44 protein-coding genes and 1 pseudogene (1 of these 45 running past the window's edge) are annotated in these 57,671 nt (G+C 73.2%); 24 read left to right on the plus strand and 21 right to left on the minus strand.

Going from position 1 to position 57,671, the window contains the following annotated elements; genetic code table 11:
• Positions 1-36 precede the first annotated feature (36 nt).
• The gene (locus tag ACZ4M8_RS26420; RefSeq protein WP_467611418.1) at positions 37-1,362 is read right to left on the minus strand and encodes a helix-turn-helix domain-containing protein; all 1,326 of its coding nucleotides are present in this window, start codon (positions 1,360-1,362) and stop codon (positions 37-39) included.
• Between the two features lie 299 nt (positions 1,363-1,661).
• On the opposite strand from ACZ4M8_RS26420, the gene ACZ4M8_RS26425 reads away from it, so the two are divergent.
• Positions 1,662-3,515, plus strand: coding sequence for an AfsR/SARP family transcriptional regulator (locus ACZ4M8_RS26425; RefSeq protein ID WP_467611420.1), 1,854 nt, complete (start codon positions 1,662-1,664; stop codon positions 3,513-3,515).
• A gap of 111 nt (positions 3,516-3,626) precedes the next feature.
• On the opposite strand, the gene ACZ4M8_RS26430 is transcribed toward ACZ4M8_RS26425, so the two are convergent.
• A complete protein-coding gene (locus ACZ4M8_RS26430; protein WP_467611422.1) occupies positions 3,627-5,156 on the minus strand; it encodes a helix-turn-helix domain-containing protein in 1,530 nt (509 codons plus the stop codon).
• Positions 5,157-5,235: 79 nt separating this feature from the next.
• Here ACZ4M8_RS26430 and ACZ4M8_RS26435 point away from each other — a divergent pair, with 79 nt between their 5' ends.
• Together ACZ4M8_RS26435 and ACZ4M8_RS26440 are read left to right on the plus strand one after the other, a co-directional pair.
• A complete protein-coding gene (locus ACZ4M8_RS26435; protein ID WP_467611424.1) occupies positions 5,236-6,222 on the plus strand; it encodes a DUF1648 domain-containing protein in 987 nt (328 codons plus the stop codon).
• Complete coding sequence (locus ACZ4M8_RS26440) at positions 6,223-6,582, plus strand: GntR family transcriptional regulator (RefSeq protein ID WP_399084433.1); 360 nt, start codon at positions 6,223-6,225, stop codon at positions 6,580-6,582. It begins immediately after the preceding gene.
• Positions 6,583-6,682: 100 nt separating this feature from the next.
• Here ACZ4M8_RS26440 and ACZ4M8_RS26445 read toward each other — a convergent pair whose 3' ends face one another.
• On the minus strand, positions 6,683-7,189 hold the full coding sequence (locus tag ACZ4M8_RS26445; protein WP_467611426.1) for a DinB family protein: 507 nt from the start codon (positions 7,187-7,189) through the stop codon (positions 6,683-6,685).
• A gap of 152 nt (positions 7,190-7,341) precedes the next feature.
• The gene (locus ACZ4M8_RS26450; protein ID WP_467611428.1) at positions 7,342-8,646 is read right to left on the minus strand and encodes a phytase; all 1,305 of its coding nucleotides are present in this window, start codon (positions 8,644-8,646) and stop codon (positions 7,342-7,344) included.
• A 447-nt stretch (positions 8,647-9,093) separates the two neighbouring features.
• Between ACZ4M8_RS26450 and acnA the strand changes: the two genes are divergently transcribed.
• Positions 9,094-11,811: an aconitate hydratase AcnA gene (acnA, locus tag ACZ4M8_RS26455; protein ID WP_467611430.1), complete on the plus strand. Its 2,718-nt coding sequence runs from the start codon at positions 9,094-9,096 to the stop codon at positions 11,809-11,811.
• A 122-nt stretch (positions 11,812-11,933) separates the two neighbouring features.
• On the opposite strand, the gene ACZ4M8_RS26460 is transcribed toward acnA, so the two are convergent.
• Entirely contained in the window at positions 11,934-15,338 is a 3,405-nt protein-coding gene (locus ACZ4M8_RS26460) for a GH92 family glycosyl hydrolase (protein ID WP_467611432.1), read from the minus strand.
• Positions 15,339-15,759: 421 nt separating this feature from the next.
• Between ACZ4M8_RS26460 and ngcE the strand changes: the two genes are divergently transcribed.
• The 9 genes from ngcE to ACZ4M8_RS26505 all read left to right on the plus strand — a co-directional run bounded on the left by ngcE (position 15,760) and on the right by ACZ4M8_RS26505 (position 28,246).
• A complete protein-coding gene (ngcE, locus tag ACZ4M8_RS26465) occupies positions 15,760-17,199 on the plus strand; it encodes an N-acetylglucosamine/diacetylchitobiose ABC transporter substrate-binding protein (protein WP_467611434.1) in 1,440 nt (479 codons plus the stop codon).
• A 58-nt stretch (positions 17,200-17,257) separates the two neighbouring features.
• On the plus strand, positions 17,258-18,181 hold the full coding sequence (locus ACZ4M8_RS26470) for a carbohydrate ABC transporter permease (protein ID WP_467611436.1): 924 nt from the start codon (positions 17,258-17,260) through the stop codon (positions 18,179-18,181).
• Positions 18,181-19,077, plus strand: coding sequence for a carbohydrate ABC transporter permease (locus ACZ4M8_RS26475; protein ID WP_467611438.1), 897 nt, complete (start codon positions 18,181-18,183; stop codon positions 19,075-19,077). Before ACZ4M8_RS26470 ends, ACZ4M8_RS26475 begins: the two co-directional genes overlap by 1 nt.
• Positions 19,078-19,404: 327 nt before the next feature.
• Positions 19,405-20,604: an ROK family transcriptional regulator gene (locus ACZ4M8_RS26480; RefSeq protein WP_467611440.1), complete on the plus strand. Its 1,200-nt coding sequence runs from the start codon at positions 19,405-19,407 to the stop codon at positions 20,602-20,604.
• Positions 20,605-20,787: 183 nt separating this feature from the next.
• The gene (locus ACZ4M8_RS26485) at positions 20,788-21,882 is read left to right on the plus strand and encodes a sugar ABC transporter substrate-binding protein (protein WP_467611442.1); all 1,095 of its coding nucleotides are present in this window, start codon (positions 20,788-20,790) and stop codon (positions 21,880-21,882) included.
• 358 nt (positions 21,883-22,240) lie between these two features.
• Positions 22,241-23,041 carry an ATP-binding cassette domain-containing protein gene (locus ACZ4M8_RS26490; protein ID WP_450958357.1) on the plus strand — a complete coding sequence of 267 codons (801 nt, stop codon included), beginning with the start codon at positions 22,241-22,243 and terminating at the stop codon, positions 23,039-23,041.
• Positions 23,038-24,321, plus strand: a complete 1,284-nt coding sequence (locus tag ACZ4M8_RS26495; protein ID WP_467611444.1) for a sugar ABC transporter permease — start codon at positions 23,038-23,040, stop codon at positions 24,319-24,321. Before ACZ4M8_RS26490 ends, ACZ4M8_RS26495 begins: the two co-directional genes overlap by 4 nt.
• A gap of 203 nt (positions 24,322-24,524) precedes the next feature.
• Entirely contained in the window at positions 24,525-26,525 is a 2,001-nt protein-coding gene (gene dxs / locus ACZ4M8_RS26500; protein WP_467611446.1) for a 1-deoxy-D-xylulose-5-phosphate synthase, read from the plus strand.
• 182 nt (positions 26,526-26,707) lie between these two features.
• Positions 26,708-28,246, plus strand: a complete 1,539-nt coding sequence (locus tag ACZ4M8_RS26505) for an amino acid permease (protein ID WP_467611448.1) — start codon at positions 26,708-26,710, stop codon at positions 28,244-28,246.
• 39 nt (positions 28,247-28,285) lie between these two features.
• On the opposite strand, the gene ACZ4M8_RS26510 is transcribed toward ACZ4M8_RS26505, so the two are convergent.
• The 3 genes from ACZ4M8_RS26510 to ACZ4M8_RS26520 all read right to left on the minus strand — a co-directional run bounded on the left by ACZ4M8_RS26510 (position 28,286) and on the right by ACZ4M8_RS26520 (position 32,153).
• Positions 28,286-28,696: an NTP pyrophosphohydrolase gene (locus ACZ4M8_RS26510; protein ID WP_467611450.1), complete on the minus strand. Its 411-nt coding sequence runs from the start codon at positions 28,694-28,696 to the stop codon at positions 28,286-28,288.
• Positions 28,697-28,788: 92 nt separating this feature from the next.
• The gene (locus tag ACZ4M8_RS26515) at positions 28,789-30,939 is read right to left on the minus strand and encodes a 3-hydroxyacyl-CoA dehydrogenase NAD-binding domain-containing protein (protein ID WP_467611452.1); all 2,151 of its coding nucleotides are present in this window, start codon (positions 30,937-30,939) and stop codon (positions 28,789-28,791) included.
• Positions 30,936-32,153, minus strand: coding sequence for a thiolase family protein (locus tag ACZ4M8_RS26520; protein WP_467611454.1), 1,218 nt, complete (start codon positions 32,151-32,153; stop codon positions 30,936-30,938). Before ACZ4M8_RS26520 ends, ACZ4M8_RS26515 begins: the two co-directional genes overlap by 4 nt.
• Positions 32,154-32,337: 184 nt before the next feature.
• On the opposite strand from ACZ4M8_RS26520, the gene ACZ4M8_RS26525 reads away from it, so the two are divergent.
• Positions 32,338-33,048, plus strand: coding sequence for a PepSY domain-containing protein (locus tag ACZ4M8_RS26525; RefSeq protein WP_467611456.1), 711 nt, complete (start codon positions 32,338-32,340; stop codon positions 33,046-33,048).
• 81 nt (positions 33,049-33,129) lie between these two features.
• Here the strand turns inward: ACZ4M8_RS26525 and ACZ4M8_RS26530 are convergent, their stop codons facing one another.
• The 3 genes from ACZ4M8_RS26530 to ACZ4M8_RS26540 form a co-directional block, all read right to left on the minus strand.
• Positions 33,130-34,404: an HRDC domain-containing protein gene (locus ACZ4M8_RS26530; protein ID WP_467611458.1), complete on the minus strand. Its 1,275-nt coding sequence runs from the start codon at positions 34,402-34,404 to the stop codon at positions 33,130-33,132.
• Positions 34,405-34,481: 77 nt separating this feature from the next.
• On the minus strand, positions 34,482-35,144 hold the full coding sequence (locus tag ACZ4M8_RS26535; protein WP_030279967.1) for a response regulator transcription factor: 663 nt from the start codon (positions 35,142-35,144) through the stop codon (positions 34,482-34,484).
• Between the two features lie 324 nt (positions 35,145-35,468).
• The gene (locus ACZ4M8_RS26540; RefSeq protein ID WP_467611460.1) at positions 35,469-36,125 is read right to left on the minus strand and encodes a DUF3000 domain-containing protein; all 657 of its coding nucleotides are present in this window, start codon (positions 36,123-36,125) and stop codon (positions 35,469-35,471) included.
• A gap of 102 nt (positions 36,126-36,227) precedes the next feature.
• Between ACZ4M8_RS26540 and hemE the strand changes: the two genes are divergently transcribed.
• A complete protein-coding gene (gene hemE, locus ACZ4M8_RS26545; RefSeq protein ID WP_467611462.1) occupies positions 36,228-37,295 on the plus strand; it encodes a uroporphyrinogen decarboxylase in 1,068 nt (355 codons plus the stop codon).
• 25 nt (positions 37,296-37,320) lie between these two features.
• Here hemE and ACZ4M8_RS26550 read toward each other — a convergent pair whose 3' ends face one another.
• Together ACZ4M8_RS26550 and ACZ4M8_RS26555 are read right to left on the minus strand one after the other, a co-directional pair.
• On the minus strand, positions 37,321-38,700 hold the full coding sequence (locus ACZ4M8_RS26550; RefSeq protein WP_467611464.1) for an FAD-dependent oxidoreductase: 1,380 nt from the start codon (positions 38,698-38,700) through the stop codon (positions 37,321-37,323).
• 132 nt (positions 38,701-38,832) lie between these two features.
• Positions 38,833-40,029: a thiolase family protein gene (locus ACZ4M8_RS26555; protein ID WP_467611466.1), complete on the minus strand. Its 1,197-nt coding sequence runs from the start codon at positions 40,027-40,029 to the stop codon at positions 38,833-38,835.
• Positions 40,030-40,216: 187 nt separating this feature from the next.
• On the opposite strand from ACZ4M8_RS26555, the gene hemG reads away from it, so the two are divergent.
• A complete protein-coding gene (gene hemG / locus ACZ4M8_RS26560) occupies positions 40,217-41,674 on the plus strand; it encodes a protoporphyrinogen oxidase (protein WP_467611468.1) in 1,458 nt (485 codons plus the stop codon).
• Positions 41,675-41,685: 11 nt separating this feature from the next.
• Entirely contained in the window at positions 41,686-42,414 is a 729-nt protein-coding gene (hemQ, locus tag ACZ4M8_RS26565; RefSeq protein WP_399084356.1) for a hydrogen peroxide-dependent heme synthase, read from the plus strand.
• Between the two features lie 73 nt (positions 42,415-42,487).
• Here the strand turns inward: hemQ and ACZ4M8_RS26570 are convergent, their stop codons facing one another.
• The 5 genes and pseudogenes from ACZ4M8_RS26570 to ACZ4M8_RS26590 form a co-directional block, all read right to left on the minus strand.
• Positions 42,488-44,212 (minus strand): alpha/beta hydrolase, encoded by a 1,725-nt coding sequence (locus tag ACZ4M8_RS26570; protein ID WP_467611470.1) that lies wholly within the window; start codon positions 44,210-44,212, stop codon positions 42,488-42,490.
• Between the two features lie 246 nt (positions 44,213-44,458).
• Positions 44,459-45,469, minus strand: a complete 1,011-nt coding sequence (locus tag ACZ4M8_RS26575) for a TIGR04222 domain-containing membrane protein (protein ID WP_467611472.1) — start codon at positions 45,467-45,469, stop codon at positions 44,459-44,461.
• Positions 45,470-45,474: 5 nt separating this feature from the next.
• Positions 45,475-46,987, minus strand: a pseudogene (locus ACZ4M8_RS26580) (MbnB/TglH/ChrH family RiPP precursor modification enzyme).
• A gap of 148 nt (positions 46,988-47,135) precedes the next feature.
• Entirely contained in the window at positions 47,136-47,798 is a 663-nt protein-coding gene (locus ACZ4M8_RS26585) for a LysE family translocator (RefSeq protein WP_467611474.1), read from the minus strand.
• A 420-nt stretch (positions 47,799-48,218) separates the two neighbouring features.
• The gene (locus tag ACZ4M8_RS26590; protein WP_467611476.1) at positions 48,219-48,974 is read right to left on the minus strand and encodes a peptidyl-tRNA hydrolase; all 756 of its coding nucleotides are present in this window, start codon (positions 48,972-48,974) and stop codon (positions 48,219-48,221) included.
• Positions 48,975-49,134: 160 nt separating this feature from the next.
• On the opposite strand from ACZ4M8_RS26590, the gene ACZ4M8_RS26595 reads away from it, so the two are divergent.
• On the plus strand, positions 49,135-50,148 hold the full coding sequence (locus ACZ4M8_RS26595) for an ABC transporter ATP-binding protein (protein ID WP_467611478.1): 1,014 nt from the start codon (positions 49,135-49,137) through the stop codon (positions 50,146-50,148).
• Positions 50,145-50,813: an ABC transporter gene (locus ACZ4M8_RS26600; RefSeq protein ID WP_467611480.1), complete on the plus strand. Its 669-nt coding sequence runs from the start codon at positions 50,145-50,147 to the stop codon at positions 50,811-50,813. Before ACZ4M8_RS26595 ends, ACZ4M8_RS26600 begins: the two co-directional genes overlap by 4 nt.
• Before the next feature lie 95 nt (positions 50,814-50,908).
• On the opposite strand, the gene zapE is transcribed toward ACZ4M8_RS26600, so the two are convergent.
• Positions 50,909-52,021, minus strand: a complete 1,113-nt coding sequence (gene zapE, locus ACZ4M8_RS26605) for a cell division protein ZapE (protein ID WP_467611482.1) — start codon at positions 52,019-52,021, stop codon at positions 50,909-50,911.
• A 68-nt stretch (positions 52,022-52,089) separates the two neighbouring features.
• Between zapE and ACZ4M8_RS26610 the strand changes: the two genes are divergently transcribed.
• Both ACZ4M8_RS26610 and ACZ4M8_RS26615 read left to right on the plus strand, forming a co-directional pair.
• Positions 52,090-52,914 (plus strand): dihydrofolate reductase family protein, encoded by an 825-nt coding sequence (locus ACZ4M8_RS26610; protein WP_467611484.1) that lies wholly within the window; start codon positions 52,090-52,092, stop codon positions 52,912-52,914.
• A gap of 163 nt (positions 52,915-53,077) precedes the next feature.
• Positions 53,078-53,551 carry an indole-3-glycerol phosphate synthase gene (locus tag ACZ4M8_RS26615; protein ID WP_467611842.1) on the plus strand — a complete coding sequence of 158 codons (474 nt, stop codon included), beginning with the start codon at positions 53,078-53,080 and terminating at the stop codon, positions 53,549-53,551.
• Here ACZ4M8_RS26615 and ACZ4M8_RS26620 read toward each other — a convergent pair.
• Both ACZ4M8_RS26620 and ACZ4M8_RS26625 read right to left on the minus strand, forming a co-directional pair.
• A complete protein-coding gene (locus tag ACZ4M8_RS26620; protein WP_467611486.1) occupies positions 53,502-54,209 on the minus strand; it encodes an ABC transporter ATP-binding protein in 708 nt (235 codons plus the stop codon). The genes ACZ4M8_RS26615 and ACZ4M8_RS26620 overlap by 50 nt on opposite strands.
• A complete protein-coding gene (locus tag ACZ4M8_RS26625; protein WP_467611488.1) occupies positions 54,206-55,270 on the minus strand; it encodes an ABC transporter permease in 1,065 nt (354 codons plus the stop codon). The genes ACZ4M8_RS26620 and ACZ4M8_RS26625 overlap by 4 nt, the downstream gene beginning before the upstream one ends.
• Before the next feature lie 240 nt (positions 55,271-55,510).
• On the opposite strand from ACZ4M8_RS26625, the gene ACZ4M8_RS26630 reads away from it, so the two are divergent.
• The 3 genes from ACZ4M8_RS26630 to murC all read left to right on the plus strand — a co-directional run.
• The gene (locus tag ACZ4M8_RS26630) at positions 55,511-56,689 is read left to right on the plus strand and encodes a sensor histidine kinase (protein ID WP_467611845.1); all 1,179 of its coding nucleotides are present in this window, start codon (positions 55,511-55,513) and stop codon (positions 56,687-56,689) included.
• Positions 56,686-57,324, plus strand: coding sequence for a response regulator (locus ACZ4M8_RS26635; protein WP_467611490.1), 639 nt, complete (start codon positions 56,686-56,688; stop codon positions 57,322-57,324). Before ACZ4M8_RS26630 ends, ACZ4M8_RS26635 begins: the two co-directional genes overlap by 4 nt.
• Before the next feature lie 112 nt (positions 57,325-57,436).
• Positions 57,437-57,671 carry the 5' portion of a UDP-N-acetylmuramate--L-alanine ligase gene (gene murC, locus ACZ4M8_RS26640; protein ID WP_467611492.1) on the plus strand. 1,163 nt of this gene lie beyond the right edge of the window, so only the first 235 of its 1,398 coding nucleotides appear in the window; the start codon lies at positions 57,437-57,439; its stop codon lies beyond the right edge, outside the window.

Here is a 57,671-nt window from a genome sequence, read left to right on the forward strand (position 1 = left end):
CGGAGCCACGGCCTTCGGGCCGGATGAGACGTGCGGTCAGGAAAGCGTCAGTCCTCGGGAGCCGGATGCCGGGCGGGCGGGGCGGGCGGATACGCCGTCCCGCGCGGCGTACAGCCGGACCGCGTCGTGGAGCCGGTAGCGGAGCTGTCCGCCGTGGCCGTCGGCCTCGGCCAGGTGGCGCAGCTGGAGTTCCTCGATCACGTCGATGACGGCGCGCCGGTCCCGGCCCAGCCGGGTGAGGGCGTCCGCCGGACCGAACCAGCCGCGCAGGGAACTCAGCCCGGCCAGTACCGCGCGTTCGTCCTCGGACAGACCGTGCAGCGCCGCCGTGACACTGGCCCGCACCGACTGGTCGCCGAGTTGCAGAAGGTCCAGCCGTGTCTCCTCGTCGACGAGGAGGTCGGCCAGTTCCCGCAGCCGCCGGTGCGGCCGGGCCGCCAGCCACAGCCCGGCTATCCGCAGCGCCAGGGGAAGCCCGCCGCAGGACCGGGCGATGCTCTGCGTGGCCGACGGCTCGGCGCGGGCCCTGTCGCGTCCCACCAGACCTTCCAGGAGACGGCACGCGTCGCCGGGGGGCAGCATGCCGAGCGGTTCGGTGCGGGCGGGCGCCAGGGCGCACAGTTCACGCCGGGCCGCGGCGAGCACGGCACTGCGCCCGCCGTGTGCCAGCAGGGGCCTCACCTGCGCTTCGAGGGCAACGTTGTCGAGAACGATCAGCACGCTCCGGGAGTGCAGCAGCATCCGCAGCTGCGCGGTGCTCTCCTCCAGGCGCCACGGGGGCCACTCCACCCCGAGCGACCGCAGCACCCGGTGGACGACGTCGGCCGGGCGCAGCGGCTCCCCGCCGCCCGCGTCGAGGTCGACGAAGACCTGCCCGTCCGGGAACGCCTCCCGTGCGCGGTGCGCCACCTGGGTCACCACCGCCGTCCTGCCCACGCCCGGTGGGCCCACCACCACGGCCGGATGCCCGGGTGCCGCGCCGCCCCCGGAGGCGGTGAGATGACCGGTCAACGAGGTGAGCACCGCCTCGCGGCCCGCCAGCGGGGGCGGCGGGGGGAGTTCGCAGAGCGCGCCGCCGCCGTCCGCGGCACGGGCGCCTGCGTCATGTGACGCCGTCCCCGTCCGGTGCCGGTGGGCGGCCGGGGGCAGCCCGAGTGCCCGGGTGAGCAGCAGGACCGACTGTCTGCGCGGCCGCGCCGTGCGGCCGGTCTCCAGATTGCGGATGGCCCGGACGCTGATGCCCGACATCTCCGAGAGTTCTTCCTGGGTGAGGCCCGCGCGCTCCCGCGCACGGGTCAGAACGGGACCGAGCCGCTGTGTGCTCCCGGCATCCGCTTCCGGTGAAGTATGCGGGACAGCCATGTCCGAATTCCTTCGTGATAACAGGGGGGTGAGTCGAACGCGGCAAAGAGTAGTTCGGCGTCTTCCCGATCCCTTCCCGGTTCGCTACCGAGCGGATTGTTGATTTTTGGCGATGTATACGGGGGTGCCATATCCGATTTGGGACGGAGTGGCGCACCGGGCAATCGAACATGAGTGGGTAAAGGGAGTGGCAGGTTTGACCGGCATGCCTTGGTGCCGTGTTTTCCGTGACCTAGGCTGCGGCCACAAAACCGCTTGCCATCAGTGGTTTTGCGGCTTCACACGCAGGAGGAGGGGAAATGGGAACGGTCGCCTCGCAACGGGTCCGGTTCAACATCCTCGGCCCGCTGGAATGTTGGTCGGACGGTGTGCGCGTCCGGTTGGGGGGACCGGTTCAGGAACGTGTCCTTTCCGCTCTCCTCCTGGAATCCGGCCGGGTGTTGCCGGTGTCCCGGCTGGTCGACTTCGCATGGCCGGACAACCCGCCGGCCACCGCCCCGCATCAGGTCCGTAAAGCGATCGCCGACCTCCGGCAGCGCATTCCCGGCGGGGCGGGAATTCTCCGCACCGAGGGTGCCGGCTACCGCGCGGCCGTACCCGAGGGCGGCCTCGATCTGGCCGAGTTCGACGCGGGCGTGCGGGAGAGCGCGGAAGCCGAGCGCGCCGGCAGGCGGGAAGCCGCCGCCGCCGCGTTGCGCGCCGCCCTGGACCTCTGGCGGGGGCCTGCCGCCTCCTGCGCGGCCGGCCCGCTCCCGCACCCCGCGGCGGCCGCCCTGGAAGAGCGCCGCCTCGGAGCGTGCGAACGGCTCGCCGAGCTCCGCCTGGGGCTGGGGCAGGGCCGCGACATCCTCCCCGAGCTGCGCGAATCGGTCGCCCGCAACCCGTTGCGGGAGACGCCGCGGGCCCAGCTGATGATCGCCCTGTGCCGCGCGGGACGGCGGGCGGAGGCGCTGAAGGAGTACGAGGACGCCCGGACGCTGCTGGCGGAGGAGATCGGGGTGTGCCCCGGCGGCCGGCTGCGGGAGACCTACGAGGCGGTGCTGTCCGGCGCCCCGGTGTCCGGCGCGTCCGGACCTCCGGAGCCGGCACCGCGGTCCGCCCCGGCCGGGCCGGAGCCGGTCCCGTGCCGGCCGCCCTGTTCGCTGCCGAACGACCTGCCGGACTTCACCGGCCGTGACGCCGTGCTGCTCACGCTGACCGCGCGGGTCACCGACGCCGCCGCACCGGGGGCGCACCGTCTCGTGGCCGTCGACGGCATGGGCGGCTGCGGCAAGTCCGCGCTGGCGGTGCACGCCGCGCACCGGCTGTCGGCCGCTTTCCCCGACGGCCGGCTCCACGTCGACCTCGGCGGCCGGACACCGGGCGGAGAGCCGCTGCCACCGGTCGCCGCGCTGGGCGTCCTGCTGCGGGACCTGGGAGTGCCGGCCGACCGTATCCCCGGCGACCTCGCGGGCCGCAGCGCGCTGTGGCGCGCCGCCACGGCGGGCCGACGGCTGCTGGTCGTGCTCGACCACGCGGCCGACGCCGCGGCCGTCCGCGCCCTGGCCCCTGCCTCACCGGGGTGCGCGACGCTGGTGACCAGCCGCGTCCGCCTGGTGGATCTGGACGGCGCGGTGTGGCTGTGCCTCGGTGTGCTGGAACCGTCGGAGAGCATCGCCCTCCTGCGGAAGGTCCTCGGCCGGGCACGGGTGGACGCGGACCCCGTCGAGGCCGCCGAACTCGCCCGCCTGTGCGGCCATCTGCCGCTGGCGCTGCGTATCGCCGCCGCCCGGCTGCACAACCGCCCCCTGTGGCCCCTGGGACACCTCACCGGCCGGCTCCGCGACGCCACGCGCAGGCTGAGCGAACTGACCATGGGCGAGCGCAGTGTGGCGGCGGCCCTGAACCTGTCCTACCTGGCGCTGGGCGAGGACGACCGGGCGGCCTTCCGGGTGCTCGCCCGGTACCCCGGCGCGGCTCTCGACGTGCCCACGGCGGCCGCGCTGACGGGCAGGTGCGCCGCGGACGCCGAAGCCCTCCTGGAACTGCTGCTCGACGTCCACCTCGCCGAACAGCGGGAGATCGGCCGCTACCGCCTCCCCGACCTGGTCCGCAGCTTCGGACACACCCTGCCGGGCCCGGACGCCGCGCCCCTGAACCGGCTGACCGGCTGATACGCCACCGGGGGAGGACCTCCGGAGCGACGGGGGCCCGGCCGCCGCCGTGGGACGGACTCCCTGTGCGGCGGCCGGTCCGCCGTCGTGTCAGATGTCAGATGCCAGGGGTCAGATGTCCCGGAACGTCTCGATCTGCGCCCCGATGGAGTTGAGGCGTTCGGCCAGGTCCTCGTAGCCGCGGTTGATGACGTAGACGTTGCGCAGGACGGAGGTGCCTTCGGCGGCCATCATCGCGAGGAGGACGACGACGGCGGGGCGCAGGGCCGGGGGGCACATCATCTCGGCGGAGCGCCAGCGGGTGGAGCCGTCGACCAGGACGCGGTGCGGGTCGAGCAACTTCACCTGGGCGCCGAGGCGGTTGAGGTCGGTGAGGTAGATGGCGCGGTTGTCGTAGACCCAGTCGTGGATGAGGGTCTGGCCCTGTGCGGCGGCGGCGATGGCCGCGAAGAAGGGCACGTTGTCGATGTTGAGGCCGGGGAACGGCATCGGGTGGATCTTGTCCAGCGGCGCCTGGAGCTTGGAGGGGCGGACCGTCAGGTCGATCAGCCGGGTACGGCCGTTGTCGGCGGGGTATTCCGCGCTGCGCTCGTGGTCGAGGCCCATCTCCTCCAGTACGGCCAGTTCGATCTCCAGGAACTCCACCGGGACGCGCCGGATGGTGAGTTCGGACTCGGTGACCACGGCGGCGGCCAGCAGGCTCATCGCCTCGACCGGGTCCTCGGAGGGCGCGTAGTCGACGGTGCGGTCGATGTGCGCGACGCCGTGCACGGTGAGGGTGGTGGTGCCGACGCCCTCGACCCGTACGCCCAGCTGCTCCAGGAAGAAGCAGAGGTCCTGGACCATGTAGTTGGAGGAGGCGTTGCGGATGACGGTGGTGCCGTCGTGGCGGGCGGCGGCCAGCAGCGCGTTCTCGGTGACGGTGTCGCCGCGTTCGGTCAGGACGATGGCGCGGCGCGGGGTGACGGAGCGGTCGACCTCGGCGAGGTAGACGCCGTCGGTCGCGGTGATCTCCAGTCCGAAGTGGCGCAGCGCCGTCATGTGCGGGGTGACCGTACGGGTGCCGAGATCGCAACCGCCCGCGTACGGCAGCCGGAAGTGGTCCATGCGGTGCAGCAGCGGGCCGAGGAACATGATGACGCTGCGGGTGCGGCGGGCCGCCTCGGTGTCCATCGAGGCGAGGTCCAGCTCGGCGGGCGGCACGATCTCCAGGTCGCTGCCGTCGTTGATCCAGCGGGTGCGGACGCCGATGCTGTTCAGGACTTCGAGGATGCGGTAGACCTCCTCGATCCGGGCGACCCGGCGCAGCGTGGTGCGGCCCGCGTTGAGGAGTGAGGCACAAAGCAGCGCGACGCAGGCGTTCTTGCTGGTCTTGACGGCGATGGAGCCGGAGAGCCGGCGGCCGCCGACCACCCGCAGGTGCATCGGGCCGGGGTAGCCGAGCGAGACGATTTCGCTGTCCAGGGCCTCGCCGATGCGGGCGATCATCTCAAGGCTGATGTTCTGGTTGCCGCGTTCGATGCGGTTGACCGCGCTCTGGCTGGTGCCGAGAGCGTCGGCGAGCTGCGTCTGTGTCCACCCACGGTGCTGCCGGGCGTCGCGGATCAGCCTGCCGATGCGTTCGAGGTAGTCGTCTGCCATGGCGTGACCATATCTCAGATATGAGATGTGTTCAGTTTCGCCAGTTGTTCTACTACTATGCGAATAACTGGAGGCTGCCATGAAACCTGCCACTCCCTTCACCCGTCCCCCTGCCGACTCCCTGCGGATCGCGATCGCCGCGTTTCCCTTTCTGGTCGCGGTCGCCGTCGTCGTCGGCGTCCACCACCAGATTGCCGACCGGTTGCCCGATCCGCTCGCCACCCATTTCGGTGCCTCCGGCGCCGCCGACGGCTTCACCCCGGCCCGCGGATTCCTCCTCGGCACCGTCCTCACCCTGCTCGTCCTGGGCGCCGGCTGCGCCGTCCTCACCCGCGTACGGCGCCTGGCCCAGGCGGTGCCCTGGGTGCTCGCCCTGGGCTGGTCCCTCGCCGCACTCCTCGCCGTACCGGCCTGTATGACGCTGCTGGCCAACGCCCGAGCGGGGCGGGCCGACGCGGTCCGGGTGCCGCTGTGGGAGGTGCTGGTGGTCGTGGCCGCCGGGCTGCTCGCGGCCGCCGTCGGGCGGTGGCTCGGCGGGCCGGTCCCGCGCCCGCGGCCGACGGGCCCGCAGGGCGCGCCACGCCTGGCGCTCGGCGCGGGGGAGAGCGCCGGATGGACCCGGACGACGGGCTCCCCGCTGCTCGCCGCGCTCGGCCTTCTCACCTGCTGCGCGGGCCTGTATCTCGCCTTCGTGGCCGGGCCGTTCGCCGGGATCGCGCTGGGCGCAGCGGGCGCGTTGACCGGGGTGCTCGCCTCGGTACGGGTCACCGTCGACCGGCGCGGTCTGGCGCTCGCGCCCGCGCTGCTGCCGTACGCTTTCCGCCGCATCCCGCTCGACCGGGTCACCGAGGCGACCAGCAGGGACATCGACCCGTTCGCCGAGTTCGGCGGCTGGGGCTACCGCTTTTGCGCACACGGCAGCGGTCTGGTGCTCCGATCGGGTGAGGGGATCGCCCTGCGGCTGCGTGGCGGCCGCGAATTCGTGGTGACGGTCGATGACGCGGCGACCGCCGCCGCGTTGCTGAACACCCTGCTCGACCGCGCCCGTCCCGCCCGAGGAGACTGAGTGCTGTTCCGGGTCGACCCCAGTTCGGCCGTGCCGCTCGGCGACCAGATCGCCGCCGCGGTCCGCGGCGCCATCGCCGACGGCTCGGTCCGCGCCGGCGAGCGCCTGCCCGCCGGCCGGGAGCTGGCCGCCTCGCTCGGCGTCAACGTCCACACCGTCCTCCGCGGCTACCAGCGGCTCAAGGAGGAGGGCCTGATCGAACTGCGGCGCGGCCGGGGCGCGGTGGTCACCGGCGCCGCCTCCCCGGCCCGCGCCCGCCTCGGCGAGGCCGCCGACCGCCTCATCGCCGAGGCACGGCGGCTCGGCCTGACCGACGAGGAGATCGTCGGCGTGGTCCGCCGGGGGCTGGCGGTGCGGTGAGCGGGGCGGGCGCGGGCGTACCGCGCGGCCCGGCCACCCGGACGGGGGAACGGCTCCGGGCCCCGCGCGGGCGGGGCGCTCGCCGTCCGTCCCGCCCCGCTCAGACCCCGGTCGTCCCGTCCACCGCCTCGCGCAGGAAGTCGGCGTGCCCGTTGTGCCGTGCGTACTCGTGGGTGAGGTGCAGCATCACCGTGCGCAGGGAGACCTCTTCGCCCCAGCGGGCCGCGTGGTAGGCGGTGTCGAGGGAGGGGGCCGCCGCCTCGATCCGGCGGGCGTGGGCCACCTCCGCCTCCCAGGCGCCGAACGCCTCCTCGCGGGTGCAGCCCCGCGCGTCGTACGCGGCCTGGAAGTCGCCCTCCGGCGACCAGACCAGAGGGACGTCCTCGCCGCCGACCACCCGCCGGAACCACGCGCGTTCCACCTCGGCCAGATGGCGCACCAGCCCGAGCAGGGAGAGCGCCGAGGGCGGGCCGGCCTGCCGGCGCAGCTGTTCGTCCGTCAGACCGTCGCACTTCAGGGCGAGGGTGGCGCGGTGGAAGTCCAGGTACGCGCGGAGCGTCTCCCGTTCGCCGCCGGTGCGCGGCGGGTCGATCCGTTCGACGGTCATGGTGGGTGCCCCCGTTCCGGCCCGGTCCCCGGCGCACCGCGGGCGCGGCGCGTGGCCGGGCAACGGGCCGAACCTACCGCCTGCGCCGCGCCCCCGTCCCGCCGGTCGCGGGACAGGGGCGCGGGGCGCCGGAGGGCGGACCTGATCGCCGGTCAGTCGTCCAGGGCGGTCAGGACGTCGCCGAGGTCGACGAATTTGAAGCCGGTCGCCGCCCGGTCGCCGTCCTCGGGGGCGGCGTGGCCGTCCTGGACCACGAGCAGCCCGTGGGGGTACCTGCTGCCGAGCGGCTCGGCCAGGGCGTCGGCGCCGTCGCACTCCTCGGAGCCGTCCACCTCCTTGCCGGGGGCCACCCGGAAGCCGCCTTCGTACTCGTAACCGTCGGCCTTCTCCCGGTCGTAGGCGACGAAGGTGTTGTCGCCCTGGCTGGAGGCGAGCAGGTAGCCGTCGCCGCCGTCCTGCCGGACCAGGGTCAGTCCCTCGACGTCGGCCGACACCCGGTCACCGCCGAAGCCGGGGTCCTCGCCCGCGACGCACTCGTCGGACGGCTTGTCGTACGTGGCGGGGATGCCGTACTCGCGGACCTTGTCCTGGAGGACGGGCTTGCCGTCGAGGGAGGCGGGCAGCCGCCAGATGCCGACGTCCTCCTGACCGGCGAAGAGCGTGCCGGTCTCCGGGTCGACGACCATGCCCTCGACCTGCGGTCCGTCACCGGGGTCGCCGCAGGGGGACCACTTGGTGCCGTCGGGCATCGTGAAGGTGTCCGGCAGGTCCACGGTGCGGACCTGTTCGTAGGACACCTTGCCGTCCGCGGTCGCCTTCAGCTCCAGCAGTGCGATGCGGGTGGTCGCGGCCTGGCTGACGAGGGCGTACGCCTTGCCCGTGCGCGGGTCGGTGTAGGTGGTCAGCCCGTAGGCGGTGCTCTTGTCGTTCACCTCGTCCTGGGAGGCGGAGAAGATCCAGGGCGCGGTGGGGGCGGTGACGTCGGTGAGCGGGGCGTCGGGCTTGCCGCCGTCGATGCGGTAGATGCGGAGCTTGTCGCTGCCGCGGTCGCTGGTGACCGCGAGGTCGGCGGGGCCGGGGCCGAGCTTCATCCCGTGCACGAGGTCGACGTTGTTGAAGCGGCCGGGGGCGTCGCCGGGGCCGGGTGCCGGGGGCGCGGGGAGGGACTGCACCTGCTCGGCGTCCAGGTTGTAGACGCGCAGGCCGCCCTTCTTGGCCGTGGCGACGACGAGGCTGGCGTCCGGGTCGGCCGGGTTGCGCCAGATCGCCGGGTCGTCGGCGTTGGAGTTGCCGCCCTCGTCGTCGTCGAACATCGCGGGGGTCTCGGCGCGGGCCGTGACCTCCGGGAGAGTCTTATCGGCGGCTCCGGCGGTGGGGGCGACCATGACCCCCGCGGTCAGGGCCACGGCCGCGGCCGCGGCGACGAGGGCGGGGCGTCCACTTCTGGGCACAGGCACGAACGGTCTCCTTCTGAGAGGGGGATGGCGACTGACATGCTCACGATGACGGATGGAGAGCCGAGTGCCTTCAGGCGTCCGGGAGGTGACGGGGAAATGGCCGACGGGCGGGCGGGGGGAGCCGCGAACCGCCGGCGCCCTGGTGGGCGGCTGCGGACGGCCTCCCGGCATCTGTGGCGGCGCCGGCTCCGGCCTGCGGATTCCCCGCGCGCGAAGTTCACTGGGAGGGCCCGTATGTGCCGTGCGCGAGGTCATCGGGCCCGCCGGGGCATGACCAGGCCGCGGCGATGTACTAGAGTTATCTCGACATCGAGATATCTGCCCCAAGGCGCACCGCCGCCGCGCCAGTAAGGCATGCCTAACTAAGGCTCACCTTACCGGATCGGCGCGGACCTGCGACGGCAGGATGCGGTGGTACGCGCGAATTCATGCATGAAGGAGACTGTCGTGTCGGCGAACAGCTTCGACGCCCGCAGCACGCTGCAGGTGGGCGACGAGTCGTACGAGATCTTCCGGCTGGACAAGGTGGAGGGCTCCGCCCGTCTGCCCTACAGCCTGAAGGTGCTGCTGGAGAACCTGCTCCGCACCGAGGACGGCGCGAACATCACCGCCGACCACATCCGTGCGCTGGGCGGATGGGACTCCCAGGCCCAGCCCAGCCAGGAGATCCAGTTCACGCCGGCCCGCGTGATCATGCAGGACTTCACCGGCGTCCCCTGCGTCGTCGACCTCGCCACCATGCGTGAGGCCGTCAAGGAGCTGGGCGGCGACCCGGCGAAGATCAACCCGCTGGCCCCGGCCGAGCTGGTCATCGACCACTCCGTCATCGCCGACAAGTTCGGCACCAACGACGCCTTCGCCCAGAACGTCGAGCTGGAGTACGGCCGCAACCGCGAGCGCTACCAGTTCCTGCGCTGGGGCCAGACCGCGTTCGACGAGTTCAAGGTCGTCCCCCCGGGCACCGGCATCGTCCACCAGGTCAACATCGAGAAGCTGGCCCGCACCGTCATGGTCCGGGGTGGCCAGGCCTACCCCGACACCCTGGTCGGCACCGACTCGCACACCACGATGGTCAACGGCCTGGGCGTCCTGGGCTGGGGCGTCGGCGGTATCGAGGCCGAGGCCGCGATGCTGGGCCAGCCGGTCTCGATGCTCATCCCGCGCGTCGTCGGCTTCAAGCTGACCGGCGAGCTGCCGGCCGGCACCACCGCCACCGACCTCGTCCTGACGATCACCGAGATGCTGCGCAAGCACGGCGTCGTCGGCAAGTTCGTCGAGTTCTACGGTGAGGGCGTCGCCGCCACCTCGCTCGCCAACCGCGCCACCATCGGCAACATGTCGCCGGAGTTCGGCTCCACCGCCGCGATCTTCCCCATCGACGACGAGACCCTGAACTACCTGCGCCTGACCGGCCGTGACGCCCAGCAGGTCGCGCTCGTCGAGGCGTACGCCAAGGAGCAGGGCCTCTGGCTGGACCCGGCCGCCGAGCCGGACTTCTCCGAGAAGCTGGAGCTGGACCTCTCCACGGTCGTCCCCTCCATCGCCGGTCCGAAGCGCCCGCAGGACCGCATCGTCCTCGCCAACGCCGCGCAGCAGTTCGCCGTCGACGTGCGCAACTACGTCTCCGTGGACGAGGAGGCCGGCAAGGAGTCCTTCCCGGCGTCCGACGCCCCGGCCGTCTCCCCGAACGGCGTCCCGTCGAACCCGGTCACCGTCACCGCCCCCGACGGCTCGACCTACGAGATCGACCACGGCGCCGTCACCGTCGCCGCGATCACCTCCTGCACCAACACCTCGAACCCGTACGTGATGGTCGCCGCCGCGCTCGTCGCGAAGAAGGCCGTCGAGAAGGGCCTGACCCGCAAGCCGTGGGTCAAGACCACCCTCGCCCCGGGCTCGAAGGTCGTCACCGACTACTTCGACAAGGCCGGTCTGACGCCGTACCTCGACAAGGTCGGCTTCAACCTCGTCGGCTACGGCTGCACCACCTGCATCGGCAACTCCGGCCCGCTGCCGGAGGAGGTCTCCAAGGCCGTCAACGACCACGATCTCGCGGTCACCTCGGTCCTCTCCGGCAACCGGAACTTCGAGGGCCGGATCAACCCCGACGTCAAGATGAACTACCTGGCGTCCCCGCCGCTGGTCGTCGCGTACGCCCTGGCCGGCTCGATGAAGATCAACATCACCGAGGAGGCGCTCGGCACCGACCAGGACGGCAAGCCGGTCTTCCTCAAGGACATCTGGCCGACCGAGGCCGAGGTCAACGACGTCGTGGCCAACGCCATCGGCGAGGACATGTTCAACAAGTCCTACGAGGACGTCTTCGCGGGCGACGCCCAGTGGCAGGCCCTGCCGATCCCCACCGGCAACACCTTCGAGTGGGACGGCGAGTCCACCTACGTCCGCAAGCCCCCGTACTTCGAGGGCATGGCCATGGAGCCGTCGCCGGTCTCCGACATCGCCGGCGCCCGCGTCCTCGCCAAGCTGGGCGACTCGGTCACCACCGACCACATCTCCCCGGCCGGTGCGATCAAGGCCGACACCCCGGCCGGCAAGTACCTCACCGAGCACGGTGTGGAGCGCCGCGACTTCAACAGCTACGGCTCGCGCCGCGGTAACCACGAGATCATGATCCGTGGCACCTTCGCCAACATCCGCCTGCGCAACCAGATCGCGCCGGGCACCGAGGGCGGCTTCACCCGCGACTTCACGCAGGAGGGCGCGCCGGTCTCGTTCATCTACGACGCGTCGCAGAACTACCAGGCCGCCGGTACCCCGCTGGTCATCCTGGCCGGCAAGGAGTACGGCTCCGGCTCCTCCCGCGACTGGGCCGCCAAGGGCACCGCGCTCCTCGGCGTCAAGGCCGTCATCGCCGAGTCGTACGAGCGCATCCACCGCTCGAACCTCATCGGCATGGGCGTCCTGCCGCTCCAGTTCCCCGAGGGCGCGTCCGCCGAGTCGCTGGGCCTGACCGGCGAGGAGACCTTCTCCGTCACCGGCGTCACCGAGCTGAACGACGGCACCACCCCGCGCACCGTCAAGGTCACCACCGACTCCGGTGTGGAGTTCGACGCGGTCGTCCGCATCGACACCCCCGGCGAGGCGGACTACTACCGCAACGGCGGCATCCTGCAGTACGTCCTGCGCTCGCTGATCAACAGCTGACCCGGGACACCCCGGCCGCCTGACGGCCGGAGCACCACGAGGGCCGCACCCCGCTCGGAGAGGGGGTGCGGCCCTTCGGGCTTTTCCTGAGCCACCCCGGTCCGGAGCCACCCGGTTTGGAGCTACCCCAGCAACTCCACCTCCGCCACCGTCCCGCCGCCCGCCGGCACCAGCCGGTAGTGCCGGTACGCGGCGGGGGAGGGGACGGTGAACGCCCGGGTCTGGTGGTCGAAGCGGAAGGTCTCGGCGGTGCGGTGGTCGAGGCGGCGCCAGTGGGCGCCGTCCGCGGAGCCTTCCAGGGTCCAGCCCTTCGGGGCGGCGGCGCGGTCGGCCGAGGTGAGGGTGTAGGTGGTGACCCGGGTGGGCTGCGGCAGGTCGGTGCGGGCGGCGGTGAGCGGCGCCGAGGTGGCGGAGGTGTTGTCGAAGAGCGGGCCGGCGGACGGATCGGTGACGTCGGCGGGCGGGGCGGGCACCTTGTCGTCGTGGGTGAGGGAGGTGGGGGCGGCGTTCTTCCCGGTGCCCCAGGCGGAGGGGCGGTCGCCCATCGCGAAGTCCAAGGTGGCGCCGCGGGCGAGCAGGGCGTGCGGCAGCGCGGTGGACGTCCAGGGCTTTCCGTTGACCTTCAGGCCCTGGACATAGACGTTCCCGGCGCTGTTGCGCGGGGCGTTGATGACCAGGTCACGGCCGTTCTCCAGGTGCACGGTGGCCTTGGTGAAGAGCGGGGAGCCGACCGCGTACTCGCCCTCGCCCATCACCAGCGGGTAGAAGCCGAGGGCGCTGAAGACGTACCACGCGGACATCTCGCCGTTGTCCTCGTCGCCCGGGTAGCCCTGGCCGATGTCGCTGCCGACGTAGAGCCGGGACAGCACCTCACGGACCTTCGCCTGTGTCTTCCAGGGCTGTCCGGCGGCGTCGTAGAGGTAGGCGATGTGGTGCGAGGGCTGGTTGCTGTGGCCGTACATGCCCATCCGGGTGTCGCGCGCCTCGGTCATCTCGTGGATGACGTCGCCGTACGAACCGGCGAACTCCTTGGTCCCCGTCTCCGGTGTCGCGAAGTAGGTGTCGAGCTTCTTCGCGAGGCCGGGGCGGCCGCCGTAGAGGTTGGCGAGGCCCCGGGTGTCCTGCGGGGCGGGGAAGGCGTACGTCCAGGCGTTGGTCTCGGTGTAGTCGTGGCCCCAGACGCGCGGGTCGAACTTCTCCGGCGGCAGCCGCCAGGCGCCCTTGGCGTCGCGCCCCTGGAAGAAGCCGGTCCGCTCGTCGAAGAGGTGGACGTAGTTCCGTGCCCGGCCGAGGAAGTACGCGGACTCCTCCTTGTAGCGGGGCTTGTGGGTCCTGGCGTACAGCGCCTGTCCCATACGGGCGATGCCGAAGTCGTTGAGGTAGCCCTCCAGCGCCCAGGACAGGCCCTCGCGGGTGTCGGTCGCGGTGTAGCCGAGGAACGGTGAGGTGGTCATGCCCTTGCGGCCCACCCCGGACCGCGGCGGCGCCACGGTGGCGTTCTTCACCGCCGCCTCGTACGCGGCCTCGGCGTCGAAGCGCACACCCTTGGCGTACGCGTCGGCGAACGCCACGTCCGAGCTGGTCCCCGTCATCAGGTCCGCGTAGCCGGGGGAGGACCAGCGGGAGGTCCAGCCGCCGTCCTTGTACTGCTGGACGAAGCCGTCGACCAGCTTTCCGGCCCGGCCGGGGGTGAGCAGCGCGTAGGCGGGCCAGGCGGTGCGGTAGGTGTCCCAGAAACCGTTGTTGACCTGGACCGCGCCGTCGACGATCCTCGCGCCGGTGCGGGTCGGGGTGTCCTTGCCGGCCGGCGGGGAGAACGGGCTGGCGTACCGGGTGCGGGAGCCGACCTGCTCGGAGCCGGAGTTGGGGTAGAGGTAGAGCCGGTAGAGGTTGGAGTAGAGGGTGGTCAGCTGATCGGCGGTCGCGCCCTCGACCTCGACGCGGCCGAGCAGCGCGTCCCACCGCGCCTGGGCGCGCCGTTCGGTGGTGGCGAACGGCGTCCCGGTGGGGATCTCCCGGTCGAGGTTGGCCTTGGCCTGGGCGGTGCCGATCAGCGAGGTGGCGATCCGCAGCGTCACCGTGCGGTCCTTGCCGGGGGCGAAGCGCAGATAGCCGGTGACGTCCTTGCCGCCGCCCCCGCCGAGCCGTCCGGCCTTGGTGACCGGTGCGTCGAAGGTGCCGTGGACGAAGAGGCGGGTGGCGCCGGTGGACAGGCCGCTCTTGACGTCGGAGTAGCCGCTGACGGTGCCGTGTTCGGGGTCGAGGGTGAGGCCGCCCTTGTTGTTGACGTTGTCGAAGATCAGGTTCGCGTCGTCGCCGGGGAAGGTGAAGCGCATCTGGGCGGCGTGGTCGGTCGGGGTGATCTCCGCCTTGAGGCCGTTGTCGAAGGTCACGCCGTAGTGGTGCGGCAGGGCGGTCTCCCTCTCGTGGTGGAACGGCAGGGCGCGGGCGGTGCGGGAGGCGTCCGGGACGCCCGCCGCGGTGGACGGCATGACCTGGAAGGTCTGCCGGTCGCCCATCCAGGGGCTGGGCTCGTGGCTGGCGGCGAACGCCTGGAGGGTGGGGAGGTTGTCGGCGTTGTTCTTGCGGGCGTACTCGTAGAGCCAGTCGGTCGAGCCCGCGTCGGTCACCGGCGTCCAGAAGGTGAAGCCGTTGGGGACGGCGGTCGCCGGGAAGGTGTTGCCGCGCGAGAAACTGCCGCTGGAGAGGGTGCCGCGGGTGGTCCGGACGTGATCGGAAGGGTGGGCGCGCGGCTTTACGGGAGCCCGCGGGCCGAGGGTGAGGTCGTCGATCCAGCCGCGGAACGCCGGTGCCTTGCGCGGTGCGCGTGGCGCGTCGTACGCGACGAGGATCCGGTCGACGGTCTTCCCGGCGGCCACCGCGCCGACGCGGGCGGTGCGCGCGTTCCACTGGTTGACGTAGAGCATCCGGGCATCGGCCTGGCCGCGCGGCGTCAGCGGCGCGCCGTACTGGTCGGTGGCGCCCAGCTCGCTCAGGTACGTCCCGTCGGTGAAGGCGAGGTCGACCGCGACATGGGTGGCCGGGTACTCCGGATCCGCCGTGCTCATCTGCGGGAAGATCTTGTACGACAGCGTGGTGTCGGCGGTGACGGGCGTGTCGGTGTCGAAGACCTTGTTGTACGCGTAGCCGTGGCCGGACGCGGTGTGGGTGCCGGCGTACTCCAGGGCGTGGCGGCCGGAGAAACCGGCGCCGTCCTTGGACGTGGGGGTGGCGTCGGGGCCGGTGCCGGTGCGGGTGGCCATGCCCGGGGCGGCGGGGCCGGCGGGCGGGGTGACGCCGTCCGCCTTGGGGTGGCCGTCGGGTCCTTGCTCGGCGGTGCTGTTCCAGTCGGGCGCGGGCTGTCCCGGCTCGAAGGAGGAGGCGAACTGCGCTGCGGACGCGGGCCGTTGGCGCGGAGCGGCCTGTGCCGCCGGGCCGAAGGCGGCGGTGGTGAGGAGTGCGGCCGCCACCAGCGCGGTGGGGCGGGTGAGCATCCGTAGCGGGGTGTGCCGGTGTCCGATCCGCACGCGAGCCCTCTCAACTGGGTTGACATCGTTGTCAGTTGTGGTGTGCAGAGATAAGTAAGGAGTGCTCCCCGGTGGGTGTCAAGGGTGCGGAGAAGGCGTGTGGGCCGGGGTGTACGCCGTGGTGGCGGGCGGGTCGTGCCGGGGTGCGCCCCCGTGTTCCGAGCAGGTATCAACTCGGGAAAGAGAGTGAGGAAAACGGCATTCGATCTTGCCCCCTCACCCGAAAGTGGACTATACCTGTCGGCGTCCGAACGGCCCGTCAACGGCCGTGGATCCGGGGGGAAATGCGGAGGCCGAATGCGTCCGTGGATCCCTGGCACGCCCGGCGTACATCCCGTACCACTCAGCTCCATCTGACGACCTGCGGTGCCGGGGAATGTTCGTGCACCGCCTGAGTCCTGAAGAAGGCGAGGACTTGAGCATGGGATCCATCTCGGAATTCAACCGGCGCGATCTGGTCAAGCGGGCAGCGGCCATGGGAATCGTCGCACTCCCCGCCATGAGCTTGCTTTCCGCCTGCGCCAGCTCCGGCGGTGGCGGCGGCGACAAGGCGACGAAAGGCACCAAGTCGGCGAAGAACCCGCTCGCCGTCAACGAGAGCGCCGGACTGGACGTCGTCATCTTCGACGGCGGCTTCGGCGACGCCTATGCCAAGAGCGCACTGAAGGACTACACCAAGGCATTTCCGAAGACCGAAGGAAAAGCCAAGGTCACCTCCACACAGAAAATACAGTCGACGCTCCAGCCGCGATTCAACGGCGGCAACCCCCCGGACCTCGTCGACAACTCCGGCGCCGAGCAGATGGATTTCGGCACCCTCGTCAGCAAGGACCAGCTCACCGATCTCAACGCCCTCCTCGACGCCCCCTCCATCGACGATCCCGGCAAGAAGGTACGCGACACGCTGCGCCCCGGAGTCGTCGAGATGGGGCAGTTCGGCGGTAAGGAGACCTGGATTCTCTACTACGCGTACACCGTCTACGGCGTGTGGTATTCGAGAGGGAATCTGGCGAAACTCGACGCGGAATATCCGGAGACCTGGGACGAGATGCTCGCGCTCTGCGCGAAGGCCAAGAAGAAGGGGATAGCCGGATGGACCTATCCGGGTAAGTATCCGTACTACCTCCCCTTCTCCCTCTATCCGTTCATCGGGAAGATCGGCGGTCCGGAGGTCCTGCGGCGGATCGACAACCTGGAGCCGAACGCCTGGCTGGACCCGGCGGTCAAAGCGGCGTTCGAGGCGTACCACGAGCTGTACCGCAAGGGCTACGTCCTCAAGGGCTCGCCCGGTCTCGACCACCTCCAGTCGCAGAACGCCTGGGCGGAGGGGAAGGCGCTGTTCATCCCCAACGGCTCCTGGGTCGAGAACGAATCCGCCAAACAGATCGCCCGCGACCCGCACTTCCAGCTCGCGGTCGGCGCCCCCTCCAGCCTCTCCGCCGCGGACAAGATGCCGTTCGGCACCCTCTGGGCGTCCGGCGGCGAGCCGTTCATCGTCCCGAAGCAGGCGCACAACGCCGAGGGCGGGATGGAAATGCTGCGGGTCATGCTCGGCAAGAAGGCGGCGCGGAACTTCATCGCGCAGGTCTCCTCGCTGACCTCGCTCGACGGCGGTACCGACGGCGTCGATCTCCCGCCGGGGCTCGCCTCCGCGCAGAGCGTGCTGGAAAAGGCCGGGAAGAACATTCTCAACCCCCGGCTCCAGGACTGGTACGTCGCCCTCCAGAAGGAAAAGATCGGCGTCGGCGCCATCGGCGAGATGATGGCCGGCCGGATGACGCCCGACGAGGCGATCAAGAAAATCCAGAAGTACGCGGACGACACCCGCGCCGACTCCAGCGTCACCAAGTACAAGCGCTGACCCATGAGGGGAACGAGCCACCGGCACCATCCACGGCGCAAGAACGGGACCGGCAGTCATGCAGCACGGTAAATACCGTTTCATCGCGGGATTCCTGATCGTTCCGCTGGTGATCTACGCGGTTTTCGTGATCTCGCCCTTCGTGCAGGCCATCTACTACTCCCTCACCGACTGGACCGGCCTCAGCCCGGATCTGCGGATGGTCGGCCTCGACAACTACGCACGCCTTCTGAAGGACTCCGTCTTCTGGGCGGCGGTGGGAAACAGCGTGACGCTGTTGCTGCTGCTCCCGGTGGTGACGCTCAGCCTCGGACTGTTCTTCGCGTTCATGCTCAACGTCGGTGGCCGCCGCCGGAAGAAGGCGGTCATCGGCGGGGTGCGCGGATCCGGCGTCTACAAGATCATCTACTTCTTCCCGCAGGTCCTGTCCGTCCCGATCGTCGCGCTGCTCTTCCAGTTCGCGTACAACCCGGAAAGCGGCTCCCTGAACGCCTTTCTCGGCGCCGTCGGACTCGACGGGATACAGCCGGACTGGCTGGGCGATCCGCAACTCGCCCTGTGGTGCGTCATGGGCGCGATGGTGTGGGCCAATGTCGGCTTCTACGTCGTACTGTTCTCGGCCGGGATGAGTTCGATTCCCAAGGACTTCTACGAGGCCGCGCTGCTGGACGGCGCGAACCGCGTGAACACGTTCTTCCGGATCACTCTGCCGCTGCTGTGGGACACCGTGCAGACCGGCTGGATCTACATGGGAATTCTCGCCCTGGACGTCTCCGCCTTCGCCTTCGTCCAGATCATGAGCGTCGGTCCGGGCGGCCCCGACTACTCCACCGAGGTCCTGCCGCTCTACGTCTACCAGCGGACCTTCCGCGACGGTCAGGCCGGATACGCGACCGCCATCGGCGTCTCCCTGCTGATCGTGACCCTCGTCTTCTCCGCCGTCGTGATGCGGCTGGGACGGCGCGAGCGACTGGAGTTCTGATGAGCGCGCAGACCGATCCCGCCGCCCGCCACGCCGCACCGAAGGGCGAACCGGGGCGCCGCGGCGGCGAGGGCGGCGTACTGAACGTCTTCTCCCACGGCGTCCTGGTGATCTGGGGCCTGCTGGTCACCATGCCGCTGCTGTGGGCGGTGGTCTCCTCCTTCAAGGACGACGCGGAGATCTTCGGCTCGCCCTGGAGCCTGCCGTCCGTGCTGCACCCGGACAACTGGGTGCGCGCCTGGGAGAAGGCGAACATGGGGGAGTACTTCCTCAACTCGCTGATCGTCGTGGGCGGTTCGCTGATCGGCACGATGGTGCTCGGCTCGATGGCCGCCTACGTGCTGGCCCGCTTCGACTTCCCCGGCAACCGCTTCGTCTACTTCCTCTTCGTCGGCGGTATGGGCTTCCCGGTGATCCTGGCGCTGGTACCGCTCTTCTTCGTCATGAAGAACATGGCGCTGCTGGATACGTACCACGGGCTCATCGGCGTCTACATCGCGTACTCGCTGCCGTTCACGGTCTTCTTCCTCAGCGGGTTCTTCAAGACGCTGCCGACCTCGGTGGCGGAGGCGGCGCTCATCGACGGCGCCTCCCACACCCGTACGTTCTTCCAGGTCATGCTGCCGATGGCGAAGCCGGGCCTGATCAGCGTCGGCATCTTCAACTTTCTCGGGCAGTGGAACCAGTACCTGCTGCCGACGGTGCTCAACGTCGGCGACCCGCACAAGAAGATGCTCACCCAGGGGCTGGTCGCGCTCGCGGTCAGCCAGGGGTACAAGGGCGACTGGTCCGGGCTCTTCGCCGGGCTGACCATCGCGATGCTGCCGGTCCTCGCCGCGTACATCCTCTTCCAGCGGCAGGTGGTCGCCGGTCTCACCGCCGGCGCGCTGAAGTAACCGCCGGAGCGGCCGAAGGCCCCGCGCCCCGGGAAGCGGCGCGGGGCCTTCGGGCGCCCGGGACGTTCCGCGTCCGGCCCGCGGGGCGTCGTCCGGATGTTCCGGTGGGCCGGTCCGCTCCGGCGCGGGCGCCCGTACGCGGCGGGGCGCCGACCGCTCCGGCGCTCCCGCCCCGCCTCTCCCGGCCCCGGTCGAGGACTTGACGGGAGGTGACCCGTCCGGCTCAGCTTAGATTCACATGTTGGAGACAAGCCGGGCCCCGCTGGTGTGGTCCGGCCCGGCGGGCGGTCGTCGTGCCGCGCGCCTCAGGCGGGAGTGGATGAGCCGATGGAGACTCCGGGGTCGCAGTCCTCGCTGCACCGAGCCAATCTGGAGCGGGTCGTGCGGGCGGTGCGCATGGCGGGCTCGCTCACCCAGGCGGAGATCGCCCGGGGTACGGGGCTCTCGGCGGCAACCGTCTCGAACATCGTTCGTGAGTTGAAGGACGGCGGCACCGTCGAGGTGACGCCCACCTCCGCCGGGGGGCGCCGCGCCCGGAGCGTGTCCCTCTCCGGTGACGCCGGGATCGTCGTAGGCGTCGATTTCGGCCACTCCCATCTGCGGGTCGCCGTCGGCAACCTCGCGCACCAGGTGCTCGCCGAGGACGCCGAGCCGATCGACGTGGACGCCTCCGCCGCCGAGGGGCTGGACCGCGCCGAGCGGCTGGTCGCCCGGCTCGTCGAAGCGACCGGCATCGCCCCCGGCAAGATCATCGGCGTCGGGCTCGGCGTGCCGGGCCCCATCGATGTCGAATCGGGCACCCTCGGCTCCACCGCGATCCTGCCGGGCTGGAGCGGCACCAATCCGGGCGCGGAGCTGTCCGGGCGCCTCGGCGTCCCCGTCCATGTCGACAACGACGCCAACCTCGGCGCCCTGGGGGAGCTGGTGTGGGGCGCCGGCCGTGGCGCCGCCGACCTCGCGTACATCAAGGTGGCCAGCGGCGTCGGCGCCGGGCTGGTCATCGGCGGACGGATCTACCGCGGGCCGGGCGGTACGGCGGGCGAGATCGGCCACATCACGCTGGACGAGTCCGGGCCGGTCTGCCGCTGCGGCAACCGCGGCTGTCTGGAGACGTTCACCGCCGCCCGCTACGTCCTGCCGCTGCTCCGGCCGAGCCACGGTCCGGACCTGACGATGGCGCGCGTGGTGGAGCTGGCCCGCGACGGCGACCCCGGGTGCCGCCGGGTCATCGCGGACGTGGGCCGCCACGTCGGCAGCGGCGTCGCCAACCTCTGCAATCTGCTCAACCCCAGCCGGGTGGTGCTCGGCGGCGATCTCGCGGAGGCGGGGGAGCTGGTGCTCGGGCCGATCCGCGAGTCGGTGTCGCGGTACGCGATCCCCAGCGCGGCACGGCAGTTGGGCGTGGTGCCCGGCACGCTGGGCGGCCGGGCCGAGGTGCTCGGGGCGCTCGCGCTGGTGCTCAGCGAGATGGGCGACGCCACCCTGCTCGACGGTGCGCCGGCCGGGCACGGCGCCGTGTCCGGGTGAACGGTCGCCGGTGTCCGGCCGGTGCGGACACGGCAGTTGACCGGTTACTGACTTCAGGCACCTAACGCATGGCACCGTTGTCATCTCGTTAAGAATTTACTCCTTGACGGCCCGCTGGCGGCCGAGTTGACTTCCAGCCACCTCGGCCGCAAGGACGCGGCCTCGTCAGGGAGGCAAGCTCACATGAATGTCTGGACGCGTCGCGCCGTCATAGCCACGGCCGCCGTTTCGATGGCCCTCTCGGTCGCCGCCTGCGGCAAGGCGGGCGACGGCGACAAGGCCGCGGGCGGGGACGGCAAGACCATCGGCCTGCTGCTGCCGGAGAACAAGACCACCCGCTACGAGACCTTCGACCGTCCGCTCATGGAGGCGAAGATCAAGGAGCTGTGCGCCGACTGCGAGGTCAAGTACAACAACGCGGCGCAGGAGACCGAGACCCAGAAGAAGCAGTTCGACGCGCTGATCACGCAGGGCGTCAAGGTGATCATCCTGGACCCGGTCGACTACAAGGCCACCAAGTCCTGGGTCAACCAGGCGGCCAAGAAGGGCGTCAAGGTCGTCGCGTACGACCGGCTGGCCGAGGGTGAGATCTCCGCGTACGTCTCCTACGACAACGAGAAGATCGGCCGCCTCCAGGGCGAGGCGCTGGTCAAGGCGCTCGGCCCGGACGCGAAGAACAGCAACGTCGTGATGATCAACGGCTCGCCGACCGACCCCAACGCGCCGTTCTTCAAGAAGGGCGCGCACACCGTCCTCGACAAGCGGGTCAAGAAGATCGTCTACGAGCAGGACATCCCCGACTGGTCCTCGGACGAGGCCAACAAGAAGATGAGCGCGGCCATCGACTCGCTCGGCAAGGACGGCTTCCAGGGCGTCTACGCCGCCAACGACGGCGAGGCGGGCGGCGTGATCACCGCCCTCAAGCAGCAGGGCGTCACGGTCCCGGTCGGCGGCCAGGACTCCGAGCTGGCGGGCCTCCAGCGCGTCCTCAAGGGCGACCAGGCGTTCACCATCTACAAGCAGATCAAGCCGCAGGCGGACGCCACCGCCGAGATCGCGGTCAAGCTCCTCAAGGGCGAGAAGATCGACGCCCTGGCGCCCACCAAGGTCGACAGCCTCAGCGGCGACGTCAAGGGCATCCCGGCGAAGCTCTACGACGCGCAGGTCGTGACCAAGGACAACGTCAAGGACACGATCATCAAGGACAAGGTCTACAAGGCGAGCCAGCTCTGCACCGCCGATGTGAAGGCGGCGTGCGAGAAGGCCGGTATCAAGTAGTCCGCCCGGCTCCGCCCAGGGCGCGCGGGAGGCGGCAGCGGCCGCCGCAGCCGTTCTCCGGGCCGGGCTCCCGGCCGGCCGGTCCGCCGCGCCGGACCCGGGCCGGACGCCGGTCCCGGGCCGGACGCCGGACCCGGGCCTGTCCCGGGCGCGCCGTACGCCGACCCGGATCCGTACGCCGGTCCCGGGCCCCGCACGGCCCGCATCGCACCGGCCCGCGCGCCGGTCCCTGCCGCCGTCGTACGCGCCTCCGCCCGCGCGGCGCTCCGCGTCGGGCCGGTCCCGGCACCCCCCACCCCCCTGGCAGAACCCGGTGCCCCCGCACCACCGTCCCGCCCCTGTGAAGGCGGCGAAGGAGATGATGTCCGTGTCCGCTCCGCCCGTGCTGGCGTTGCGCAAGGTCTCCAAGCGGTTCGGCGCCGTCCAGGCGCTCACCGATGTCACGCTGGAGATCCACCCCGGTGAGGTGGTCGCCCTCGTCGGCGACAACGGCGCCGGTAAGTCCACCCTCGTCAAGACGATCTCGGGTGTGCACCCGGTCGACGACGGCGCCATCGAGTGGGAGGGCGCGCCGGTCCGCATCACCAAACCGCACGACGCCCAGGAACTGGGCGTCGCCACCGTCTACCAGGACCTCGCGCTCTGCGACAACCTCGACGTCGTCGCCAATCTCTACCTCGGCAACGAGCTGCGCGGCGCGGGCGTCCTCGACGAGATCGCGATGGAGAAGCGGGCCAAGGAACTGCTGGACACCCTGTCCATCCGTATCCCCAGCGTCCGTATCCCGGTCGCGGCGCTCTCCGGCGGGCAGCGGCAGGTCGTCGCCATCGCCCGCGCGCTGATCGGCGAGCCGAAGGTCGTCATTCTCGACGAGCCGACCGCCGCGCTCGGCGTGGAGCAGACCGCGCAGGTCCTCGACCTCGTGGAGCGGCTGCGGGAGCGGAACCTCGGCACCATCCTCATCAGCCACAACATGGCCGATGTGCAGGCCGTCGCCGACCGGGTCGCGGTGCTCCGCCTCGGCCGCAACAACGGCGTCTTCGACGTCGCCACCACCTCCCACGAAGAGATCATCGCGGCCATCACCGGCGCCTCGGACAACGCCGTCACCCGCCGCCGGGCCCGCACCGAGCAGGGCAGGAAGGAGGAGGCGCGATGAGTGACCTCACCAGGAAGACCGCGGAGCCCGCCGCGCCGGAGAACGCCGCACCGGCCGCCGTCGACCCGCGCCTCGTCGTCCGTGAGCAGGGCTTCGCCGGATATCTCGGCGAGTTCCGGCGCCGGGTGCGCGGCGGTGAGCTGGGCTCGCTGCCGGTCGTCGTCGGGCTGCTCGTCATCGCCGTCGTCTTCCAGCTGCAGAACAGCGCCTTCCTCTCCGCCGACAGCCTCGCCAACATCGGCGTCTACACCTCCGGCCTCGGCATCATGGCCGTCGGCATCGTCTTCGTGCTGCTGCTCGGCGAGATCGACCTCTCGGTCGGCTCGGTCGCGGGCGTCGGCGCCGCGGTCTGGGCGGTGCTCAGCGTCACCCACGGCGTCAGCGACTGGCTCGCCGTCCTCCTCGCCGTCGTGGCGGGCGCGGCCATCGGCACGCTGCACGGCTTCTTCTTCGCCAAGGTCGGCGTCCCGGCGTTCGTCGTCACCCTCGCCGGTTTCCTCGGCTGGAGCGGACTGCAGATCTGGCTGATGGGCAAGGAGGGCTCCATCAACACGCCCTCCGGCAGCGTGGTGGAGAACCTGACCGGCTACTACTTCGAGGACAAGGCCGCCGCCTACGGGCTCGCCCTCGTCGCCGTCCTCGCGTACGCCGGATCGCTGCTGCGGGAGGCCCGCCGCCGCCGGGCCGCGGCGCTGCCGTCCCGCCCGGTGAGCGAGATCGTGCTGCGCACCGCGGTCGTCGCGCTCCTCGCCTTCGCCGTCGCCTACGTCCTGAACGAACCGGCCGGCGCCCGCGGACTGCCGCTGGCCCTGGTGCTCTTCCTCGCCGTCCTCGTCCTCGCCGACTTCGTGGTGCGCCGTACGTCCTACGGGCGGCAGATCTTCGCGGTCGGCGGCAACGCGGAGGCGGCCCGCCGCGCCGGTATCGACGTCAATCGGGTCCGGATCACGGTCTTCGCCGTCTCCGGCATGCTGGCGGCCTTCGGCGGTCTCTTCATCGCCAGCCTCTCCGGCGGCGCCACGAAGAACCTCGGCGCCGGGAACACCCTGATGAACGTGATCGCCGCGGCGGTCATCGGCGGCACCAGCCTCTTCGGCGGCCGCGGCAAGATCTGGTCCGCGCTGCTGGGCATGCTCGTGATCCAGTCGATTCAGCAGGGGCTGAACCTCCTCGGCATGGCGAGTGAGATCCAGTACATGATCACCGGTGCGGTGCTGCTCGCGGCGGTCGTCATCGACTCCCTCTCCCGCCGCACCCAGAAGACCGCCGGACGCACCTGAGCCCCGGCCCGTACCGCCCGCGGCGGCCCCCACCAGGCATCTTCCGGTGGGGGCCGCCGCGTGTGCCGGGGGCGGCCGGATCCGGGCGGTCACCCGAGTGACATACATCGCCGGGCCCGGAGGTCGCGGCGGGCACCGGAACATTAGACTCGGCTGATCAGCAACCTCGACCAGTTTCGAAGCACGACAAGCAGGGAGGCACAGTGCAGAAGGTGCCGCGCGAAGCGCGCCAGGCCGGGGCGGTGGCCGGAGACGGACGGGAGTTGCTGACCCGTATCGAAGGACCACGCGACCTGGACCGGCTCACCCCGCAACAGCTCGGACAGCTCGCCGGGGAGATCCGTACCTTCCTCGTCGACGCGGTCGCCCGGACCGGCGGTCACCTCGGCCCCAACCTCGGTGTGGTCGAGCTGACCATCGCGCTGCACCGGGTCTTCGACTCCCCGAAGGACCGTGTCCTCTTCGACACCGGTCACCAGTCCTACGTCCACAAGCTGCTCACCGGCCGCCAGGACTTCGGCCGGCTGCGCGCCAAGGGCGGCCTGTCCGGCTACCCCTCGCGCGCCGAGTCCGAGCACGACGTCATCGAGAACAGCCACGCCTCGACGGTCCTGGGCTGGGCCGACGGCCTCGCCAAGGCCAACCAGGTCCGCGGCAAGGACGACCACGTCGTCGCGGTGATCGGTGACGGCGCGCTGACCGGCGGCATGGCCTGGGAGGCGCTCAACAACATCGCCGTCGCCAAGGACCGCCCGCTGGTCATCGTCGTCAACGACAACGAGCGCTCCTACGCGCCGACCATCGGCGGCCTCGCCGACCACCTCGCCACACTGCGCACCACCGACGGCTACGAGAAGTTCCTCGCCCGCGGCAAGGACCTCCTGGAGCGCACCCCCGTCGTCGGCAAGCCGCTCTACGAGACGCTGCACGGCGCCAAGAAGGGCCTGAAGGACTTCATCGCCCCGCAGGGCATGTTCGAGGACCTGGGCCTGAAGTACGTCGGCCCGATCGACGGCCACGACATCGAGGCGCTGGAGTCGGCGCTGACGCGCGCCAAGCGCTTCGGCGGCCCCGTCATCGTCCACTGCCTCACCGAGAAGGGCCGCGGCTACAAGCCCGCCGAGCAGGACGAGGCGGACCGCTTCCACGGCATCGGCGTCATCCACCCGGACACCGGCCTGCCGGTCGCCGCGTCCGGCGCCGACTGGACCTCCGTCTTCGGCGAGGAGATGGTCAAGCTCGGCCACGAGCGCGCGGACATCGTCGCGATCACCGCCGCGATGCTCCAGCCCGTCGGCCTGAAGAAGTTCGCCGCCGCCTTCCCCGACCGGATCTACGACGTCGGCATCGCCGAGCAGCACGGCGCGGTCTCCGCGGCGGGCCTGGCCACCGGCGGTCTGCATCCGGTCTTCGCGCTGTACGCCACCTTCCTCAACCGAGCCTTCGACCAGGTGCTGATGGACGTCGCGCTGCACAGGTGCGGGGTGACCTTCGTCCTCGACCGCTCCGGTGTGACCGGCACCGACGGCGCCTCCCACAACGGCATGTGGGACATGTCGCTGCTCCAGATCGTCCCCGGGCTGCGGATCGCCGCGCCGCGCGACGCCGACCAGGTCCGCGCGCAGCTGCGGGAGGCCGTCGAGGTGGACGACGCGCCGACGGTGGTGCGCTACTCCAAGGGCGCGGTCGGCCCGGCCGTCGAGGCGGTCGGCACGGTCGGCGGGATGGACGTGCTGCGCGCCCCGGTGGCGGTCGCCGGGCGCCCCGATGTGCTGCTGGTCTCGGTCGGCGCGCTCGCCCCGATGTGTCTGGAGGTCGCCGCCCTCCTCGACAAGCAGGGCATCTCCTCCACCGTCGTCGACCCGCGCTGGGTCAAGCCGGTCGACCCGGCGCTGCCCGGCCTCGCCGCCGAGCACCGTGTCGTCGTCACCGTCGAGGACAACATCCGCACCGGCGGCGTCGGCGCGGCCGTCGCGCAGGCGCTGCGGGACGCGGGTGTGGACCTCCCGCTGCGCGACTTCGGTATCCCCGAGCGTTTCCTCGACCACGCCTCCCGCAAGGAGGTCATGGCGGAGATCGGGCTGACCGCACCGGACATCGCCCGGCAGGTCACCGGTCTGGTGGCCAAGCTCGACGGCCGCTTCGAAGGCGCGTCCGCCACCGCCGCGGGCGCGCCCCGCCCGGCGGAGGTCGCGGGCGACTGACGCCCTCGTACGGAACGGGCCGGTCGGACACCTTCAGGGTGCGCCGACCGGCCCATCCGTTCGCCCGCCGCCGCGCTCCATAGGGGTGAATCGCCGGTGCCCGGGGCCCGCCGCCCTGACGAATTGTCTGTATTGCAGAGAATCTGCCAGTTCAGGCGAGGGTCGTCAGGCGGAGGTTCCCCATGAGCACACAGCAGGGCCCAGGCGCGCGGTCACGCCGCGACCGCGGGGTGTTCCGCACCAAGAGCGTCGAGCAGTCCATCCAGGACACCGAGGAGCCGGAGCACGCCCTCAAGAAGTCCCTGTCGGCGCTGGACCTGACCGTCTTCGGTGTCGGCGTCGTCATCGGCACCGGCATCTTCGTCCTCACCGGCAAGATCGCCAAGGAACAGGCGGGCCCGGCCGTCGCCCTCTCCTTCGTCCTCGCCGGCGTCGTCTGCGCCCTCGCGGCGCTGTGTTACGCGGAGTTCGCCGCCACCGTCCCCGTGGCCGGGTCCGCGTACACCTTCTCCTACGCCTCGCTCGGCGAGTTCCCCGCCTGGATCATCGGCTGGGACCTGGTCCTGGAGCTGGCGCTGGGCTGCGCCGTGGTCGCCGTCGGCTGGTCCGGGTACATCCGCTCGCTGCTGGACTCCGCGGGCTGGCACCTGCCCGCCGCGCTCTCCGGCACCCAGGGCGGCATGTTCGGCTTCGACCTCCTGGCCTGTTTGCTGGTCCTGGTGCTGACCGGCGTCCTGGTGCTCGGTATGAAGCTGTCGTCCCGGGTGACGAACGTGATCGTCGCCGTCAAGGTGACGGTGGTGCTGCTCGTCGTCATCGCCGGGGCGTTCTTCATCAGCGGCGAGAACTACCGGCCGTTCCTGCCGCCGAGCCGGCCGCACGAGGGGGAGAGCGGCTGGGCCGCCCCGCTCTCCCAGCTCCTCTTCGGGTTCACCCCGTCCAACTTCGGTGTGATGGGCATCTTCGCCGCCGCCGCCGTCGTCTTCTTCGCCTTCATCGGCTTCGACATCGTCGCCACCGCCGCCGAGGAGACCCGCAACCCGCAGCGCGACGTCCCCCGCGGCATCCTCGGCTCCCTCGCCATCTGCACCTTCCTCTACGTCGCGGTGTCGATCGTGGTCACCGGCATGGAGAAGTACACCGACCTGTCGACCGACGCCCCGCTCGCCGACGCGTTCAAGGCGGTCGGCCACCCCGTCTACGCCGGGATCATCAGCTTCGGCGCGGCGGTCGGCCTCACCTCCGTCTGCATGATCCTGCTGCTGGGCCAGAGCCGGGTGTTCTTCGCGATGAGCCGTGACGGGCTGCTGCCGCGGTTCTTCTCCCGGGTGCATCCCACGTTCGGCACGCCCTACCGCTCCACGCTGCTGCTGGGCACGGTCGTCGCCGTCGTCGCCGGGTTCACCTCGATCAACGAACTCGCCGAACTCGTCAACATCGGCACGCTCTTCGCCTTCGTCGTCGTGGCCCTGGGCGTCGTCCTGCTCCGCCGCTCCCGCCCCGACCTGCCCCGGGGCTTCCGCACCCCGCTGGTCCCGCTGATCCCCGCCTTGTCGGTGCTCGCCTCGCTCTGGCTGATGCTCAACCTGCCCGCCGAGACCTGGCTCCGCTTCGCCGCCTGGATGGTGATCGGCGTCATCGTCTACGCCGCCTACGGCCGTACGCACAGCCGTCTGGAGGGCCGCCGGGCGGCCGAGAAGGGCGCGGCGGGCGGCGGCTGAGGCTCAACCCGCCCGGCATACCGGCGGCGGGGCCGGGCCTCAGCCTCCGGCCCCTCCCGGACGGCCGCCGCCACGGGCCTCGCGGACCGCGCGCGGTCCCGCCACCCGTGCGCCCAGCGCCTCGACGCGGGCCCGCAGCCCGCGGTCGGCGGTCACCACCAGACAGTCCCGCCCGGCGCCCTCGGCCGCCACCAGCTCCACCATCCGGTCGTCGCCGCTGCCGGGCGCGGAGACCACCCGCACCCCGGCCACGGACGCCACCGCGCGGGCCGCGCCCTCGACCACCAGGACCAGCTCCACCGGCGGTTCGGCGTACCCGGGCAGGCCCGCGGCGGCGCACCCGGCCAGGCCGTCGCGCAGCCGCTCCGCGGCACCGTGCCGGTCGCGCCACCAGCCGTCCGGTACCGAGCCGACGACGTTCGCCCCGTCGACGATGACCAAGGAATCCATGGCCCCACCCTGCCACGCGCCGGCACGGCGGCAGCACGGCGGCGCGGGCCGGCTCCGCCGAGCCGACCCGCGCCGCTGCGGTCCCGGGTGCCTTACGCGGGCACGCTCGCCAGGCCCGGGGCCAGGAACTTCTTGCCCGTCACCCGCTCGGAGACGCCCGCGCGGTCCAGGTACGGCGTGATGCCGCCCAGGTGGAAGGGCCAGCCCGCGCCGGTGATCAGGCACAGGTCGATGTCCTGCGCCTCGGCGACGACGCCCTCGTCCAGCATCAGACCGATCTCCTGCGCCACGGCGTCCAGCACGCGGTCGCGGACCTGCTCCTCGGTCAGCGCGGTGTCGCCCTGCTTCAGCAGCGCGGCGACCTCCGGGTCCAGCTCCGGCTTGCCGGAGTCGTAGACGTAGAAGCCGCGCTTGCCCGCCTCGACGACGGCCTTGAGGTTCGGCGAGACGGTGAACCGCTCGGGGAACGCGCCGTGCAGCGTCTCGGAGACGTGCAGGCCGATCGCCGGGCCGACCAGCTCCAGCAGGACCAGCGGCGACATCGGCAGGCCCAGCGGCTCGACGGCCTTCTCGGCGGTCTCGACGGAGGTGCCCTCGTCGATGACGTTCTGGATCTCGCCCATGAAGCGGGTCAGGATGCGGTTGACGACGAACGCCGGGGCGTCCTTCACCAGCACCGCGGTCTTCTTCAGCGACTTGGCGACGGCGAAGGCGGTGGCCAGCGACGCGTCGTCGGTCCGCTCGGCGCGGACGATCTCCAGCAGCGGCAGGATCGCGACCGGGTTGAAGAAGTGGAAGCCCACGACCCGCTCGGGGTTCTTCAGCTTCGACGCCATCTCGGTGACCGACAGCGAGGAGGTGTTGGTCGCCAGGATCGCGTGCGCCGGAACGACGGCCTCGACCTCGGCGAACACCTGCTGCTTGACGCCCATCTCCTCGAAGACGGCCTCGATGACGAAGTCCGCGTCGCCGAAGGCGGCGGCCTTGTCGAGGTGACCGGTCACCAGGCCCCTGAGGCGGTTGGCCTTGTCCTGGTTGACCCGGCCCTTGAGCAGCAGCTTGTCGATCTCGCCGTGGACGTACGCCACGCCCTTGTCGATCCGCGCCTGGTCGATGTCGGTGAGGACGACCGGGACCTCCAGGCGGCGCGCGAAGAGCAGCGCCAGCTGCGAGGCCATCAGACCGGCGCCGACGACACCGACCTTGGTGACCGGACGGGCCAGCTTCTTGTCCGGCGCGCCGGCCGGCCGCTTGGCGCGCTTCTGCACGAGGTTGAACGCGTAGAGCCCGGAGCGCAGTTCGCCGCCCATGATGAGGTCGGCGAGGGCCACGTTTTCGAGATCGAACAGTGTTTCGGTGTCGAAGCCCTGGCGGGCGGAGCCCGCGTTCTTCGCGGCGGCGATGATGTCGAGGGCGCGGTAGGCGGCCGGCGCGGCGCCGTGCACCTTGCCGTCGGCGATCGCCCTGCCGCGGGCGACGGCCTCGTCCCAGGCGGCGCCGCGGTCCAGCTCGGGGCGGGCCACCTCGGTCTCGCCGGTCAGCACCGAAGCGGTCCAGATCAGCGACTGCTCCAGGAAGTCCGCGCCCTCGAACAGCGCGTCGGCGATACCCAGGTCGAAGACCTGCTGACCCTTGAGCTGCTTGTTCTGGTTGAGCGAGTTCTCGATGATCACGCTCACCGCGCGGTCCGCGCCGATCAGGTTGGGCAGCAGCACACAGCCGCCCCAGCCCGGTACGAGACCGAGGAAGACCTCGGGCAGCGAGAACGCCGGAACCGCCTTCGAGACGGTGCGGTACGAGCAGTGCAGCCCGACCTCGACGCCACCGCCCATCGCCGCGCCGTTGTAGTACGCGAACGTCGGCACGGCCAGGCCCGACAGCCGCTTGAAGACGTCGTGGCCGCCCTTGCCGATAGCCAGCGCGTCCTCATGACGCTTCAGCAGCTCGACGCCCTTGAGGTCGGCGCCGACGGCGAAGATGAACGGCTTGCCGGTGATGCCGACGCCGACGATCGCGCCGTCCGCCGCCTCCTTCTCCACCTGGTCGATCGCGGTGTTGAGGTGGGCCAGCGACTGCGGGCCGAAGGTCGTCGGCTTGGTGTGGTCCAGGCCGTTGTCCAGCGTGATGAGCGCGAAGCGGCCCGCGCCCTTGGGCAGGTCGAGGTGGCGCACGTGCGCCTGCGTCACGACCTCGTCGGGGAACAGCTCGGCCGCACCCTTCAACAGCTCAGCGGTAGTAGTCACTTGTTCCCCTCGAAGTGCGGATTCTCCCAGATCACGGTACCGCCCATGCCGAAGCCGACGCACATGGTGGTGATGCCGTAGCGGACGTGCGGCTGCTCCTCGAACTGCCGGGCCAGCTGCGTCATCAGCCGGACACCGGAGGAGGCCAGCGGGTGGCCGAACGCGATGGCGCCGCCGTACTGGTTGACCCGCGGGTCGTCGTCGGCGATGCCGTAGTGGTCGAGCAGCGAGAGCACCTGGACGGCGAACGCCTCGTTGATCTCGAACAGGCCGATGTCGTCGATGGTCAGACCGGCCTTGGCCAGCGCCTTCTCCGTCGCCGGGACCGGGCCGATGCCCATGACCTCCGGCTCGACGCCCGCGAAGGCGAAGTCCACGAGGCGCATCTTGACGGGCAGGCCCAGCTCGCGCGCCACGTCCTCGGCGGCGATCAGCGAGGCGGTCGCGCCGTCGTTGAGACCGGCGGCGTTGCCCGCGGTCACCCGGCCGTGCGGACGGAACGGCGTCTTCAGCCCGGCGAGGTTCTCCAGCGTGGTGCCCGGCCGCATCGGCTCGTCGGCGGTGGCCAGGCCCCAACCGGTCTCTCCCGCCTCGGCGTTGGTGCGGCGCACCGAGACCGGCACCAGGTCGGCCTGGATCTGGCCGTTGGCGTACGCCTTCGCGGCCTTCTCCTGGCTGCGGACGGCGTAGGCGTCGGCGCGCTCCTTGGTCAGGTGCGGCAGGCGGTCGTGGAGGTTCTCCGCCGTCATGCCCATGAACAGCGCCGACTGGTCGACCAGCTTCTCGCTGACGAACCGCGGGTTGGGGTCGACGCCTTCGCCCATGGGGTGGCGCCCCATGTGCTCGACGCCACCGGCCACGGCGATGTCGTACGCACCGAAGGAGACGCCACCGGCGACGCTGGTGACGGCGGTCATCGCACCGGCGCACATACGGTCGATGGAGAAGCCGGGCACCGACTGGGGCAGGCCCGCCAGGATGCCGGCGGTGCGGCCCAGGGTCAGGCCCTGGTCACCGATCTGCGTGGTCGCCGCGAGCGCGACCTCGTCGATCTTCGCGGGGTCCAGGTCCGGGTTGCGGCGCAGCAGCTCCCGGATGCACTTGACGACCAGGTCGTCGGCGCGGGTCTCGTGGTAGATGCCCTTCGGGCCCGCCTTGCCGAACGGGGTGCGGACGCCATCGACGAAGACGACATCCCTAGCGGTACGAGGCACGTTGGCTCTCCTCCAGGTGCGGTATGGCACTGCTGCGGGGCGCCCCGGGGGACGCATCACACCGACATGCTACTTACGGGTAACCACGCTGCACACCCCCCGCGCCCGGAGCGGTGAAGGTCACACCGAGAAGTGTTGCCTTTCCGGAGATGTGATCAATGCGGGGCCCACATAAAGTGCCCTTATGGACACAAAGCGTAAGGATCTGGTGGTCCGTGGCCGACGGCGTTCCCCGGGGCCCCGCGCGCTCGGAACGGTGTGCGCCGTCGCCGCCGCCGGTGCGCTCCTCGCGGGCTGCGGCGGCGGCACGGACAAGAGCGCGAGCGGTGCGCCGGACGGCCCCGGGGTCGGCTCCCCGGCGGAGGTCACCTCCCCGGCGACCCCGACCTCCTCGCCGAGCGGGAACCTCACCGAGGACCAGCGCGAACGCAAGGAACTGTTCGCGAAGAACAAGACCGACTACGAGCACGTCCTGACCGCAGCGGCGGGCGCCGTGCCGCACACCAAGCCCGTCTCCACCGAGCTGAAGGGCGGTGACGGCGGCAAACCCGTGTGGGAGACGCTCATGGCGGCTGACGACGGCACCGCCCACACCGTCCGCGTCGACGGGGTCACCGGGAAGGCGGGCAAGCCCGTCGCCGAGCAGCAGAAGTCCGAGGACCGCAAGGCGCTCGCCAAGCGGCTGCGGGACGCCACGGTCACCGCGCCGATGGCCGCCAAGACCGCGCTGGCGAAGAAGAAGGGCGACGTCGCGGCCCTGGAACTGGACAACACCGACCAGGGCAAGGGCGTCTGGAAGGTGGAAGTCGTCTCGACCACCGACTGGAAGAAGACCACCGTCGACGTCGACGCCAAGGACAACAAGATCCTGAAGGAACACACCGACCAGGACTGAGCCCCGGCCACGGCCGCACGGCCGCCCCGGACGCACGGCCGCCCCGGCGGGCCCGAGAGGCCGCCGGGGCGCGCCGTGCCGTCAGTCCTGGTGCGCGGCGAGCGCCGCGGTGAGCAGCGGGGCGACCAGCTCGATCTGCCAGGGGCGCGCGCCGTGCCCGGCCAGGGCGGCGGACACCGCCTCCCCGGTCGGCTCGGCGGGCGGCTCCCAGCACACCCGGCGCACCGTGTCGGGCGTGATCAGGTTCTCCTGCGGGAGGTTCAGCTCCTCCGCCAGCGCGGTCACCGCGGTACGCGCCGCCGAGAGCCGCGCCGCGGCCACCGGGTCCTTGTCGGCCCAGGCGCGGGGCGGGGGCGGGCCGTTGAGCGGCGCGCCGGGCTGCGGCAGCTCACTGTCCGGCAGCGCCCGCGCCCGGTCCACGGCCGCCTGCCACTGCTCCAGCTGACGGCGGCCCATACGGTGCCCGAAGCCGGGCAGCGCGGCCAGCGCGTGGGCGTTGGGCGGGAGGTTCAGCGCCGCCTCCACGATCGCCGCGTCACCGAGGACCTTGCCCGGGGAGACGTCCCGCTTCTGCGCGACACGGTCGCGGGCCGTCCACAGCTCGCGGACGACGGCCATCTGCCGGCGCCGGCGCACCTTGTGCATCCCGGAGGTGCGGCGCCAGGGGTCCTTGCGCGGCGGGGCCGGGGGCGCGGCGGCGATGGCGGCGAACTCCTGCCGGGCCCACTCCAGCTTCCCCTGCCCGTCCAGCTCCGCCTCCAGCGCGTCGCGCAGATCCACCAGCAGTTCGACGTCGAGCGCGGCGTAGCGCAGCCAGGGATCGGGCAGCGGGCGGGTCGACCAGTCGACGGCGGAGTGGCCCTTCTCCAGCGCGTAGCCGAGGACGTTCTCGACCATCGCGCCCAGCCCCACCCGCGCGAAGCCGGCGAGGCGGCCCGCCAGCTCCGTGTCGAACAGCCGGGTCGGCACCATCCCTATGTCGCGCAGGCACGGCAGGTCCTGGGTGGCGGCGTGCAGCACCCACTCGGTGCCGGCGACGGCGGCGCCGAGCGAGCTGAGGTCCGGACAGCCGACCGGGTCGATCAGTACGCTGCCGGCGCCCTGCCGACGCAGCTGGACGAGGTAGGCGCGCTGGCCGTAGCGGTAGCCGGAGGCGCGCTCGGCGTCGACGGCAAGGGGGCCGGTGCCCGCCGCGAGGGCGGCGACGACCTCGGCGAGGGCGTCGTCGGTCGCGGTCACCGGGGGGATGCCCTCGCGGGGCTCCAACAAGGGTTCCGGCGCCGGTCGGTCATCCGGAGGCGAGTCTCCGGCTGCTCGCAGTGTCGTGTCTGCTGCGGTCTTTTGGGCGTCGGTCACCGGTCAAGGGTATCTGTGTATGCGCATCGCCCGTCGAGGGGAACGTTCCCTCGGCGGGCGATGTGTCGGGGCGCGGGTCAGTGGATGATGCCGGTGCGCAGCGCCACGGCCACCATTCCGGCCCGGTCGCCGGTGCCGAGCTTGCGGGCGATACGGGCGAGGTGGCTCTTGACGGTCAGGGCGGACAGCCCCATCGACACGCCGATCGCCTTGTTGGACTGGCCCTCCGCCACCAGCCGCAGCACCTCGACCTCGCGGCCCGACAGTTCGCGGTAGCCGCCCGGGTGGCCCGGGGCGCCCGGCGGGCGGCGCTGCATACGGGCGGCGTGGGCGCCGATGGGTGCGGCTCCCGGACGGCCCGGCAGGCCGAGGTTGGTACGGGTGCCGGTGACGACGTAGCCCTTGACCCCGCCGGCGAGGGCGTTGCGTACCGCGCCGATGTCGTCGGCGGCGGAGAGCGCCAGGCCGTTGGGCCAGCCCGCGGCGCGGGTCTCGGACAGCAGGGTCAGGCCGGAGCCGTCGGGCAGGTGGACGTCGGCAACGCAGATGTCGCGTGGGTTGCCGACGCGGGGGCGGGCCTCCGCGATCGACGACGCCTCGATCACGTCCCGTACTCCGAGGGCCCACAGATGGCGGGTGACGGTGGAGCGGACGCGAGGGTCGGCCACGACGACCATGGCCGTCGGCTTGTTCGGGCGGTAGGCGACCAGGCTCGAAGGTTGCTCGAGGAGAACAGACACCGGGCCTCCTGGGGGAGTGGCGGGACGGTTGCGACCGGGCTGCAAGGGGCGAGCCGGGACGTTCCGTATCTGAAGGGTCACTGACCTCTTCGGCAGCAATCCGAGGGGACTTTAGACATTGATCACGATTTAGTTGGTGCTAATTCGGGCAAATCGGATGCGTGAGCGATCATACGTGAACACCGGGGTGATCAACGGCGCACGTGTTCCCGCAGCCGGGAGCGCCGGGATGGTGTACGCACGCGGACGTGCCGAGGGCGCCGCACCCGTACGGTGCGGCGCCCTCGGCTCCGGGGACGGTGGTGCCGGTCCGGCACCGGAGGCTCAGCGCGGCTGGGCCCCCCGGCGCTGCGGCAGCGGCACCACACCGCCGCGCGGACCGGACTCCTGCGGCGCCGGGGGCAGCCCGGCGACCTGGCACAGCAGATCGCACCAGGCCGCGAGGTGCGCGCCCGCGTCGGGCACCCCGCCGGGGCCCTCGGCCGGGGTCCACGACGCGCGGATCTCGATCTGGGTGGCGGGCTCCCGCGCCGCCAGACCGCCGAAGTGGTGCGACTCGGCCCGCGTCACCGTCCCGCTCGCCTCGCCGTAGCGCACCCCGCGGGCGTCCAGCGCGCCGGTCAGCCACGACCAGGAGACCTCGGGCAGCAGCGGATCGGTGCCCATCTCCGGCTCCAGCTCCGCCCGCGCCAGCGTCACGATGCGGAACGTGCCCTGCCACGCCTCGTGCCCGGCGGGGTGGTGCAGCAGCACCAGCCGCCCGTCCGCCAGATCCGCGTCCTCGCCGTCCGGGCCCGCGCCCCGCTCGACCACCGTGGCCTCCAGCGCGCCGGCGTACGGCGCGAGCCGTTTCGGCGCGGGGACCACGTCGAGGACGATCTCGGGACGCAGCCGGGCCGCGCGGAGCGACTCGACCGCGCGACGGAAGGGGATCGGGGTCTCGTCCGCGCTGTCCGAGAGGTGTTCGTACGCCGCAGCCATGCCCGGAAGAGTAGGCGGAACTCGCGCCGCGGAGGGGGAGGACACCCGGTGCGCGCGTCGCCCGTTCGGAGGTGTCCGGCGGCGCATGCGAAGATTCCCACCGTGAGCGCCAACGACCGCCCGACGGGCCAGCAGCAGACCGGAACGTACGACTCGGCCTTCCTCAGGGCCTGCCGGCGCGAGCCGGTGCCGCACACCCCGGTGTGGTTCATGCGGCAGGCGGGGCGGTCGCTGCCCGAGTACCACAAGGTCCGCAAGGGCATCGCGATGCTCGACTCCTGCATGCGGCCCGAACTGGTCACGGAGATCACCCTCCAGCCGGTGCGCCGCCACGGCGTCGACGCCGCCATCTACTTCAGCGACATCGTCGTGCCGCTCAAGGCCATCGGCATCGACCTCGACATCAAGCCGGGCGTCGGCCCCGTCGTCGAGAACCCGATCCGCACCCGGGCCGACCTGGACCGGCTCCGTCCGCTGGAGCCCGGCGACGTCGCGTACGTCACCGAGGCGGTGCGGATGCTCGTCGAGGAGCTGGGGTCCACGCCGCTCATCGGCTTCGCCGGTGCGCCGTTCACGCTCGCCAGCTACCTCGTCGAGGGCGGGCCGTCCCGCAACCACGAGCACACCAAGGCGCTGATGTACGGCGACCCGCAGCTCTGGGCCGATCTGCTGGACCGCCTCGCCGTGATCACCTCCACCTTCCTCGACGTGCAGATCGAGGCCGGGGCGAGCGCCGTGCAGCTCTTCGACTCCTGGGTCGGCGCGCTGTCGCCCGCCGACTACCGGCGCTCGGTGATGCCCGCCTCCGCGAAGGTCTTCGAGGCGGTCGCGCACCACGGCGTGCCGCGGATCCACTTCGGCGTCGGCACTGGTGAGCTGCTGCGCCTGGTCGGCGAGGCGGGCGCGGACGTCGTCGGCGTCGACTGGCGGGTGCCGCTGGACGAGGCGGCCCGGCGGGTCGGCCCCGGCAAGGCGCTCCAGGGCAACCTCGACCCGGCCGTGCTCTTCGCCCCGCGCGAGGCGGTGGAAACCAAGGCGCGCGAGGTGCTGGACGCGGCCGCCGGGCTGGACGGCCACATCTTCAACCTCGGCCACGGCGTGCTGCCCGCCACCGACCCGGACGCGCTGACCCGCCTCGTCGAGTACGTCCACACGCAGACCGCGCGCTGAGCCGCCGCGGCCGGCCGCCGGGGCGTCACACCCCGGCGGCCCGGACCGCCGCCGTCGCCTTGCGGGCGGCGACCAGCACCGGATCCCAGACCGGGGAGAACGGCGGCGCGTAGCCCAGATCGAGCATGGTCATCTGCTCCACCGTCATCCCGGCGGTCAGCGCGACCGCCGCGATGTCCACCCGCTTCCCGGCGCCCTCCCGGCCGACGATCTGCACGCCCAGCAGCCGCCCCGTACGCCGCTCGGCGAGCATCTTGACGTGCATCGGCCGGGCCCCGGGGTAGTACCCGGCGTGGTTGGTCGACTCGATGGTCGCCGTCACGAACTCCAGCCCCACCGCGCGGGCCTGGCGCTCCAGGAGGCCGGTGCGGGCGATCTCCAGATCGCAGACCTTGCTGACGGCGGTGCCCACCACCCCGGGGAAGGTGGCGTACCCGCCCGCGACGTTGGCGCCGATGACCTGGCCGTGTTTGTTGGCGTGGGTGCCGAGCGGGAGATGGCGGGTGTGGCCCGCCACCAGGTCGAGGACCTCGACGCAGTCGCCGCCCGCCCAGATGTTCTCCTGGCCGCGCACCCGCATCGACAGGTCCGTCAGCAGCCCGCCGGAATCCCCGAGCGGCAGCCCCGCCGCCTCGGCCAGCGCCGTCTCCGGACGGACGCCCGTCCCCAGCACGACCACGTCCGCCGGATACTCCGCGTCCTTCGTGGCCACCGCGCGGGCACGGCCCTCGGCGTCGGTCAGGACGGCGGTGACGGCCGCACCGCGCACCGTCTCGATGCCGAGGCCGCACATCGCCTCGTACACCCGCGCGCCCATGTCCGGATCGAGTGTGGACATCGGCTGCTCGCCCCTGTCGAGCACCGTCACCGCGTAGTCCCGGCGGACCAGCGCCTCGGCCATCTCCACGCCGATGTACCCGGCGCCGATCACCACGGCGCGGCGGCCCGGGGACGCGCCGAGGGCGTCGATCAGCGCGCGGCCGTCGTCGAGGGTCTGCACGCCGTGCACCCCGCGTGCCTCGATACCGGGCAGCGGCGGGCGCAGCGGCCGGGCGCCGGTGGCCAGCACCAGCTTGTCGAACTCCGTCCAGCTCTCGCGCCCGCCGTCGTCCAGCGCCCGGGAGCGCACCCGGCCCCGCGCCAGGTCCAGTTCGGTCACCTCGGTGCGCATCCGCAGGTCGATGGCGCGCGCCCGGTGCTCCTCGGGCGTCCGGGCGATCAGCCCCGCCGGCCCGTCGACCGCGCCGCCGATCCAGTACGGGATGCCGCACGCCGAGTACGACGTGAAGTGGCCGCGCTCGAACGCGGTGATCGCCAGCTCACCGGGGTCCTTCAGCCGCCGGGCCTGCGAGGCGGCGGCCATGCCCGCCGCGTCGCCGCCGATGACCACGAGCCGTTCCGCCATCCCGAGCCCCTCACGCCGTCCGCCCTGCCCGCCGCGGCACACCCGCACGAGCCCACACCCCAGCAGGCTACGGCGCGGTACTGACAACGGCGGGCAGCGCGGGGCGGTGGGACCGCCGCGACCGCCCGCCCCTCACCGTTCCAGGACGAGCGCCAGCCCCTGCCCCACGCCGATGCAGAGCGCCGCCAGGCCCGTGCCGGAGCCGTGGGCGGCGAGTTGGTGAGCGACGGCGCCGGCCAGCCGGGCGCCCGAGGCACCCAGGGGATGGCCGATCGCGAGGGCGCCGCCGCGCGGGTTGACGACGGTGGGGTCCAGCTCCGGCCAGCGGCCGATGCAGCCCAGGGCCTGCGCGGCGAACGCCTCGTTCAGTTCGAGGACGGTCAGGTCGCCGAAGCCGCGCCCGGCGCGCTCCAGGGCCCGGCGTACCGCGGCGACCGGGCCCAGCCCGTAGAACTGCGGCTCGACGCCCGTCACCGCGCTCGCGCCGATCCGGGCCAGGGGTTCGCGTCCGGTGGCCCGCAGCCCCTCCTCGTCGGCGAGGAGCAGCGCCGCCGCGCCGTCACCGATCGGCGAGGAGTTCCCGGCGGTGACCGTCCCGCCGGTGCGGCGGAACACCGGCTTCAGCCGGGACAGCGCCTCCAGGGAGGACGCCTCCCGGATCGTCTCGTCGCGCTTCAGCTCCACCCCGGGCAGCGGCGCCACCTCCGCGGCGTAGTGCCCCTCGCGCCAGGCGCGGCTCGCCTTCTGATGGCTGGCCAGTGCGAACACGTCCTGCTGCTCCCGGGTGATGCCATGCAGCTCGGCGATCTTCTCGGCGCCCTCGCCCAGCGAGAGCGTCCACTCCGGCCGCATCCGCGGGTTGACCATCCGCCAGCCCAGCGTCGTGGAGTACAGCTCCTGATGGCCCGTCGGGAAGCCGCGGTCCGGTTTGGCCAGGACGTACGGCGCCCGGCTCATCGACTCCACCCCGCCCGCGACGGCCAGGTGCGCGTCACCGTGCGCGATGGCCCGCGCCGCCTGGATGACGGCCTCCAGACCGGACCCGCACAGCCGGTTGACCGTCACCCCGGGCACCGTGTCGGGCAGCCCGGCCAGCAGCACCGCCATCCGGGCGACGTTGCGGTTGTCCTCCCCGGCGCCGTTCGCGTCGCCCAGGACGACGTCGTCGATGAGCGCCGGATCCAGTTCGGGGCTGCGCGCCACCAGCGCCCCCAGGACGTGCGCGGCGAGATCGTCGGGGCGGACGCCCGCGAGCGCGCCGCCGTATTTGCCGACCGGGGTCCGTACGGCGTCGACGACGTAGACGTCCCGTGCGCGGTGCTCGGTCATCAGGACTTCCTCGCTGTGTGGGGTGGCCGGGGGAGCCGGGGCCGGGCCGTCCGGGCGCGCGAGCTGGGCGGTGCGGCTGCGGCGCGGGCGGGCGCCGGCCGCCGCCCGCCCGAGTCTTTGCCGGGCCCCGGGCCCTGTCAACGTGGTCCTCGGCCAACGTCCCGGAGCGCTCTGAGAGAGTGGGGGCATGAGCGCAGCGCACACCAGTACGGGCCGGACCGCCGGCCGCCATGTGGTCGTCATCGGTGGCGGGATCGCCGGCCTCGCCGCGGCGCACCGCCTCCTCGAAGGCGGCGCCCGGGTGACCGTCCTGGAGGCGTCCGGGCGGCTCGGCGGCAAGCTGCGGGCCGGGGAGATCGCCGGCGTACCGGTCGACCTGGGCGCCGAGTCGATGCTGGCGCGGCGGCCCGAGGGCGTGGACCTCGCCCGCGCCGTCGGCCTCGGCGACCGCCTCCGGCCACCCGCCACCGCCTCCGCCACCCTCTGGACGCGCGGGGCGCTGCGCCCCATGCCCAAGGGCCACGTCATGGGCGTCCCCGGGGACCTCGCCCCGCTCGCCGCCTCCGGTGTGCTCTCGCCCGAGGGCCTCGACCGCATCGCCGCCGACACGACCCTGGAGCGCACCGCCGTCGGCGAGGACGTCGCGGTCGGCGCGTACGTCGCCGAACGGCTCGGCCGCGAGGTCGTCGACCGGCTCGTGGAGCCGCTGCTCGGCGGCGTCTACGCGGGCGACGCCTACCGCATCTCGATGCGCGCCGCCGTCCCGCAGCTCTTCGAGGCGGTCCGCTCGACGCGGTCGCTGACCGCCGGGGTCCGCGCCCTCCAGGAGCGCGCCGCCGAGGCGGCCCGGGAGCTGCCCGCCGACCGGCCGGTGTTCATGGGCATCGACGGCGGTATCGGCACCCTGCCCGGTGCCGTCGCCGGTGCGGTGCGCGCCGCCGGCGGCGAGATCGTGCTGCATGCCCCGGTCCGCGCGCTGCGCCGGCGCGGCGCCGGCGGCTGGCACGTCGTGACCGGTGAGCGCACGCTCGCGGCGGACGCGGTGGTCCTGGCGGCGCCCGCCGGGCCCGCGGCGCGGCTGCTGCGGGACGACTGCCCGGCGGCCGCCACCGAGCTGGACACCGTCGAATCCGCCTCGATGGCGCTGATCACGATGGCCTTCCGCCGCGCCGACCTGGCGGGCATGCCGGAGGGCAGCGGCTTCCTCGTCCCGCCGGTCGACGGGCGCCGCATCAAGGCGGCGACGTTCGCCAGCCGCAAGTGGGGGTGGATCGCCGACGCCGACCCGGAGCTGTTCGTCCTGCGCACCTCCGTCGGCCGCTACGGCGACGACGCGCTGCTGAGCCGTGACGACGCCGAGCTGGTGGAGCTCTCCCTCGCCGACCTCGGCGCGGCCACCGGCCTCGCCGCCCGCCCGGTGGCGTCCGCCGTCACCCGCTGGGAGGGCGGTCTGCCGCAGTACTTCGTCGGCCATCCGGACCGCGTCGCCCGGATCCGCGCGGTGCTCCCCGGGGCGCTGCGGGTCTGCGGCGCGGCCTACGACGGCGTCGGCATCCCGGCGTGCGTCGCCTCGGCGCGGCGGGCCGCCGACGAGATCCTCGCGGGCCTGGAGACCCGGGCGCCGGACTTCTCCGCAGCCGAGTGAGAATGGTCGGTATGACAGACGCTTCCACCCCCGCCGCCGACCGGGCACAGAACGCCGGCAAGAAGGCGAAGGACCTCAACGACACCATCCGCTACACCCTGTGGTCGGTCTTCCGGCTGCGGGACGTCCTCCCCGAGGACCGCGGCGGGTACGCCGACGAGGTCGAGGAGCTGTTCGAGCAGCTCGCCGCCAAGGACGTCGTGGTCCGTGGTACGTACGACGTCTCCGGGCTGCGCGCCGACGCCGACGTGATGATCTGGTGGCACTCGGAGAGTTCGGACGCCCTCCAGGAGGCGTTCAACCTCTTCCGCCGCACCCGCCTGGGCCGCGCCCTCACCCCGGTGTGGTCCAACATGGCGCTGCACCGCCCCGCCGAGTTCAACAAGTCGCACATCCCGGCGTTCCTCGCCGACGAGCGCCCCCGCGACTACGTCAGCGTCTACCCGTTCGTCCGCTCCTACGAGTGGTACCTGCTCCCCGACGACGAGCGCCGCAAGATGCTCGCCGACCACGGCAAGATGGCCCGCGGCTTCCCGGACGTCCGTGCCAACACCGTGCCGTCGTTCTCGCTCGGCGACTACGAGTGGATCCTGGCGTTCGAGGCGGACGACCTGTACCGCATCGTCGACCTCATGCGGCACCTGCGCGCCTCCGAGGCGCGGCTGCACGTCCGCGAGGAGGTGCCGTTCTACACCGGTCGCCGCAAGCCGGTCGCGGAACTGGTCGCCGGTCTGGCCTGATCCGGCCGCCCCGCGCACCACGACGGCGGGCCGCCCCACCCGGGGCGGCCCGCCGTCGTCGTGTCCGGTGCGCCTACGGGCGGGCCGCCGTGCCTTGGGGCGCGGCAGCGCGCTTGCGGGTCCGCGCCCGGTCGCCCGGCTTCGGCTCGGCGCGCGGCGCGCAGTACACCCGGTGCCCGGGGACGGTGCCGTGCAGCAGATACGCCTCCACATGCGCGTTCACGCAGGCGTTGGGGCCGTACGCGATGCCGTGGGTGCCGGCGCCCCGCTCGGTGACCAGGGACGAGCCGGCCAGCCGCCCCTGGAGGGCGAGGGCGCCCGGGTAGGGCGTGGCACCGTCGCGTTCGGCGGCCAGCAGCAGGACCGGCGGCAGCGCGCCCGGTGCCGTACGCACGTCGACCGGGCCGTGCCCTCCGGGCAGCGCCTGCGCCGCGCGGACGGCCGCGGCGTACCGGGCGGCCTCGCCGATCCCGCCGTCCGCCCCGGGGGCGCCCGTCGCGGCGCGGGCCGCGGTGCGTTCGGTCGCGGCGGTCAGTCCGGCACGCGCCGACCGCGCGGCGTCCGGCCAGAACGCGCACGGCAGGTTCATCCAGGCGTTGTCCCAGGTCTGGAACGGTGCCACCCGCGCGCCCTCGGTGTTGTCGCGGTCCCAGACGCGCAGATCGCGCGGCCAGACCGCGTCGTTGCACTCGACGGCGGTGTAGACCGCGTTGCTGTTCTCCTCGGCGACCGCGTCCTCGGGGTCGGGCGCCGCCTGGTCGCGCAGCGGCCCGTCGTCGCCGCGCAGATACGCCGACAGGGCCTGGGCCCGGCGCGGCCAGTAGGCGTCGTTGTAGCCGGTGCTCAGGAACGCCGACTGGAGCTGGGCTGGGCCCACCGTGCCGCCCGCCGGGTGGCTCCGCAGCCGGTCGCGCGCCGTGTCGTACGCGCGTTGCACCGCCTGTTCCGTGGTGCCCAGGTGGTAGGCGGTGTGGTGGCGGGCGACCCAGCGCAGCCAGTCGCGCCAGCGGCCCTGGAACGCGACGTTCTGGGCGAGGTTGTCGCGGTACCAGATCTGCCGCGGGTCGGGGTCGACGACGCTGTCGAAGACCATCCGGCGGACGTGCCCGGGGTAGAACGTGGCGTACAGGGCGCCGAAGTAGGTCCCGTAGGACGCGCCCATGAACGTCAGCTTCCGCTCGCCGAGCGCGGCCCGCAGCATGTCGAGGTCGCGGGCGTTGTTGACGGAGTTGTAGAAGGGCAGGTCGGCGCCGGCCCGCCGGGCGCAGCCGCGCGCGTACGCCGCCGCCTGCGCGGTCTTCTCCCGCTTGAAGGCTTCGGTGGGGTACGTCTGGCTGTCCGTCGGGGCCTTCGCGAACGCCTTCGGGTCCTGGCAGGACAGCGGCGCCGACCGGCCGACGCCGCGCGGCGCGTAGCCGACGAAGTCGTAGGCGCGGGCGGTCCGGCGCCACTCGGGCAGCTTCCCGTAGAGCGGGAAGGACATCGCGGAGCCGCCGGGCCCGCCCGGATTGAAGACCAGGGCGCCCTGCCGCTCCTCGGGTGCGGTGGCGCGGATCCGGCTGACCGTCAGCTTGATCTGCTTGCCCCGGGGACGGGTGTAGTCGAGGGGGACGGTGAGGGCCGCGCACTGGACGTCGGACGGCAGGTGCTCGACCGGGGCGCAGCGCCCGAAGGTCAGGGGGCGTGCGAGGGGCGCGGGTGGTGCGGGGGACGCGCCGGTGGCGCCGTCCGCCGGAGCGGTGGCGAGGGCGCCCAGCAGGAGCGACCCGATGGTTCCGTACAACGCGAGTGCCCTCACGGACCGTCCCTTCGTCGTGCCCGGCACGCGGGCGGCCGCGCGCGTACCGCATACGTGCATACAAAAGGGATGGTTGGGGCGGTGGCCGGTGAAGTAAAGCACCGGGCCGCGGTGTTGCCCGCTGTACCCCGGACGAGTGCAGGGCCGGGCGTGGCGCCGTACGCCGGGCGCCCGGGGCGGTGCGGGAACGGCGCGGGCGGCGGCCGGACACCCCGGCCGCCGCCCGCCCCGGTGGTCCGTCCGTGCTCAGCCGCCGCCGCACGAGGAGCCGCAGGATGAGCCGCTGCTGCACGAGGACCCGCCGCCGCAGGACGAGGAACTGCAGGAGGAGCCCCCGTGGTGCGAGCCGCCGCCGCACGAGGAGCCGCCGCCGTGGTGGTGGGAGCCGCCGCAGCTCGCTTGGCCGTCGGAGCCGCCGCACCAGGCGGGCTGCGTGGACTGGTCGACCCAGGTGCTCCCGCCGCCGGACGAGGACGCCGCGTTCGTGGCCATCGCGGTCTGGGCGTGGGCCAGCTGCTCCCGCAGGATCTCGTCCGTGAGGAGCGCGGCGCTGCCGATCGCCACCAGGAGCGCCGCGGGGAGGACCACCCCGGTGGCGGCGAGCGGATGGTTGACGGCCCGTGCGGAGCGCAGCGCGAGCCGGCCCGCCTCGGTCAGCCGGGCCCGCGCGCCCTGCTTGCAGAGCCCGGCGACGACCAGCGCCACGATCGCGCCGGGCACGAGCACCACCACGGTGGGTATCCCGGCCGCGCCCGAGTCGAGAAACCCGGTCGCGGTGGCCACCATGGCGCCCACCAGCAGCAGCACGACGCCCACCGTCTGGACGGTCGCCCAGACCCGGGCGGGCCGCCCGCTCCTGGGGTGCCGCATCAGCCCGCGCTCCGCGAGCCGGTCGCCGATCTGCTGGACGGCGGGGTCGGCCATCGCCCGGCGCCGCACCGCGACCAGCGCACCGCCGGGCGTCGCCGCCGCGGCCCGCAGCACGGCCGCCTCGACGGCGTCGCGCGGCGCGTCACGCAGGACGGTCACCACCCCGGGCTCGCCGACGGCCACCCGGCCGTCCTCGTGCAGCGCGGCGAGGGCGGCGTCCACCAGGCGTGCGGGACCGCCGCCGAGGAACGCGATCTCCCACACATCGTGGGTGGGCGCGTCCACCAGCCGGATCTTGTTCCGGGGACGCCGCCCGCGGACGGTGGCCACGACGAGGCCCACGGACGACAGGGCCTGCACCAGATAGGCCCAGAGAACGAAGGACACGGCGGTCACCTCCGGCGTGCGGCGGGCCGGGCGGCCCGCGGGAATCGGGAGAGCAGGGGGGAGCGGAAGAGCCGGGACAGCGGGCCGGTACCGGGCGGGCGGGGGCCGGCGCGGTCCTGCCACCACCGGGAGAGCCGGGCGCGCGCCCCGGGGTCGTCCGGCAGCCCCCGCGCCAGCAGATGGGCGGCGAAGTCCAGGGCGTCGCGCCGGTGACCGCCGGTCAGCGGGCGCTCGCGCGCGTAGCCGAGGAACGCCGGGCGGTACCCCGAGCCCAGGATCTCCGGCAGTTCGGGCGCGACCTTCGCGACCACCGTGGCCCGCTTGGCGGCCAGCGCCCGCCGCTGCACCTCCAGCCGTACGGGGTCGAAGCCCGCCGGCGGCGGCGCCCCGGCGACCAGTGCCGCCAGCAGCTTCTCCTGGGCCCGCGCCAGCCGCTCACGGGCGGCGTCGGTGGCGTCCGCGTCCGGGGGGACGGGGACGTTCGCGGAGGTGGCGGCGGAGGGCGTGGCCCCGGAGGCGGGTACGGAGCCGGACCGGCCGCCGGAGCCGGGCACGGAGCCGGACCGGCCGCCGGAGCCGGGCCCCTCCCCGGTATCGGCGAGGACGGCCGGGGCGTGCGCCGGGCCGGGCGTGCCCCCGGTGGCCGCCGGTGCCCGCCCCCGGTCCGTGGCGCCGTCAGGCCGCCGCGTCATGCCGGGCCCCCTCCAGCACCGCGCGGATCGCGGTCAGCTCCCCGGCCAGCTCACCCGCCTCGGGGAAGTCCTCGTCCCGCTCCAGCAGCACCCCGGGCGGCGCCGTCCGCGCGCAGAGCGCCCCGAGGACGTCCAGCACCGGACGGGTCACCGGATGGGCGTGGCTGTCGTGCCAGACGCCGTCGCGCTCCACGCCGCCCGCGACGTGCACATAGGCGAGCGCCTCCAGCGGCAGCGCGTCCAGGACGGCGGCGGGGTCCTCGCCCCGGTTGACGTGGTTGGTGTGCAGGTTGGCGACGTCGATGAGCAGCCCCACCCCGGTCCGTTCGACCAGCTCGGTCAGGAACTGTCCCTCGGTCATCTCCTCCCCGGGCCAGGCGAGGAGCGCCGCGATGTTCTCCAGGGCCAGCGGTACCGGCAGTGCGTCCTGCGCGATCCGGACGTTCGCGCACAGCACGTCGAGCGCGTCCCGGGTGCGCGGCACCGGCAGCAGATGTCCCGCCTCCCACCGGGGCGCGCCGGTCGCCGGGCCGCCGGCGCGGACGAACGCGATGTGCTCGGTGACCAGCGGCGCGTCCAGGGCCACCGCCCGTTCGGCGAGCGCCGCGAGCCGCCCCTCGTCGGGTCGTTCGGCGCCGCCGAGACCCAGCGACACCCCGTGCGGGATCACCGTCATCCCCCGGGCGCGCAGGGCGTCGAGCGCCGGCGGCAGATGGCCGGGGCAGAGGTTCTCGGCCATCACCTCGACCCAGCCCAGCCCCGCCAGCCCCGCGATCTCCGTGGCGATCTCCGGCCGCCAGCCGATGCCCGTTCCCAGGCGTTCCATGCGTTCCCCCTTGCCCTGCGTACGCACCGGTACCTCGCCCCGGTGGTGTCTGCCGAACCCTGTGCACGCCGCTTTCAGAGCTGGATTTGAGCTTCTCCGCGCGGTGGTGACTCCGGCCGGGACCGGCCGGAGCCGCCGTCGGCCGCGCTCAGCGGGCGGCTTCGAACCCGGTGGCCGCGCCCAGGGCGAGCAGCACTCCGCCGGTGGCCTGATCCAGCCGCCGCCGTACCCGGGGGCGGTGGAAGAAGGCGCGCGCCCGGTGGACGGCGCAGGCGAGGGTGCCCAGCCACAGGACGCCCAGTGCGGCGTGTACCGCCACCAGCAGCAGGGTGGTGGCCACCACCGGTGCGCCGTGCGGGATGAACTGCGGCAGCAGCGACAGATAGACCACGCCGACCTTGGGGTTGAGCACGTTCGTCAGCAGCCCCGTGCGGAACGCCCGCAGCGGGGTGAGACCCGCCGCGCCCGCTCCGTCCACCGCCTCCCCGGCGACGTCCGGGACGGGCGCCCCCGGGGCGGTCCGGTTGCGCCGCGCGGCCCGCAGCGCCTGCACCCCCAGCCACATCAGATACAGCGCCCCGGCCACCCGCAGCACGCCGTACGCCACCTCGGACGCGGACAGCATCGCCGTCAGCCCGACCGCTCCGGCCAGCCCCCAGACGAAGCACCCGGCGGCGATCCCGAGCGCACTGCACAGCGCCGCCCGCCGCCCCGACCCGAGCGCGGTCCGCAGCACGACGGCGAAATCCGGCCCCGGCGAAATGGTCAGCAGCGCGGCAACGGCGGTGAAACCCAGAAGAGACGTGAACACGCCATAACGGTACGGGGCGGGGACGGGGCGGGTGCAGGGGGGCCGTGCGCCGGCGCACCCCGGTGCGGTCCGTCCGGTGAGGCGGCCCGGCGCTGGCCGGAAACATGCCTGAGGATCCGGGGCGGCAGGTGTCCTCCCCGGCCCCCAACCGGTGCTGCCGGACCGCCCGCCGTGGCCGGACCCGACGGCCGGGCAGCGTTCCGCGGCCTTCTCGCGGGGGCGACGCGCCCACGGTCGGCGGCCGTCCCGTACGGGCCCCGGCAGGACCCGTACGCGACGGGCCGCCGGAGAAGGCCGCGAGAGCCGCGGCACCCCGTGGCGGCGATGGCGGCGGCGGGCGGCGCCTGCCACGCCCCGGCCCGCGGGCGGGCGCGTGCCCGGGGCCACGGGCGGCCGGCTACGGAGTGCGGAAGCCCTCGCCTACGGGCGCCGTGATCCGGGCAGCGGACAGAACCGCGTGCCCCCCTCCGCCACCACCGTCGGCCCGGGGGCGATCTCCGTGAAGCCCGCGTCGTGCACCACCGGGAGGCCGCTGCGGGTCAGCGCCTCCCAGACGTCCGCCGGTGCGGTCCGCACGGAGAGCGGGAATCCGGCGTCCCGCCAGGCGGCGCGCTCCGGGGCGGACAGCTCCCACCAGGCCAGCTGGGCGGCGTGGCCGGCCTGGGCCATGGACTTGCCGGCGGACATCGTCAGGCCCGGGTTGAGCCACAGCACCGGAGTGCCGGCGGGCGGAGCGGGCGGCGGCCCGGGGTCGTCCAGTTCGGTGCCGGAGACCTGGAGACGGGCCAGGTCCTTGGGCCAGCCGTCGAGCGGCACCGGGGGATGCACCCGTACCTCGGCGTGCTCCCCGGTGACCGTGATGCCCGGCAGCGCCTCCGCCCGCCGCCACTCGGCGCCGCGCGCCCGGCGCACCACCTTGCGGATCCGGGCGTCCTGCCAGTCGCGGACGGCGGCGGCCCACTCACCGTCGCCGTCCGCGCGCTCGTCGGCGAGCAGCACCAGTACGGCGCGGGCGGCCGTCTCCAGGGCGTCGGTGCGCGCCGGGGGAGCGGCCCGCTCGATGCGGACGACGAGCGGCAGGACGAACTGCGGTGCGGCGTCCCGGTCGGCGGCGCTCCTCAGGTGCGCCCCGACGGCGGTCGGCTCCGGGGCGCCGTGGGCTTCGGTGCTGGTCATCCGCCCAGTGTGCCAGTCGTTCCGAGGGCTCCCGTGCGCCGGACGGAGCGCCTTCGGCGGCCCGCCACCGGGTGCGGAGGTCCGGGGAACTGCCCCGCGGCCGTCGCCGTTGGCACGGTGGAGACGCGCGGAGAGCGCGGCACGGCGAGGGGGTCGGGACATGCGGCTGGAAGGTGTCGGCAGGCGGTACGGGCTGCGCGGGCCGTGGGTGGTGCGCGGGGTGGATCTCGACCTGCCGCAGCACACGCTGGTACGGGTCGAGGGGGCCAACGGCAGCGGGAAGTCCACCCTGTTGCGGTTGTGCGCCGGTATCGACCGGCCCACCACCGGCCGGATCCGCAGCCGCCCGCGCACCGCGTACGTCCCCGAACGGTTCCCGCCCGCCCTGCCGTTCACCGCCCTCGGCTACCTCACCCATCTGGGGCGGGTGCACGGACTGCGCGGCCCGGCGGCGGCGCGGGCGGCCGGGGTGTGGCTGGAGCGGTTCGGTGCCGCCGGACACGCCGGGACGCCGCTGTCCGCGCTGTCGAAGGGCAGCAGCCAGAAGGTGGCGGTGGCCCAGGCGCTGCTCGCCGCACCGGAGTTGCTGGTCCTGGACGAGGCGTGGACAGGTCTGGACGCCGCGGCCCGCGCCGAGCTGGACCGCGCGGTCGCCGAACGGGTCGCCGACGGCGGGACGGTCCTCTTCGTCGACCACGACCCCCGGCGGCTGGCCGGTGCGGCAGACGCCTGCCACCGCATCGCCGACGGACAGCTGCGCCCCGCACCGCCCCCGGGCCCGGTGGAAGCCGCCTCGGTGACCGGACCCCGGGTGACGGTCCACGCCGAGCCGCCGGGGGCCGGAGCGGAGCTGCCGGAGAAGCTGCCGGGACGGCCCGCCCGGGTGCGGGAGCCGGACGGCGCGGTCCGGTTGACGGTCCCCGCCGCCTGCTCCGACGCGCTGCTGCGGGCCCTGCTGACGGCCCGTCCCCCGTGGCACATCCGTACGGTGACCGCCCCGGTGGAGCCGCCACCGGAGGCGCCGCCCGGTGGCGGGACCGTTCACGGCGCGGGGGATGGGGACGGCGCGACGCACCACGCGGTCGCTCCGGGGGCCACGGACCGCTCCGCCCCATCGTGCCCCGTCGCCCTGCTCACCACCGGCGATGACCGGCCGGAAGGAGACCACCGGTGATCGCCCTGCTCCGCTACCAGGCGGCTCTGCTGCTCGGCTCGCACCGCTGGCTGCCACCGGTGATCCTGTACGCCGGGTTCCTCGTGGTCGGGATCGGGACGGGCAGCCCCGTTCTCGACGCCTTCGGGTTCGCGGCGGCGGCGCTGCTGCCACTGACGATCTGGCTGACCCGGGTCTGTGTGACCAACGAGCCGCCCGCCGCCCGCAGTTGCCTCGCGGCGGCGGTGGGGCCGGGCCGGGCGCATCTCGCGGCGGTGCTGACGGCCGTCCTCGTCGCGCTGCCGCCCGCGCTCGCCGGGACGGCGTTCGTCGCGCTCTTCTCCGACCCCCGCTCCAACGACCACCAGGTCACCGTGGACCTGCTCCCCGCGACGGCCTGCGGGCTGGCGGCCGCCGTGGTCTGTCTTCTGCTGGGCAGCGCGGTCGGGGCGGTGTGCAACCGGCCGGTGCTGCACGGCACGGCGTGGCCGGTCTGCGCCGGGCTGCTGGGCTGTGTGCTGCTGATCGTCCCGGCCTTCTCGCCCGCCGGCGCGGTGGTCCGGGGGCTGGTCATGGGATCGGTGACCGGCACGGCGGAGCTGCCGTGGCTGCCGCTGGCCGCCGCGGTACCGATATCCGCCGCGGCGGTGACGGCCGTCTGCGGCCTCGCCGCCCGCCGGGGCTGACGTCCGCCCACGGTGCACCGGCGGGGCACGGCGCCCCCGCCGGTGCGGGGCCGCCCCGCCGGTTGCTCGCGGTCGGCGGGCGCGGCCCGTGCGGACTACGCGCCGGTGACCAGCGGCCCCGCGTCGCGGGCCAGGGCGGTGAGGCGAGAGATCGCGCGGAAGTACTTCTTGCGGTAGCCGCCGCGCAGCATCTCCTCGCTGAACAGCTCGTCGAACGCCTTGCCGGAGGCGATCACCGGCACCTCGCGGTCGTAGAGCCGGTCGGCGAGGACCACCAGACGCAGTGCGGTGGACTGGTCCGGTACGGCCCGCACATCGGTGAGGCAGACGGCCCGGATGCCGTCGCACATCGCGCCGTAACGGCTGGGGTGGACCTTCGACAGATGGTCCAGGAGGGAGGGGAAGTCGTCGAGCGAGGCGCCCGGCGTGCGGTACGCGGCGCGGGTGACGGTCTCGTCGTCGTACGGGGCGGGCGCCTCGGGCAGACCGCGGTGGCGGTAGTCCTCGCCGTCGATGCGCAGCGGCCGGAAGTGGGCGCTCAGGCCCTGGATCTCGCGGAGGAAGTCGGCGGCGGCGAAGCGGCCCTCGCCGAGCTTGCCGGGCAGCGTGTTGGAGGTCGCGGCCAGCGCCACACCGGACTCCACCAGCCGGGAGAGGAGGCTGGAGACCAGCACCGTGTCGCCGGGGTCGTCCAGCTCGAACTCGTCGATGCACAGCAGACGGTGGTCGCCGAGGGTGCGGACGGTCTGCTGGAAGCCGAGCGCGCCGACCAGGTTGGTCAGCTCGACGAAGGTGCCGAACGCCTTGCGCTCGGGCGCCGCGTCGGTGGCGTGCCACAGGGAGGCCAGCAGGTGGGTCTTGCCGACGCCGTAGCCGCCGTCGAGGTAGACGCCGCGCGGGCCCTTGGGAGTGGCGGACTTCTTGGCGAACCAGCGGCGCTTGCCGCCGTCGGCCGAGGCGCCGCCGATGCCCGCCGCGAAGGTGCTGAGCACGGTCACGGCCTCGGCCTGGCTGGGCTGCTTCGCGTCCGGGATGTAGGTGTCGAAACGGGCGCCCTGGAAGCGCGGCGGTGGCACCATCTCGGCGACCAGCCGGTCGGCGGGGACGTGCGGGGCGCGGGAGGTCAGCGCGGCGGGCGCGGCGTCGGCGCCGTCGGCCGCCGCGGCTATCGGCGCGGACGGTGAGGGGGAGGGCTGGGAAGGCGACACAGCGCTCCAGCCTAGTCGCTCCGCGGGGGGTCCCGGGCCGCCGGGCGAGCCATGTCACACTGCCGCCCATGCGACGCCTGTACCCCCTCCCCGCCCCTGCCCCCGCCCTCCCCGACGCGTCCGCCACGCCCGCGGGTCCGGATGTCCTCGCCGACCGCGAGTGGACGCTCGACGAGCTGGCGGACGCCTACGCGTACCCGGACGAGAGCGATCCGCTGCGCGCCGGGCGGCCGGGCTGGCTCCGGGCCAACATGGTCGCGTCGCTGGACGGCGCCGCCCACCACGAAGGCCGCTCCCAGCCGCTCTCCGGCGCCGCCGACATGCGGATCTTCGGTGTGCTGCGGGCGCTGTCCGACGCGGTGGTGGTCGGGGCGGAAACGGTTCGGCAGGAGGGGTACCGGCCGGCCCGCGCGCGCGAGGCGTTCGCCGCGCGCCGGGCCGCCGCCGGGCAGGGCCCGGCCCCCGCCGTCGCCGTGGTGACCGCCGGTCTCGGCCTGGACTTCACCCTGCCGCTGTTCACCGGGCCGCTGGTGCCCACGCTCGTCGTCACCGGTGCCGGGGCTCCGGCGGAGCGGGTCGCCGCGGCGCGGGCGGCCGGGGCGGAGGTGCTGTTCGCGGGGGAGGGGCAGGGCGTCGATCCGGCGCGGGTGCCGCGGGTGCTGGCCGCACGGGGACACCGGCGGCTGCTGACCGAGGGCGGACCGTCGCTGCTGGGCCAGTTCGCCGCCGCCGGGGTGCTGGACGAGATGTGCCTGTCGCTGGCGCCGGTCGTCGCGGTGGGGGACGCGCCGCGGATCATGGGCGGCCCGGCGGTCGCCGTCCCGGAGCGGTTCGCCCTGACGTCCGTACTGGAGGAGGCCGGGTTCCTGTTCACCCGATACCGTCGGAGCTGACAATCATGCGGAATTACCCGTTCCGCTTAGCTTCCGTTGGGCACACTTAGAGCCAACAGGCCCCGTGTGACGGCGGGGGCAGGATGGTTCTGTGGGGCGCCGCGGCATGCGGCGCCCCGGAAGAAGATGAAGAAGGGCGTCCGTCGTGTTCACGAGCGTATTGATGATCGAGAAGTCTCTGACGCCCGCCGACGTCGAGTTCGTCACGACGCTGCACGGCGACGACCCGGTCTCCTTCGTCGTCCTCATGCAGCCGCGCGGCGCGCAGGACCTGCTGTTGCGGGCCATCGACGACGTCGCCCTGGGCGAGTTCGACGACGCCGTCCGCGAGGGCGAGGAACCGGAGGGCGACGCGGCGGACGCCCCCGCCGAACGCGCGCTGGCGCACACCCTCGCCGCGCTGCGCGCCACCGGCGCCGAGGCGACCGGGCAGGTCGCCGAACGGCACCCGCTGGACCGGCTGCGCGACCTCGTCGACGAGACGGGCGCGGACGAGGTGATCGTGCTGACCACCCCCCACTTCGTGGAGGAGTTCTTCCACCGCGACTGGGCCTCCCGCGCCCGCCACAAGGTCGGCGTGCCGGTCCTCAAACTGTTCTCGCACGCTCCGGAAGACCCGCCCCGGGCGCAGGACTGAGCCGCCCGTCCGCCACCTCGACGACTGCGTCGACCGCCGCCAGATGCGACCGGTCGTGCGTGACCAGCACCGTCGCCGTACCGCGCCGGTGGGTGAGCGTGGTCAGCAGCTCCAGCACCGCCGCGCCGCGCGTGTGGTCGAGGGCGCTGGTCGGCTCGTCCACCAGCAGGACGGCCGGGTCGTTCATCAGCGCCCGCGCGATGTTGACGCGCTGGCGCTGACCGCCGGAGAGCTGATGCGGCCGCTTGTCCGCCTGCCCCTCCAGCCCGACGGCCGCCAGCAGCTCGCGGGCGCGCTGCCGCGCGGTGCGGGGCGGGCGCCCGTCGAGATGCGCCATCACCTGGAGCTGTTCGGCGGCGGTCAGCGACGGCAGCAGGTTCGGCTGCTGGAAGACGGTGCCGACGGTGGTGCGGCGCAGCGTCGTCAGCGCGGCACGGCCCAGCCCGGTGGTGTCCCGTCCGGCGAGCGTGACCCGGCCGCTGTCCGGTGTGATCAGCGTCGCGGCCACCGCCAGCAGGGAGGACTTGCCCGATCCGGACGGCCCGATCACCGCGGTCAGGGTCCCGGCGGGCACCGTCAGCGAGACGCGGTCCAGGGCGGTCAGCCGGGCGTCGCCGTCCGGGTAGGTCAGTGTGACATCGGTCAGTTCGAGGCTCATCGGGCACTTCCCAGGGCGGTCAGCGGGTCCACGGACGTGATGCGGCGGATGGAGAGGGCGGCGCCGGCGGCACCCAGCGCGATCATGATCAGCGCGGGGACCAGCACGGTCGACGGATCGAGGACGAACGGCACCGCGCCCCCGACCACCGCGCCCAGCCCCGCGACGAGCGCGGTGCCCGTGCCCGTCCCCAGCACCAGCAGGACGAGGGCCTGGCCGAGCGCGTCCTTCAGCAACTGCCCGGTGGACGCGCCGAGCGCCTTGAGCACCGCCACGTCCCCGCTGCGCTGAATCGTCCAGACGGTGAAGAACGCGCCGATGACCAGCGCCGAGATGGCGAACAGGAACCCGCGCATCAGCTGCAGCGAACCGTTCTCGGCGGTGTACGAGCCGATGCCCTCCAGCGCCGCGGCGGACGTCACCGTGGTGGTGCCCAGCCGCGCGTCGGCGGCGGCCAGATCGGCACCGGCGGCGGTCAGCGCCACCACCGTCGCGCCGTCCCCGCCGCCGGGCAGCGCCCGCCAGGCGTCCAGCGCCGCCCAGACCACCGGCGTGTGGCTGTACATCGCGGCGCCCGTCACGGCGGCGACCGGCATCCGGCGACCGCCGAGCGTCACCGTGTCGCCGCGCGCCAGGCCCAGCTCGTCGGCGGCCTTCCGCGACAGCACGGCGCCCTCGGCCACCGGCGCGCCCCCGGGGACGAGCGCCGAGCCCGGCCGGACCCCGAACACCGACACCGCGGCGGTGCGCCGGCCCGCCTCGGCCTTCGTGGTGGAGATGCCCAGCGGCTCGGCGCGCTCCACACCCGGCACCGCGGACCAGCCGGCCACGGCGCCCGGCGTCAGCCGCGAGTCGGTGAACGAGACCGCGCCGCCGTCGGCGGGCTCCGAGAACACCAGGTGATCGGCGGGGAGCGCGGTGATCGCCGAGGTGTTCTCCCGGCCGAGCCCCGCCGTCAGCCCCGACAACAGGCCGACCAGCACCGTGATGAGCACGATGACCGTACCCATCAGGGCGAACCGGCCCCGCGCGAATCTCAGGTCCCTCAAGGCGACGAACACGGCCCCATCCCTCTGCATCTCCCGCGGCCGGGCCCACTGCCCGGCGGAGGACTCCACCGTCCCGCCCGGGGGCACCTCGCGGCATCGCGCCCGGGAGCGGTTCCCCCGGATCGAAAGGTGCGGGCCCCGCTCAACCTTTCGATTGATGCCGCTGCCCAGCACCGTGCTTAACCTGGAGGAATCGTGACCGACCCCTCCCTCACCCCCGCCGTACGGGTGCTCCGCAGCTGTCTGCACCTGATGGTGGCGGCGCTGCTGGCGCTCGCCGCCGCCCGCGCCGTCGCCGCCGGCGGCCCGCACCCCGCCGTCGTCGTCGCCGTCTGCGCCGTCCTCCTCGGCGCGTACGTCACCGGCCCGCTGCTGCCCCGGGTCCGCCCGCACAGCGGCGCCGCGGCCCTGTGGCTGACGCTCGTCGCGGCCGTCTGGCTGGTGCTGCTGGCGCTCACCCAGGACGGCGTCTGGCTCGCCTTCCCGCTCTTCTTCGTCCAGCTCCATCTGCTGCCGCCGCGCTGGGGACTGCCCGCCGTCGCCGTCACCACGCTCGCCGCCGTCGCCGGGTTCGCGCTCCACACCGGGGCGCTGGGCGTCGGTACGGTCATCGGGCCGGTGCTGGGCGCCGCCGTCGCGGTCGCCGTCGTCCTCGGCTACCAGGCCCTCTACCGGGAGAGCGAACAGCGCCGCCGGATCGTCGAGGAGCTGACCGCCACCCGCGGCGAACTGGCCGCCGCCGAACACGCCGCCGGGGTGCTGGCCGAACGCGAACGCCTGGCCCGGGAGATCCACGACACGCTGGCGCAGGGCCTGTCCAGCATCCAGCTGCTGCTGCGGGCCGCCGAGCGGGCCCTGCCCGAGCGCCCGGAGACCGCGCTGGGACACGTCACCCACGCCCGCGCCACCGCCGTCGACAACCTCGCCGAGGCCCGCCGCTTCGTCCGCGAACTGACCCCGCCCGACCTGGACACCGGCTCCCTGCCCGCCGCACTGGAGCGGCTCTGCGCCACCACCGCCCGCGCCGGTCTCGCCGTGCACTGCCAGGTCTCCGGCACCCCCGCCGAACTCCCCGTCCCGCACGAGGTCGCGCTGCTGCGCATCGCGCAGTCGGCGCTCGCCAACACCGTCCGGCACGCCGGGGCCCGCCGCGCCGAGCTGACCTTGAGCTACATGGACACCGAGGTCGCCCTGGACGTCGTCGACGACGGCGCCGGTTTCGACCCGGCCGCCCTGCCGCCCGCCGGAACGGCCACCGCCGACGGCACCGGCTTCGGACTCGCCGCCATGCGCGCCCGCGCCCGCGCCCTGCACGGCGCCCTCGCCGTCGAATCCGCCCCCGGCGAGGGCACCGCCGTCGCCGTCACCCTGCCCCTGCCGCCCGCCCCCGGAGGCGGCGGAGCGGCCCGCAGCGAGGAGAGCGCCCCGTGACCGCCGCCGACCCGATCCGGCTGCTGCTCGCCGACGACCACCCCGTCGTACGGGCCGGACTGCGCGCCGTCCTGGAGACCGAACCGGACTTCGCGGTCGTCGCCGACGTCCCCACCGCCGAGGAGGCCGTCACCCTCGCCGCGCGGCCCGGCGTCGACGTCGTCCTCATGGACCTCCGCTTCGGCGGCGAGATGCGCGGCTCGCAGGCGACCGCCGCCATCACCGCCCGCCCCGGCGCACCCCGTGTCCTCGTGCTGACCACCTACGACACCGACGCGGACATCCTCGCGGCCATCGAGGCGGGAGCCACCGGCTACCTCCTCAAGGACGCCCCGCCCGAGGAGCTGGCCGCCGCCGTCCGCACCGCCGCGGCCGGCAAATCGGCCCTCGCGCCGACCGTCGCGCTGCGCCTGATGGACCGGATGCGCGACGGCGCCGCCGCCCTGTCGCGCCGGGAGACGGAGGTGCTCCAGCTCGTCGCGGACGGCCTGTCCAACGCGGAGGTCAGCAAGCGCCTCTTCCTCAGCCAGGCCACCGTCAAGTCCCACCTGGTGCACATCTACGCCAAGCTCGCCGTCGACTCCCGCACCGCCGCGGTCGCCGCCGCCACGGCGCGCGGTCTGATTCGCCGCTGAGCCGTACGGACCGCCGCCCGTCCGCCGCGGCGCGGAGCGGCCGGACACGCGTGGTCACCGGCGGGTGCGAGAATCGACGGGCACGTCAGCCGCGACGATCAGGGAGTCACCCATGGCAGCCGCCATCCCAGCCTCGATGGACCGACCGCACTTCATCGGCATCGGCGGAGCCGGTATGTCGGGCATCGCCAAGATCCTCGCGCAGCGCGGCGCCCATGTCACGGGCAGTGACGCCAAGGAGTCCGCGACCGCCGCCGCCCTCCGCGAGCGGGGCGCCACCGTCCACATCGGCCACGCCGCGGACCACCTCCCCGCCGACGCCACCGCCGTCGTCGTCTCCTCCGCGA

The organism is Streptomyces sp. NPDC027185 (assembly GCF_055567035.1).

What these genes read in the sequence shown, in the direction of transcription:
- ACZ4M8_RS26420 (WP_467611418.1), bottom strand. Translation starts at nt 1,362, where the DNA reads ATGGCTGTCCCGCATACTTCACCGGAAGCGGATGCCGGGAGCACACAG.
- ACZ4M8_RS26425 (WP_467611420.1), top strand. Translation starts at nt 1,662, where the DNA reads ATGGGAACGGTCGCCTCGCAACGGGTCCGGTTCAACATCCTCGGCCCG.
- ACZ4M8_RS26430 (WP_467611422.1), bottom strand. Translation starts at nt 5,156, where the DNA reads ATGGCAGACGACTACCTCGAACGCATCGGCAGGCTGATCCGCGACGCC.
- ACZ4M8_RS26435 (WP_467611424.1), top strand. Translation starts at nt 5,236, where the DNA reads ATGAAACCTGCCACTCCCTTCACCCGTCCCCCTGCCGACTCCCTGCGG.
- ACZ4M8_RS26445 (WP_467611426.1), bottom strand. Translation starts at nt 7,189, where the DNA reads ATGACCGTCGAACGGATCGACCCGCCGCGCACCGGCGGCGAACGGGAG.
- ngcE (WP_467611434.1), top strand. Translation starts at nt 15,760, where the DNA reads ATGGGATCCATCTCGGAATTCAACCGGCGCGATCTGGTCAAGCGGGCA.
- ACZ4M8_RS26470 (WP_467611436.1), top strand. Translation starts at nt 17,258, where the DNA reads ATGCAGCACGGTAAATACCGTTTCATCGCGGGATTCCTGATCGTTCCG.
- ACZ4M8_RS26475 (WP_467611438.1), top strand. Translation starts at nt 18,181, where the DNA reads ATGAGCGCGCAGACCGATCCCGCCGCCCGCCACGCCGCACCGAAGGGC.
- ACZ4M8_RS26480 (WP_467611440.1), top strand. Translation starts at nt 19,405, where the DNA reads ATGGAGACTCCGGGGTCGCAGTCCTCGCTGCACCGAGCCAATCTGGAG.
- ACZ4M8_RS26485 (WP_467611442.1), top strand. Translation starts at nt 20,788, where the DNA reads ATGAATGTCTGGACGCGTCGCGCCGTCATAGCCACGGCCGCCGTTTCG.
- ACZ4M8_RS26490 (WP_450958357.1), top strand. Translation starts at nt 22,241, where the DNA reads ATGATGTCCGTGTCCGCTCCGCCCGTGCTGGCGTTGCGCAAGGTCTCC.
- ACZ4M8_RS26495 (WP_467611444.1), top strand. Translation starts at nt 23,038, where the DNA reads ATGAGTGACCTCACCAGGAAGACCGCGGAGCCCGCCGCGCCGGAGAAC.
- ACZ4M8_RS26505 (WP_467611448.1), top strand. Translation starts at nt 26,708, where the DNA reads ATGAGCACACAGCAGGGCCCAGGCGCGCGGTCACGCCGCGACCGCGGG.
- ACZ4M8_RS26510 (WP_467611450.1), bottom strand. Translation starts at nt 28,696, where the DNA reads ATGGATTCCTTGGTCATCGTCGACGGGGCGAACGTCGTCGGCTCGGTA.
- ACZ4M8_RS26525 (WP_467611456.1), top strand. Translation starts at nt 32,338, where the DNA reads ATGGACACAAAGCGTAAGGATCTGGTGGTCCGTGGCCGACGGCGTTCC.
- ACZ4M8_RS26540 (WP_467611460.1), bottom strand. Translation starts at nt 36,125, where the DNA reads ATGGCTGCGGCGTACGAACACCTCTCGGACAGCGCGGACGAGACCCCG.
- ACZ4M8_RS26550 (WP_467611464.1), bottom strand. Translation starts at nt 38,700, where the DNA reads ATGGCGGAACGGCTCGTGGTCATCGGCGGCGACGCGGCGGGCATGGCC.
- ACZ4M8_RS26555 (WP_467611466.1), bottom strand. Translation starts at nt 40,029, where the DNA reads ATGACCGAGCACCGCGCACGGGACGTCTACGTCGTCGACGCCGTACGG.
- hemG (WP_467611468.1), top strand. Translation starts at nt 40,217, where the DNA reads ATGAGCGCAGCGCACACCAGTACGGGCCGGACCGCCGGCCGCCATGTG.
- hemQ (WP_399084356.1), top strand. Translation starts at nt 41,686, where the DNA reads ATGACAGACGCTTCCACCCCCGCCGCCGACCGGGCACAGAACGCCGGC.
- ACZ4M8_RS26590 (WP_467611476.1), bottom strand. Translation starts at nt 48,974, where the DNA reads ATGACCAGCACCGAAGCCCACGGCGCCCCGGAGCCGACCGCCGTCGGG.
- ACZ4M8_RS26595 (WP_467611478.1), top strand. Translation starts at nt 49,135, where the DNA reads ATGCGGCTGGAAGGTGTCGGCAGGCGGTACGGGCTGCGCGGGCCGTGG.
- ACZ4M8_RS26610 (WP_467611484.1), top strand. Translation starts at nt 52,090, where the DNA reads ATGCGACGCCTGTACCCCCTCCCCGCCCCTGCCCCCGCCCTCCCCGAC.
- ACZ4M8_RS26615 (WP_467611842.1), top strand. Translation starts at nt 53,078, where the DNA reads ATGATCGAGAAGTCTCTGACGCCCGCCGACGTCGAGTTCGTCACGACG.
- ACZ4M8_RS26620 (WP_467611486.1), bottom strand. Translation starts at nt 54,209, where the DNA reads ATGAGCCTCGAACTGACCGATGTCACACTGACCTACCCGGACGGCGAC.
- ACZ4M8_RS26630 (WP_467611845.1), top strand. Translation starts at nt 55,511, where the DNA reads ATGGTGGCGGCGCTGCTGGCGCTCGCCGCCGCCCGCGCCGTCGCCGCC.